The sequence below is a fragment of the Candidatus Krumholzibacteriia bacterium genome (assembly GCA_035268685.1).
Classification (GTDB): Bacteria; Krumholzibacteriota; Krumholzibacteriia; order JAJRXK01; family JAJRXK01; genus JAJRXK01.
This window is the reverse complement of record DATFKK010000180.1, coordinates 1-57,671: the sequence shown is the minus strand read 5'-3', so window position 1 is coordinate 57,671 and position 57,671 is coordinate 1. Positions and strand designations below refer to the sequence as shown.

The window sequence follows — 57,671 nt, the reverse complement described above, 5'->3', positions numbered from 1 at the left end:
GGTCCGCCAGGTCCTCCATGGTGTCCTCGTGCAGCGACGCCAGTCGACGGCCGCGCGGGTCGATCAGCTCGACCTGCGGCCGCTGGTCCGCGGTCGACCAGGTGTGGACCACTGCTTCGGCGTCGGGTGCGACCTTCGCGGAACTCCAACCGCGCTCACCGCTCAGACGCGTCAGCCGTGCGTCGTCGAGGTCGAGACGTTCGAGGTTGCGGTCGACGGGCCGTGTCCGCTGGGTCAGCAGGATCGCGTGGTCGGTGTTCGCCCCGGCGATGGAGTGGACATCGAAGTCGCCCTGCGTCAGCGGCTCCAACGCACCCCCATCGAGACGGCCGCGCCAAACGTGCCGGAACCCGCTACGGCGGCTGGTCCACAGGAAGCTTCCGTCGTCGAGCAGGTGCAGGTCGCGGTCGACCTCGACCCACGCCTCGGCCGTCTCCTCGAGCACGAGACGCGGCATCGCATCCGTGTCGGTGAGGTCCAGGGCGAAGAGGCGCAGCCCGCGTTGGTCGCGATCGAGGATCTGGTAGGTCAGCGTGCGACCGTCGGGTGTGAAGTCGGCACGCACGAGGTAGCCCTGGTCGGTGTCGACGGTGGCGATCACGCGCTGCGCGTCGGTGTCGGCCCAGGGATGCAGCAGCAGCGAGACCCGGCTGTTGCGCGAGCCGGCCTTCGGGTAGTCGAAGGGCTCGTGGCGGGGCATGGGTCCGTCCCCGGTCACGACCATGGGGAACCGGGACACACCGGCGCGGTCGAAACGCAGGAGCGCGACGTGCTCGGAGTCGGGCGACCACCACCATGCCTCGGAGAAGTCGAACTCCTCCTCGTAGACCCAGTCGGGATCCCCGTGTGTGACCTGAGCGTCGTGCACCGGACCGATGGTCGCGACCTCGCGCGAGCCGAGGTCGAGCAGGCGCAACTGTGAGCCCACCACGAAACCGACGCGTGCGCCGTCGGGCGAGAAGGCCGCGTGGAGTTCCTGGCCTTCGGAACTCAACCGGAACCGCTCGCCCGTCTCGCGGTCCAGCACCCAGTGGTCGGCGAAGGTCGAGCGCCGCCAGCGTGCTTCGGTCCGGGTTCGCAGGAGCACGTGGCGTTCGCCGGGTGCCACTTCCGCGCTCGCGGCCTCGACCTCACCGTGGACCGGATCGACCCAGGGATCGACGCGCAGCCACGCGCGCTCCTCACCGTTGCTCGCCTCGATGCGCGTCGACACGAGACTGCCGTCCTCGGAATCGCTCCGGACCAGAGCCCGTCCGTCGTCGATCCACTGGACGGACGGGCGGTCGGGACCGTCGTGAGCCCCCTCGAGGAAGATCGACTCCAGCGTGAGGCGATCGGCCGCGGTCGACGTGGTCGTCGACACGGCGAGCAGGAAGAGGAAGAGACGCAGGATCACGGAAGACCTCCGGGGCGAGGGAAGAAAAGCACGACGCGGGCGTATCGAAGCCGTGTGGGGCGCCTTGCGGGCCCCGAGGCCATGCCGTAGGCTACGGCCGCTCTGCGCGCCCCGCCCGCCGAATCGTCCCCCGAGGAGGGTATCCGTGCCCCGTCTTCCGATTCGCAGCGCGCTGCTGCTCGGCCTGGCCGTGGTCGTCGCCGCGCCCGCGGCGGCCCAGGAAAGGACCAGCGCCGCCTACACGTCGACGAGTGATCTCGGCGACGTCCGCCCCTTCCAGGCGTGGGTCACCGACGCCACCTTCACCCGCGGCATCGACGTCGAGCCCGAACTGCGGTTCCAGGACTTCGACTCGGGCAACGTGTTGATCGCCGGCGCTCGCGCCGCGGTCTGGGCGAACGACGATCTCGAGGCCGGCGGTCGCTGGGGCTTCGCCTCGATCGACCCCGACTTCGGTGACGGCGAGACCGGACTGCGCGACCTCGGAGCCTACGCCCGCTACCGCCTGCCGCTGCAGGCGGAGTTCGATGCTGCCGTGGGAGCCGAGTTCACGCTGCCCGTCGGCAGCGAGGACGTCGGCGGCGGGAACTTCGACTTCCGCGGCTTCGGTGCCCTGCGCACCGACGTCGACGGCAATCTCACGTTGATCGGCAACGCCGGCCTCGAGAGCGTCGAGGTCGGCGACGATCGCGAACTCGGCCTGTTCCTCGGAGGCGGCACCATCGTGCCGCTGACCGAGGAGCTGGCAGTGATCGCCGAACTCGACCTGTCCACCGCCACCGACCTGGCCCGTCTGACCGGCGGACTGGACTACGAACTCCCGCCCGGCGGGCACCTCCGAGGCGCCATCGCACTGGGCCTCGACGACGACGCGCCGAACTTCGAGCTGATTCTCGGGTTCGCCATCCCCGTCTACTGATCCCGGAGGATCGTGATCATGCCGAACGGAATTGTCCACCCCCCGCTGCCCGAGAACGAACCGGTCCGGTTCTATGCCCCCGGAACGTCCGAGCGTGAGTCGCTGAAGGCCACGCTGGACGAGATGATGGGGCAGCAGATCGAGATCCCGCTGCGCATCGGTGGCGAGGAGGTCAAGACCGGCAACACCGCCACCTGCGTCTGCCCGCACGACCACGGTCACGTGCTCGCCACCTACCACAAGGCGGGCCCGAAGGAAGTCCAGATGGCGATCGAGGCCTCGCAGGAGGCCTACAGGACCTGGAGCGAGATCCCGTGGGAGCAGCGGGCGTCGGTGTTCCTGAAGGCCGCCGACCTGCTCGCCGGCCCCTACCGCGACGTCGTCAACGGCGCCACGATGCTGAACCAGGGCAAGACCATTCAGCAGGCCGAGATCGACGCCGCGTGCGAGCTGATCGACTTCCTGCGCTTCAACGTCGGCGGCATGGAGCAGATCTACAGCGAGCAGCCCGAGAGCTCGCCCGGCATGTGGAACTACCTCGAGCACCGTCCGCTCGAAGGCTTCGTGTTCGCGGTCACGCCCTTCAACTTCACGGCGATCGCCGGCAACCTGCCGACCTCGCCGGCGATGATGGGCAACGTGGTGCTGTGGAAGCCGGCGTCGACGGCCGTTCTCTCGGCCCACTACGTCATGGAGATCCTCGAGGAAGCCGGTCTGCCGCCCGGAGTGATCAACTTCGTGCCCGGCAGCGGTGGCGACGTCGGCCGCCCGGCCATGGACAGCGAGTTGCTCGCCGGCGTGCACTTCACCGGCTCGACCGAGGTCTTCAAGGGCATGTGGCAGACCATCGGCAACAACATCAAGAAGTACAAGTACTACCCGCGCATCGTCGGCGAGACGGGTGGCAAGGACTTCATCTTCGCGCACAACACGGCCAACGTCGACGAGCTCGCCACGGCCATGGTCCGCGGCGCCTTCGAGTACCAGGGCCAGAAGTGCTCCGCCGCCAGCCGCGTGTTCATCCCCGCGTCGCTCTACGACGACGTCATGGAGAAGGTCGTGGCGACGGTCAAGGACATCGACATGGGCAGCCCGCTCGACTTCCGCAACTTCATGGGCGCGGTGATCGACAAGAACGCCTTCGCCGATCACGTCGAGTACATCGAGTTCGCGAAGAAGGACAGCGAGCACCGCATCGTCGCCGGCGGCGAGTACGACGACAGCAAGGGCTACTTCGTCGAGCCGACCGTGGTCGAGGCCGACCGTCCCGACACCAAGCTGATGGTCGAGGAGATCTTCGGCCCCGTGCTGACGGTGTACAAGTACGACGACGCCGATCTCGACAAGACGGTCGAGGCCTGCGACAAGGCCAGCGACTACGGGCTGACCGGCGCGATCTTCGCGCGCGATCGCGAGGTCATCACCGACCTCACGAACCGGCTGCGCCACACGGCGGGCAACTTCTACATCAACGACAAGCCGACCGGCTCGGTCGTGGGTCAGCAGCCCTTCGGCGGCGGCCGCGCGAGCGGGACCAACGACAAGGCCGGCAGCCCGCTCAACCTCATGCGCTGGGTGTCGCCGCGCGCGATCAAGGAGACCTTCGTCCCGCCCACGGACTATCGGTACCCGCACATGGGCGCCGAGTAGGTTCCGAGAGCATCACACCGACGGTGTGTCGACGGCCGGACCCGGTGGGTCCGGCCGTTCGTCGTTGCGCGTCAGCGGCGCGCGATCCGCAGCAGGAACACGAGACCGGCGGCGAGCAGCAGGACACCGAGCAGCGTCCGGGTCGGCACCGGCGTTGCCAGCGACACCGGGGGGCGGACCGAGGCGTCCCCGTACACCGTCCACGGCGCCCAGTGGCGCGGATGCGACGTCGCCGGATGTTCGCGCAGTCGCGCGACCGCATCCTCGACGGCGGCGCCGACCGAGAGCCCTTGGTCGAGCCCCGCGTAGAAGGCACGGGTGAAGGCGGCCGACACGCCGTCGTCGACGGGCCACGCGGTGGCGACCACCGCCCGTGCCCCCGCCACGAGGAAAGCCTGGGTCAATCCGACCATGCCCTCGCCGTCGATCACACGACCATCGGCACCGCGACAGGCGGAGAGCACCACGAGATCGACGGGCGCCGCGGTGGTGGCGATCGACTCGGCCCGCCACCAGTGCTCGGTGCGTCCCTCGCGAAGGAGCACACCCGAGCGCCACGGAGCCTGGTCGTCGATCGCGGCATGGGCAGCCACGTGCAGGACACCGACCTCGTCGAGCGCTTCGAGTTCGGTGCGTCCGCCCCTGCGTGCGCCGGCGCGTGTCGTGAGGAATGCGATCTCGTCACCGACTGCTTCCAGGAGCGTGCCGTCGCCGTCGCGCTCACCGGCCAGGGCCAACAGCGATGCGCCGACACCCGACGGCCCGGCCTCCGCGCGCCCCACGAGGACCGCCGCCGACGGAACCAGTCCCGTGCGACCGGCGCGCAGCAGCGACGGCGGCAGGCGGAGGAGCGGACCGTCGGCCACCATCCACGCGGGGCCGTCCACGTCCGCGCCGAACAATTCCCGCCCGAGCGTACGTCCGACGTCGAGGACGAGGGCCGGGTCGACGGCGTGGCCGGTCCCCTGCGCCAGCCGTCCCAGGCGCTCGACGCGCGCACGCAGTCCTTCGGGATCGTCCAGACGCCGCACGCGAACCGACGTCGCATCGAGCGTCCACACCCAGACCGCGCGCTCGCCCCAGAAGACCTCGATCCAGACCCGGTCGCCGAGGTGCGCCCGCAGATCGTCGAGCGCTGGAATCCGCTCGATGCCGTGACCGGCGAGCATCGAGTCGTCGGCCCGCGGTCCTGCCATGCGCTCGAGGAGCGTTCGCGTGCGCAGCCGCTGGAGCACCGTCCAGCTCTCCTCCGCCTCCCCCGCGACACCGATCCGACTCCGCAGAGCGGCCTCGGCCAGGCGTGGACTCCACCGCCCGATCACCTCCCGCCACTGCGGATCGGTGGTCACGAGCCTTCGTTGCTCCCAGAGTCCGATCGCCTCCCGCACCACGGTCGCCGCCTCGTCGCGGCGACCGAGCGTGAGCAGGGCCTCGACCTCCAGGACGGCCAACGGAACCCGTTCGCTCTGCAGGCCGAGGGAGTCCACCGCCGCCCGGCTGGACCGGATGTCGCCGAGTACATTCTCGCTCGCCCCGACCCGGAGCTGCAGCTCGCAGCGGAGCCTACGCACACCGAGGGCCTGGATCGCCCCGATGCTGCCCCCGTCGGGCGATGGTGCGCCATCGAGGATCGTCAGAGCGGCGCGGATACTGTCGCGTGCGGCGAGATGGCGTGCGAGCGTGGCGGCGGACCGGAGCCGATCCTCGTCGCTGTCGTGCTCCTCGGCCGCGCGCAGACCCGCCCTCGCCTCGACGACCGCGGCCCCGCGGGCTCCGCGCTCGGCGTGCACGTCGGCGAGCGTTCGCCGGACCGAGGCCTCCAGATCGACGAGCCCTGCTTCGCGCGCGTCGTGCAGCGCCGTGTCCAGGCGTGCGACGGCGCGGTCGTACCGGCCCAGGGACGACAGAGCGCGTGCCGACGTGATCGCCGGCGTCACGGCCGCGCGCAGACGACCGCCCTCGCGCAGCGCTTCGTGTGCGCGCTCGAGCACCCGTGCCGCCGCGGCGGGGTCGCCCACCATCCCTTCGAGGATCCCCAGGTTGGTGAGTGCGTTCGCCTCCATGAACCACAGGTCGAGTGCTCGGCTCGAATCGGCGCAAGCCCGCCAGGAACGACGCGCGGCGTCCAGATCTCCGCCGTTCGCGTGGGCCAGACCCTGGAGCAACAGCACGCTGGGCAGATCGGCCGCGAGCTCCCGGTCGGCGGAGAAGATCTCCGCGGCCCGTGCCAGGTGCGCCTGGGCCTCGTCCGTCCGACCCTCCCGCATGGCACGACGCGCGAGGAGCGTCCGGACCCGGGCCTCGTACGGTGCGTCGCCCAGTCCGGTCGCGCGGTCCAGCAGGCGTTGCATCCAGGGCACCACCCGCGATGGCCGCCCCTGGGCGTCGATGGCGAGGATGATCCGGTACAGGGGCTCCAGGAGCCGGGTCGAGTCGCCGTGGGCCTCGGCCGTGGCCAGGGCCTCGCGGAGGGCCGCCTCGGCCCGGGCGAAGCGACTCGTCCGCGCCAGTGTCCGGCCCCGGTGCGTCTGCAGTGCGATCAGAGCCACCGGATCACGTGCCGCCGTGGCCTCGGACACGAGCCCGTCGACCTCGGCCAGCACCGAGTCGGCGCGTCCGTCCTGCAGCAGGTCTGCCGTGGCGTCGAACAGCGCCCCGATGCGCTCGTCGAGCGGCGCCCGGGCGCTCGCCGCCGGAGCAGCCACGGCGGTCCACAACAAGGTCGCGAGCAGGATCCACATGGTCGAAGAGTTTACGATACGATGGTGACGTTGCACTCTCTCGATCCCACGCGACCGTCTGTGTTCGATCGCGTGACCCGACGGGTTCGCCCTCGTGATCCGCCCCTTTCTCCTGTGACGACCCTTCGCTGCCCGCGTCCCATCCCATGAACGACGACCGACCGCGCTCGCCGAGCGAACTCCAGGACGAGGACCTGGTGGCCCTGGCCGTCGCCGAGCGGGGAACGCCCCGCGGCGAGGCCGCGGCCGCCGAGCTCTTCGGCCGTCACGCAGACCGCATCCACGCGTGGTGTCGTCGCATGCTGCGCGATCCCGAACGCGCGCTCGACGTGGCCCAGGAGGCGCAGATCCAGGCCTGGCGCCACCTCGAGCGCTTCGAGCGGCGATCGAAGTTCACGTCGTGGCTGTTCGTGATCGTGCGCAATCGATGCCTGAGCGCGCTGCGACCGGTGAGCCTGGTACGCGACCCGGAGGCCGATCTCGACGAGGTGGTCGATCCGCAGCGGGGCATCGACGAGGAACTGGTCGAGCGCCAGGACGAAGCCGCCCTGCGACGGCTGATCGCCGAGGTGCTCGAGCCCGACGAGCAGCAGGCCCTGGCCCTGCGTTGCTTCGAGCGCGTCCCGGTCGAGGAGATCACCGTGATCCTCGGCCTGGACAACCGCAGCGGGGCCCGCGCGCTGCTGCAGAAGGCCCGGCGGAAGCTGCGCGCGGCACTGGAACGGCGGGACGGGATCTCGTGAACGGAGAGCGGACATGAGCGACGACCGACGCGACGAGGAACTCGCGGCCATGCTGGCCCGCGATCCCGAGGATCCCGTCCGCGTGGAGTGGGAGCGGGATCCGGCGAACCGGGCGCTCGCCCGGCTGGCCGAGGAATTCGAGCGCACCGGTGCCGTCGAGGGTCCCGAGGCCGCCACGGCCCGCGCCCGGCTGGCGGCCGGGCTGCAGCAGGAGATGGCGGCGGCGCGGCGCACCCCCCGGTCCACTCCCCGCCCGCGAGCGCGGCCGATTCCACGCATCCCGGCACTGGCCGCCGCCCTGGCCCTGGTGGTCGGCGGCGCCTGGCTGATGGCCGACGGCCTCCGCCAACCCGAACCGGAGGTGAGCGGGGTCCTGCGGGGCGCGGAGACCGAGGCGACGACCGGCCGGCTCGAGACCCTGCCCGACGACCGCGTGCGTGCCGGCTGGGAGGCGGTCGCCGACGCCGAGCGCTACGTCGTCGTGCTGCTCGACGCACGGCTCGAGGAACTCGACCGCCTGACGACCCCCGACGACTCCGTGGTCGTGGACGCGAGCGCCCACCCCGACCTGCGCTGGTGGTCGATCGAGGTGCTGCGCAACGGCGACGTCGTCGAGACACGTGGCCCCTGGCCGTGGGCGCCCTCGACGGGCGAACGCTGATCCCCGCGATCTCGATTCCACACCTGCGGATCCGCTCGGGAGTTCGCATCCTGGCCGGGTGGATCGCCCGCCGTGGACGGTGATCCCGGTCCGGGAGGCCTGCCCTGACGTCCCCTCGTCCGAAGCCCCAGCACATGGCCCCGCGTGCGGTCCGCGCCGCGTGCCGGACGCTGAGCACCGTGGCCCCGCCGGTGGCGGCACGCCTGGCGGCCGATCTCTTCTGCCGCACGCGTCCGCGGCGCCTGCGGCCCGCCGAGCGCGAGATCCTGGGCCGCGCCCGTCGACTGGAACTGCCGTCGGCGCAGCGCCGTCTGGTCGCCCACGCCTGGGGGCGTGGCCCGGTCGTGCTCCTCCACCACGGCTGGAGCGGCAACGCGGCGCAGATGACCGCCCTCGTCGATCCGCTCGTCGGTGCCGGCTTCACCGCGGTGGCGCTGGACGCGCGCGGCCACGGGTCCAGCGGCGGTCGCAAGTCGTCCTTCGTGGACATGGTCGCCGACGCGACCGACTGGGTGGATCACCTCGGCGACGTCCACGCCATGATCGGACACAGCATGGGCGCCATGGTGACCGCCCGCGCGCTGGCTCGGCGCGAGGTCGAGCAGGCCGTCCTGCTGTGCCCTCCCGCTGAACTCGCGGTCTATTCCGAGCTGTTCGCCCGTGCCATGGGCTTCGGCATGCGCGCGCACACCGGCATGATCCGCCACTTCGAGCGGATGCACGACGTGCGCTGGCCCGAGATCAGTGCGGAGCACCTACCACCGGATCGGCCGGTGCCGGCCCTGATCGTCTACGACCGCGACGACCACGACACGCCCCCCGAGCACGCCGAACGGTGGATCCGGGCCTGGAACGGCACGGTCGACACGCTACGAACCGAGGGCCTGGGACACCGTCAGATCCTGCGCGATCCCGACGTGCTGCAGACCTGCGCGGACTGGCTGGTCGAACGATCCTCGACCGCCGACCGCACGGATCGCGCCGGAGGCGCCGCCTCGGGCGCGTAGGACGGCCTCCGATTGCCGCCCCCGGGGCTTGTCCCTACACTGCTGCCTCGCCTTCCCGAACACGACAGGAGTCGAGTCTTGGCGCAACAGTACGTCTACACGCTGCACGATCTGCGGAAGATCGCCCCGCCCGACAAGGTGATCCTCGACGGCATCAGCCTGAGTTTCCTGCCCGGTGCCAAGATCGGGATCATCGGCCACAACGGCGCGGGCAAGTCGACACTCCTGAGGATCATGGCCGGCATCGACACCGAGTACCAGGGCGAGATGATCCGCGACGAGAGCCAGAGCGTGGGCTTCCTCGCACAGGAGCCCGAACTGGACGAGTCGAAGGACGTGCTCGGCAACGTGATGGACGGCGTGGCGCCGATCAAGGCCCTGCTCGAGCGCTTCGAAGAGATCAGTGCGAAGTTCGCCGAGCCCATGGCCGACGACGAGATGAACGAGCTGCTCGCCGAACAGGGCGAGCTGCAGGACAGGATCGACGCCGTCGACGCCTGGAACATCGACCGTACGGTCGAGGTCGCCATGGACTCGCTCCGCCTGCCGCCGGCCGACGCCGAAGTGGGCAAGCTGTCCGGTGGTGAGCGCCGTCGCGTGGCCCTGTGCCGGCTGCTGCTCGAGAAGCCCGACATCCTGCTGCTCGACGAGCCCACCAACCACCTCGACGCCGAGTCCGTGGCGTGGCTGGAGGGCTACCTGCGGGACTACGCGGGCATGGTCCTGGTGGTCACGCACGACCGCTACTTCCTCGACAACGTCACCGGCTGGATCCTCGAGCTCGACCGCGGCAAGTACTACCCGTGGCAGGGCAACTACTCGAGCTGGCTCGACCAGAAACTCGCCCGCCTCGACGCAGAAGAGAAGGAACAGTCGGCCCGCCAGCGGACGCTCGCGCAGGAGCTCGAGTGGATCCGCATGACGCCGAAAGCGCGGCAGACCAAGAGCAAGGCGCGCATCCGCCGCTACCAGGAGATGCTCGACGAACAGCGAGGCGGCGGGCCGCGGCAGAAGATCGAGATCCACATCCCCACCGGGCCGCGCCTGGGCGACGTCGTGATCGACGCCGAGAACCTGGCCAAGGGCTACGACGACCGCCTGCTGATCGACGGCCTCGACATGAAGATCCCGCCCAACGCGATCATCGGCGTGATCGGCGCCAACGGCGTGGGCAAGACCACCCTGTTCCGTATGATCGTGGGCCAGGAGCAGCCCGACGACGGCCGCCTGCAGCTGGGCGACACCGTGGAATTGGCCTACGTCGACCAGAGCCGCGAGAGTCTCGACCCCGAGAAGACGGTGTGGGAGGAGATCAGCGGTGGGCAGGACGAGATCCAGCTCGGCGATCGCAAGCTGAAGAGTCGGGCCTACGTGGCCAGCTTCGGCTTCAAGGGCAACGACCAGCAGAAGAAGGTCGGCAAGCTGTCGGGCGGGGAGCGCAACCGGCTGCAGCTCGCCAAGATGCTGCAGACCGGCGGCAACGTCCTGCTGCTCGACGAGCCCACCAACGACCTGGACGTCGACACCCTGCGCGCTCTCGAGAACGCGCTCGAGAACTTCGCGGGCTGCGTCGTGTGCATCAGCCATGATCGCTGGTTCCTCGACCGCATCGCCACGCACATTCTGGCCTTCGAGGGCGACAGCCGGGTCCGGCTGTTCGAGGGCAACTTCCAGGACTACGAGAAGGTGCGGAAGGAAGAACTCGGCGACGAGGCCGACCGCCCGCACCGCGTGAAGTTCAAGAAGTTCCACGCCTAGTCGGCACCGACTGGGTCCCTCTGCGACTTCCGGGCTTTACGAGTCCGCCGATCCTCGCCAAGATGCCGCATCATTCCACGAGGAGGCCTCCGTGCTCGATTCCATCCGCGGCCTGATCGACGATCACGTGCCCGCCGACGACCTCGAGGCCCGTCACCTCGACACCATGCGACGGGCCCTCGGACGGGGCGACGCCGTCTGCACGCGCTCCTGGTTCGATCCCGGACACTTCACGGCCAGCGCCTTCGTCCTGTCGCCGGCCCAGGACTCGCTGCTCCTCGTCCACCACTCGAAGCTTCGGCGCTGGCTGCAACCGGGTGGACACGTCGAGGCCGGCGACACCGATCCTCTCGCCGCCGCGCGGCGAGAGGTGCTCGAGGAGACCGGCCTCGACCGGCTCGCCCCCATCCGACACGGCCTGCTCGACGTCGACGTGCACGAGATCCCCCCTCGTGCCGACGAGCCCGCCCACCTGCACCTCGACCTCCGCTTCGCCTTCGTCGCGGGACACTGCGGCGTCGCGGCCGGCGACGGCGTCGATGCCGTGCGCTTCGTCCCACTCGATCACGTCGAGCGCCTGGGGGCCGACGCCTCGGTGCTGCGCGCCGTCGACAAGCTCTCGAGCACGGTCGCCGGGCGCGCCCGCGCCTGACCTTCGGCGGGGGGCGGCGATGCGTATCGGTCGACGTGCAGTTCCGGCCGCCGTGGTGGCCGGGTTGCTGCTCCTGATCGTGGGGGCCGCTGGACCCGCGGCCGGGGCCGAGGACTACAAGCAGGCGCCCCCGCCCGAGGAACTCGACCGGCGGGCGTCGGAATACGTCACCGGGCGGCGGATCGTCGCGGTCCTGCTGATCGGAGGGACGCTCGCCGGCGGCCTGATCGCCTCCTTCTCTCGTCGGCGTGCAAGGCGAAGAGCCCGCGAGGACGACGACCGCGACGACACCTGAACCGCTGGCCGCGCTCCGTGGCTGCCGCTATGCTCCGCCGGACCCCTGATCTCGGTGCCCCCCAGCCCCAGGAGACTCCGTGCAGGCCAATGGCTCCGCACCGCGTCCGACACCGCTGCGTCCGGCCGACGTCCGGAACCTCCCCGGACCGCGGCGCGTCGACGCCGTACGCAAGGCCCTGCGGGCCGGAGAGATCGATCCCACGGCGGTCGCCAGGGATCTCGACGACTGGATCGCACTCTACCGCCGAGACGTGCAGGGCCCGCTGCGCGTGCTGCTGATCGAGGCACTCGAACCGATCGACGACCCGCGCGTGACCGATCTGCTCGAGGACGCACTCGACGACCGCGCCGACGGCGTGCGCCTCGAGGCTCTGCGGCTCCTGCTGGACCGTGACCCCGAACGCACCCGGGAGCTGACCACCGCCCACGTCGAGGACGAGGGCCTCGAGGTCCGGTTGCTGGCGGCCGAACGACTGCACGCGATCGACCCCGAACGGGCCGTGCAGGCCATGCTGGACACCGTGCGACGTGAGGCCCACGGTTTCCGCGAGGCCCACGCCCTCGACCGCGTGGTGGAATTCCTCGTCGACGACGTGGGCGATCCGGCGGTCGTTCCCGCCCTGCGGGAGCTGCACGGCGAGGTCGAGGACACCGAGGACATGATCGAGTGGGCGATCGAGACGCTGCAGGACACGTCGCGTTGAACGCGGCGGTCGAGCCCGGACTGTGCGCCACCTGTGTTCACCGTCGACGCATCGTGAGCGGCCGCGGCTCCGAGTTCGTGCTCTGCGAGCGGGCCCTGTCCGATCCGGCCTTCCCCCGCTATCCCCAGCTCCCGGTGCGGATCTGCCCGGGCCACGAACAACAGCGCCCCGGCGCTCCCGAAGAGGACCCTGAGCGATGATGGAACTGCTCGCCGACTGGCTCGGCGCCCGCGGGCTCGACCCGGCCTACGTGCCGATCGTCGCGACCTCGATCGCGGCCGCGGTCGTGATCCTGGTCGCGGTCTTCGTCGACCGCATCGCGCGGCGACTGATCCTGCGCGGAATCGAGCGCGTGGTGAAGAAGACGCGCGGGACCTGGGACGACTCCTTCTTCGATCGACGCGTGTTCCACTGGATCTCGCGACTCGTGCCCGCGCTCTTCGTCAACATCGTCGCTCCGGCCGCCTTCGGAGCCTACCCGGTCGTCGTCGACGTGGTCGAGACGGTGTCCCTGCTGTACATGGGGTTGGTCGCGGTCTTCGCCATCAGCGCAGCTCTCGACGCGATCCTGGACATCTACGGTCGGACCCAGCTCTCGCGCCGCGTGCCGATCAAACCCTTCGTCCAGGTGGTCAAGGGCCTGGTGGTGTTCGCGCTGATCATCAGCGCCGTCGCCATGCTGATCGGCAAGTCGCCCGCGGTCCTCCTGTCCGGACTCGGCGCCTTCACCGCCGTACTCCTGCTGATCTTCCGCGATCCCATCCTCGGGCTCGCTGCGGGTATCCAGCTCATCAGCAACAACATGGTGCGCAAGGGCGACTGGATCAGCGTGCCGAAGTACGGCGCCGACGGTGACGTGACCGACGTCTCACTGACCACCGTCAGCGTGCAGAACTGGGACAAGACGATCTCTTCGATCCCCACCTACTCGTTGCTCACCGACACCTTCAAGAACTGGCGGGGCATGCACGAGTCGGGGGGTCGGCGGATCAAGCGCGCGATCCACATCGACATGTCGAGCGTGCGTTTCGTCGACGAGGCCCTCATGGAGCAGATGCGGCGCGTCCAGTTCCTGCGTGAGTACCTCGATCAGAAGATGGAGGAGATCCGCACCTACAATCGCGAGCACGGGATCGACGAGAGCAGTCCGGCCAACGGTCGTCGCATGACCAACGTGGGAACCTTCCGTGCCTACCTGGAGCACTACCTGCGGGAGCACCCCATGGTGCATCCGCAACTCACCTTCCTCGTGCGGCAGCTCGCCCCCACTCCGCAAGGGTTGCCCATCGAGATCTACGTGTTCAGTCGCGATCAGGCGTGGGCGAACTACGAAGCGATCCAGGCCGACATCTTCGATCACGTGATCGCGGTGACTCCGCTCTTCGACCTGCGCGTCTTCCAGGAACCGAGCGGTTCGGACCTGCGCGCCCTGGCCGCGGGAAGCGGGAGCGGCCAGGACGCGTCCCCGAGCGCCTAGCTCGGGGCGTCCTCGGTCAGTTCTCCGAATCCGGGCTGGTCGGGACTCGGGATCTTGAACTGCTCGGGGTCGGGCCGTGGCTCGTCGAGCAACGAGTCCAGGTCGAGCCTCGTGTCGACCCGCGGCTCCTCTCCGGTGAGGATCATGAGGGTCACCTCGACCCCGCGCGCCGTACGACGACCGTAGACCGTCGCCGTCCGGTTGCGCAGACTCGAGGGCTCCAGGCTCCGGCTGCGATCGCTCACGCCCGGAAAGAAGCTGGTCCGGGAGGTGAAGACGAGTTCCTGGCCGTCCAGGGTGTAGCCCCCACGGGTGTGCTGCACCTCGCCCTGCAGGCGCACCGCGTCCACCCGGGGCGTCTTGCGTTCGCGCTGCAGCTTCTGCACCGACGACCGCTCGCCCTCCTCCGGCCGGCGGCCCTGGGCCGACGCGTCGAAGGGCAGGGCCAGAACGAGCGCCGCGAATCCGATCGCGGTGACGCGTAGCATGCGACTGTTCATCAGTCTTCCCCTCCGGCTTGTGGCTGGAGCGCGGCGTCGTAGCGCTCGCGCCAGGCTCGGACCATCACCTTCTGCGGCGCGGCCGAGAGTTCCTCGATGGTCAGGCGGGCGTCGCTGGTCTGGACGATCAGTTCCTCGCCGGCCAGATTGACGACCGGACGGGAGGCGACGCCGGTGCCCAGACTCTCGGACCGCGACTCGTCGTCGATGTCCCCGTCCTCGTCCTCGTCGATCGGCTCCCCACCGCGCATGTCGACGCGGTACAGCCAGCTGTTCCCGCCGGCGTCGCAGGGCTCGGTGCTCGGCGCGAAGCTGGTGAAGTAGACCACGCCCTCGAGCGCGACCGCGGGTTCGGTCACGCGCTCGCCGGTGCCGTTCTCCAGCCACAGGTACCAGCCGTCCGTGATCTCGGCATCGCCGACGTCGTTCGTGCGGTCCTCGAGCGAGGACGGGGTGAGCGTGGATCCGGAACCGTCGTCCTTCAGCGCCACGAAACGCTGCGAGCCCGTGGTCGCGAAGTCCGCGACCTCGACGAATCGCCCCGTCCCGAACATCACGTTCACGGTCTGTTCCTCGTCGATCACCACGATCGGCCGCGCCGAGATGGGCTCGTTACCGGCGTAGATCTTCGAACGACTCCACGATCCCGCCTGCGAGATGTCGAAGCGCCACAGATTGCCCGCCATGTCGCCCTGGTAGACGACGTCGGCGTAGCCGTCGAAGTCCGCGTCGAAGGCCGCCGGCGCCGTCGCCGCGTTCGTCGAACCGATCGAGCTGAGCTGCGCGTCCCAGAGCACGTCGCCGGTGGCGAGTTCGACCACCGAGAACCGGGCAGCGCCACCCGTGTCGGGGCCGCTGCCGGCCCACAGCACGGGCCCCTCGTTCGTGTGTACGAGCACCGGCTCGGTGAACGACGACCGCATACTCGGGATCCGGGTCTCCCACAGCACGTCGGGAGCCCACGGCTGCGTCACGTCGAGGGCGAAGTAGCTGTCGCCGCCCGTGCGCTGCCCGCCCAGGAGGACGGTCCGCCAGTGACCCCCGACGTAGACGTCGTAGGCGCGCGGACTGAGATCCACGTAGGACTGATGGCAGTAGGACGGATCCGCGAGCTGCTCCAGCTTGTGCAGGGTGGCCTGCGGGAGGAAGGCCCACATCTCCTCGCCGGTCTCGGCGTGGAAGGCGTGCAGCATTCCGTCGTTGGCCCCCACGTACACCACCGGGGTGCGGCCCTCGTTGTCCGACGCGAAGGAGTGGTAGTCGAGATCCGAGTCGAAGCCGACGGGAGGTCCCACGACGACCGGCGTCGAATAGACGAGGTCGCCGAGCTTCCAGTCGTTGCGGTCACGAAGACCCGAGACGTCCTCGCCGCGGACGTACTCGATCACCTCGTCCACGTATCCCTGATCGTAGTTCGGACCGTAGGTGCGATCGTCCGAGTCGAAGTCGGCGTCGGTGTCGACTCCGTAACCGTCCTCGCGATCCCATCCCGTCCCGGGTCCGTCGGGTGCGATGAAGTGGCCCAGGTCCCCGCCGATACCGGTGGAGAACTCCACGAGGGTGTCGTCGAACTGCGTGAACAGGATGCGCGAGTGCGACGGCCGGTCGCGCAGCAGGCGGCCGGCCTCCCATACGGGTTCGTCACCATCGTCGTAGGGAAGGTCGAAGGCCTCGAGATAGCCGTGCCACTGCCCGGGCAGGAACTTGCCCCGGTACAGACGATCGTCGGTTCCGGTCTCCGTCGACACCACGGCCACCGCCGCACCCGACGAGATCCGATTGACGATGTCGCCGACGACGGTCCCGAGCTCCTGGATCAAGGTGTCCAGGTTCCAGGCCAGGCGATACAGCCCGTCGCCGTTGTCGGCGGTGTCGGCGAGCAACGGAGCATCGACACCGAATCCAATCGTGTAGGTGTTGACGACCTGCTCGCCCTCGAGGTCGGAACGCATGTCGTTGTTGGCCATGTAGTACGCCACGTCGTCCAGGTAGTCCGTGCAGTCGGCGTTGCCCATGTGGGGCGCCCCGACCGAGGCACAGGTGCCGGGCTCGTTGCCGTCGCCGTCCTGGTCGCCGATGAAGGCAGGAATGTCCGTGTCCTTGGTCGGAATTCCGTCGGTCACGAAGATCACGAAGTTCTTCTGGCACTCGAAGCGGATCGGCCCGGACGAATCCTGGAAGTACTCCATGACCGAGAGGAGCGCCTCGGCCGACGGCGTCCACGAGTCGGCCGCCATGGTGTCGACCTCGTGCTCGAGGGTCGCAAGGTCAGCACCGCACTCGGCCTCGATCCGGCCCCCGTCGGTGTAGTTGAACCGGGCGATCCCGTACCGCAGTCCGCTCGCCGCATTGATCACCTGTTTGACCGCGGTGTTCGCGACCATCTGACGGGTCACGCGTGGAGCCTCGTCCCTCTGGTCGTCGGTCGCGTGGTAGAACAGCCAGTTCAGGTAGTTGCCCATGTACCGCCCGTCGTGACCATGGAGGCCGTCGACGAGATAGACCGAATTCCCGTTGAAGTTGTACCAACCATCGCTGCTGACGTAGTACATCGTGGTCGGGTTGAAGTTGTCGGCGTACACGACACTCGCGTCGTAGTCCTCGTGCCACATGACCTCGTTCATCGAACCCGAATTGTCGACGAGGATCATGACGTTCGGGGCCACGGCGATCTGCTGGGCGATCATCGGAATGTCGCAACCAACTGCGCGGGCACGGTCGACCTCCACCGCCGAAGCAGCGACGAGGACCAGGAGGACGACCAGGGTGTGACGGGTTCTCATGGGCACCTCCTAGTAACTGGACCGGAACAGACGATGGGCGATGACGCTCACCGAACCACGACCCTCGACCCCGGCTTCGCCGTCGGCGTCCACCTGGTAGATGTGATCCTGGTAACCGCCGACACTGTATCCGGGACGGGGCCGGACCCACCGTCGACCGGGATTCACCGGATCCTCCATGTGCTGCACGGTGAATCCGAAGGACTGGCCCGAGTGGTTCACGAAGCCGCCGGCGTTCTCCGCCCTGACCACGTAGTCTCCCGCGCCGAGATCCTTCGGCGAGCGGTCGAGGGTCAGGAGCCAGGCCGAGGCCGCCTCCGTCCCCGAGTCCGCGGCCATGAGAGAGTTGTTGTGGACGAGGTCGTTGAAGGTCGTCCGTCGCTCGTTCACGGCGATGCTCGCTGCGATCATGCCGAACAGGGCCAGCAGGCTCAGCGCGAGCATCGTGGCGACGAGGCTGAACCCTCGGTCCTCGCGGTGCATTCGCGTGGTCATCGGGCGCTCTCCTCCACGGGGGTCAGACTCCGGGATCGTCGTTGCGGAGTAGGATGGTCACGAAGCGATCGCGCTCGACGCCGTCGTCGATGCGCACGTTCACGAACAGCTGCACGGCACGAACCGCCGATCGATCATCACGATCGAGGGGAAAGGTGTCGAGTTCGTCGCCGTTGGCGTCGAGATAGTTCATCCCGAAGAAGGTGATGTCGCGTGCAATGGGGAACTCGCCGGTCGCGGTCCGACGCACGAGCTCCTCGTCGTCGCGGTTCCAGTACCAGGTGACGTCCTCCGGCGGCTCCGCCCCGACGTCGATCATCCCGTTGCCGTCCAGATCGGAGAGCACACGGATCGTGTCCGACTCGGCCACCGCGATGCGCTCGAACGGCAGCTCCGCCGGGCTGGCTCCGGCTCCCCGGATGTCCTGGGTCATCAGGCCGAGAGCCACCCGGGCCTCGGCCTGGCTGTCGACCGCCTGGCGCGTGTCGTAGAAGCTGTTCTGGGTGGAGAAGAACACGTTGAAGACGATCGCGGCGGCGACCGAGGACAGCGTCAAACCGACCAGGAGCTCGGTCAGGGTGAACCCGGCATCGGCACGTGGGCGCTCGGCCTTCATCCTCGACTCCTCTCAACGCATGGCCGACTGCATGGCGGCCATGGTCACGTCGCGTGTCCCGCCGGGAGCCGGCCACTCCACCCGCACGGCGACTTCGCGCAGGAAGGGGTTGGTACTGTCCGGAACGGCGGTCGTGACCACCGTGTAGTCGTCGACCACCAGTGTCTCCGGCACGGCGGCGGCGAAGCCATCGAGCTTGATCAACTCGAGCTGCGAAACCGCGAGTTCGGTCGCCCGCGACATCCGGTCGGCCTGCGCCACTTCGCGACGCGACGAGAACTGGATCGCTGCCATCGGGATCATCGCGATCCCCACGATCGTGAAGACGATCAGCATTTCCACGACGCTGAAGCCGGTCCGGTCGTCGATCACCAGACTGCGCAGGCGGCGGAACATGGCTTCCATGGGTCGGGTCCTCCCGGGGCGAGACTCACCCCGGAACAGCAGAGGCCGTGCCCATCGGCTTCGACGCCGCCCTCGGGAAGCACGGGGAACGGTCGGACACCGCAGACGTCCGATCGGTCCCGGGTCCGGTCTCGCGAAGCGCGAATCGGGCCTCGGGGACGCAGCGTCTCGCGAGTCAGCGCCGCAGAACGCGTCGGCCGCCGACGAACCGGTCGGCGAACCAGCGCGTGGCCAGCTGTTCGACGACGACGCCGCGGCTCGAACTGGCGTGGATGAATCGGCCGCCGCCGATCCAGATCCCGACGTGCCCGACGCTCCCTCCGGATCCGGCGAAGAGCACGAGGTCGCCGGCTCGCAGGTCGGGGCGACCGACGTGGTAGCCGGCCGCGGCCTGCGCGGCGGCGGTGCGGGGCATGGAGACCCCGGCGGCTCCGAAGGAGCGGACGACCAGGCCCGAGCAGTCGATCCCGCCCGTGTCGTCGCCGCCGTAACGGTAGGGTGCGCCCAGGAATGTCCGGGCACTCTCGACCACCACCCGGCCGAACTCTGGAACGTCGCGGGGCGCGCTCCCCGTGGCGGACACGGGATCGGGCTGCGGAGCCGGCGCGACGGTCCCGCGCGGCGGTGACGCGCAGGCCGCGAGGACGGCGAGGGCCAGCAGGAACGCGGGACGGATCCGAGTCATGGGACGGAGATCCCGGCTGGAGTGGTGCGGACGGGTCGACCGTTCGTCGTGGCGAGCAAACCACGCGCCGACGGCTCTGTCACGCCCCGGCCCCCTCGGCGTACCGGCGGCAGGTGACGACACAAGTTGTTGACATCATGGAAGTTCGGTGGAACGCTGCGCGGTCGGCCGCTCCCGGAGAGGGCAAGTCCGTGCAACTTCATTAGATAGTTGGACGGCTCGGTGCGCGGACGGACCCGTCCGGCCCCCTCCGTCCCCCGGGCAGCCCCCCGGAGCAGCCCCCGGAGCATCGAACGGACCCCTACGTCTCGAGCGGGAGTGAACATGCGCCGCGTTCTGACGCTCTACAGCACCACCATTGGCAAGAAGATCGTGATGGCCGTCACGGGAATCCTGCTGGTCGGCTTCGTGCTGGGACACATGATCGGCAACCTCAAGCTCTACATGGAGCCCCACCACGGAGACTACGCGCTGGACCACTACGGCCACGCGCTCCGCTCCTTCGGCGAGCCGTTCTTCGGCGAGTACCAGTTCCTGTGGCTGGTCCGGGGGATCCTCCTGCTGGCGGTGATCCTCCACATCTGGTCGGCCATCAGCCTCAAGTCGCTGAGCAATCGCGCCCGGCCCCAGGGCTACGCGAAGTCGGCCTACCAGGAGTCGACCATCGCCTCGCGCACGATGATCTGGGGCGGGATCCTCCTCGCCGTGTTCATCGTCTTCCACATCCTGCACTTCACCACCGGGACCATCTCGCCCGGGATGGACTTCCAGTACGGCGAGGTGCACATGAACGTCACCCAGGGCTTCGGGGTCTGGTGGGTGGCCGCCTTCTACGCGATCGCCATGGTCGCCCTGGGCATGCACCTCTACCACGGCGTGTGGAGCATGCTGCAGACCCTCGGCGCCAACCACCCGCGCTACAACCACTGGCGCAAGCGCCTGGCCGTGGGCCTGGCCGTGGTGATCGCCGTCGCGAACATCTCGTTCCCGGTGGCCGTGCTGACCGGAGCCGTCGAGCGCACCGAGACCGGTGATCCGCAGACCGTCGAGGCGCCTGCGTCCGAGTCCGCCGAGCTCGCGAACAAGTCCCAGGAGGTCGAGGCATGGAACTGAACGCACGCACCCCCGAAGGCCCCCTCGCCGACAAGTGGGACAAGCATCGCTTCGACGTGAAGCTGGTGAACCCCGCGAACAAGCGGAAGTACGAGGTGATCGTGGTCGGCACTGGCCTGGCCGGTGCCAGCGCCGCGGCCACGCTCAGCGAGCTGGGCTACGACGTGAAGGCCTTCTGTTACCAGGACTCCGCCCGGCGGGCGCACTCGATCGCGGCCCAGGGCGGAATCAACGCTGCGAAGAACTACCAGAACGACGGCGACAGCATCTGGCGCCTGTTCTACGACACCATCAAGGGCGGGGACTTCCGTTCGCGCGAGGCGAACGTCTACCGTCTCGCCCAGGTCAGCGTGAACATCATCGACCAATGCGTGGCCCAGGGCGTGCCCTTCGCCCGGGAGTACGGCGGCTTGCTGGCCAATCGCTCGTTCGGCGGGGCGCAGGTCTCTCGCACCTTCTACGCTCGCGGCCAGACGGGTCAGCAGCTGCTGCTGGGTGCCTACCAGGCCCTGCAGAAGCAGGTGTCGGCGGGCAAGGTGAAGATGTATCCGCGCCACGAGATGCTGGATCTCGTGATGGTCGACGGACAGGCCCGCGGCATCGTCACCCGCGACCTGATCAGCGGGAAGATCGAATCGCACGCCGCGCACGCGGTGATCCTGGCCACCGGCGGCTACGGCAACGTCTACTTCCTGTCGACGAACGCCATGAACTGCAACGTCACGGCGGCCTATCGCGCCTACAAGAAGGGGGCGGCCTTCGCGAACCCCTGTTTCACGCAGATCCATCCGACCTGCATCCCGGTCAGTGGCGAGTACCAGAGCAAGCTCACCCTCATGAGCGAGTCCCTGCGCAACGACGGCCGTGTCTGGGTGCCGAAGAAGGTCGGCGACACACGCCACCCGAACGAGATCCCCGAGGACGAGCGCGACTACTACCTCGAGCGCAAGTATCCCAGCTTCGGAAACCTCAGTCCGCGTGACATCGCCTCGCGCAGCGCCAAGGAGGTCTGCGACGAGGGCCGGGGGGTCGGGGCGACGGGCTACGGCGTCTACCTCGATTTCCGCGACTCCATCGATCGCCTGGGCCGCAAGGCGATCGAAGAGCGCTACGGAAACCTCTTCGACATGTACCAGCGCATCACCGACGAGAACCCCTACGAGGTCCCGATGCGCATCTACCCGGCCGTGCACTACACCATGGGCGGCCTGTGGGTGGACTACAACCTCATGACCACGATCCCCGGCCTGTACGCCCTGGGTGAAGCGAACTTCAGCGACCACGGCGCCAACCGTCTCGGCGCGAGTGCTCTCATGCAGGGCCTGGCCGACGGTTACTTCGTGATCCCCTACACGATCGGCGACTACCTGGCCGGGGTACCGCGCGAGCCCGTCGACACCGACGCGCCGGAATTCGCAGAGACCGAGCGTCAGGTCGCCGAACGGAACCAGCAGCTGCTCGACGTGAACGGTTCGCGGACGGTCGACAGCTTCCACAAGGAGCTGGGCCAGATCATGTGGGACAAGTGCGGCATGGCCCGCAACAAGGAGGGCCTGGAGTGGGCCCTGCAACGCATCCCCGAGCTCCGCGAGGAGTTCTGGCGCGACGTCAAGGTCCTGGGCAAGGGCGAGACGGTGAACCAGTCGCTGGAGAAAGCCGGCCGCGTGGCCGACTTCATGGAGTTCGGCGAGCTCATGTGCCTGGACGCCCTGGACCGCGAGGAGAGCTGCGGCGGTCACTTCCGCGAGGAGCACCAGACCGACGACGGCGAGGCCAAGCGCAACGACGACGACTACGCCTACGTCTCCGCCTGGGAGTTCCAGGGCGTGAGCGAGACGCCAACGCTGCACAAGGAATGGCTGGAATTCGAGAACGTCGAACTCGCAACCCGGAGCTACAAGTGATGAAGCTGAAGTTGCACATCTGGCGTCAGGACGGCCCCGGAGCACCCGGGAAGTTCCACGACTACCAGCTCGACGACGTCTCGCCCGACATGTCCTTCCTCGAGATGCTCGACGTCCTCAACGAGGACCTGCAGGAGCGGGGCGAGGAACCGGTCACCTTCGACCACGACTGCCGCGAGGGAATCTGCGGAACCTGTGGCATGGTGATCAACGGATCGCCGCACGGGCCGAAGAAGATGACGACCACGTGCCAACTCCACATGCGCTCGTTCTCCGACGGCGACGAACTCTGGATCGAGCCGTGGCGGGCATCGGCGTTCCCCGTGGTCCGGGACCTCATGGTCGACCGCTCGTCCTTCGATCGCATCATCGAGGCCGGGGGCTACGTGTCGGTGAACACCGGTGGCGTCGTCGACGCCAACGCGATCCCGATCCAGAAGCCGGTGGCCGACCGCGCCTTCGACGCCGCCACCTGCATCGGCTGTGGAGCCTGCGTGGCGGCCTGCCCCAACGCGTCGGCCAGCCTGTTCACCGCGGCCAAGGTCGCACACCTGGGGATGCTGCCCCAGGGCCAACCCGAACGTCTTCAGCGCGGCCAGGAAATGGTCACGCAGATGGACGACGAAGGTTTCGGCCACTGCACGAACCACGGCGAGTGCGAAGCCGCCTGCCCGAAGGGCATCAGCGTGGACTTCATCGCCCTGATGAACCGAGACCTCGCCCGGGGCGTCACCAGGCAGCCGATCGAACACTGATCGACCCCCCGGTTCCGAGCGAGATCGGGGCCCGGTGCGTCCGCACCGGGCCCTTCGTTCATCCGGTGGAGGGATCCCTCGCGTCGTGGGCCTTGCGCAGCAGGTCACCGCACTCGTGGAAGAGGCGCTCGGCCCGCTCCCCGAAATGACGCTGCACCCCCTCGAAGCGTTCGATCACCCTCTCCCGACGCTCGTCCTCGAGATCGGCGCTCACCTCGTCGAAGACCTGCCGGTAGGTCGCGGCCAGCTCGGGGAGCTCGGCCGACGAGAGCATGATGTCGGTGTACAACTCGGGGTTCTGGGCGAAGAGTCGCCCGACCATTCCGAGTTCCAGGCGGTAGATGGGTGAGCTCAGCCGCAGGAGTTCGTCGAGGTCGGCGTCGATCTCCTCGAGGAAGGCCCCGTAGACGAGCGTCGTGAAGTGCCGCATGGCCTGCACCGTGGCCATCGCCCGGTCGTGACCCGCCGGCGTCTCCTCGCGCAGGGCCGCCCCCCAGAGCACGAACTGGTCGAGCAACCAGCGGCACCGATCGGAAGACCGGCCCTCGCAGACCACCACCACCTGCTTCGCGAGACTCCGCACGTCGGGACCGAACATGGGGTGGAGGCCGACCACCGGTCCGGCATGCGCGTCCAGCATCGCGCGCAGGGGCTCGCTCTTGACGCTCGTCACGTCGGCCAGCACGCAGTCGCCCGGCAGCGGCGGGAGATCGCCGACGACTCCGACCGTCCGATCGATGGGGACACTCACCAGGACGAGCTGCGCACCGTCACAGACTTCCGACGCCCGGGACCAGTCTCCCTTCTCGAGGTCACGGACGGTGTAGCCGGAACGGCGGAAGAGACCCCCGAGGCAGCGGCCCAGGGCACCGGCACCCCCCACCACCACCACCGGCCGCTCCGGGTCACCGGTGGCCGGGAATCGGTTCTCCTGCGCGGAGTACGAATCCCGGATCATGCGCCGGAGGAGGTCCTCCACCAGATCGGGATCCAACCCCCGTTCACGGGCACGTCGGCGACGCTCGCCGAAGAGAGCGGCCTCGCGCTCGGGGACATAGAGGGGCAGGCCGAGTTCTCGCTTGGTCTCGCCGACCCGTTCGGTCAGCCTGGCCCTGTCGGCCAGGATCTCGATCAGGCCACCGTCGACACGATCGATCTCCGCCCGCAGGCGATCGAGTTCGTCGCTCACGACTCCGAGGTCTCCTCCGGGGGGTGGGGCCAAGCTGCACCGGAAGGCGGACGGCGGCAAGGGCAACGGCAGCCCCGCCGTACTTGCACTATCTTCGGATCTCTTCCCCCGAATCGAGTCCAGGAGGTCCCGACCGTGGCCAGCACCGCTCTCCGTTCCGGCAATCCCGTCCTCGGCGATCGCACCTTCGACGTGCCCGCGTCCGCGGCCGACGAACGGATGACGATCTCCGGAACGGTCAACAAGTCCTTCCTCCTGCTGGCACTGGTGCTGCTCACGGCGAACTTCACGTGGTCGAAGTTCGACGCCTCCTCCCAGGAATCGATCGCGCGCACCCTGCCGCAGGTGCAGCCCTGGATGATCGGCGGGATCATCGGCGGACTGGTGACCGCACTGGCCACGGTGTTCAAGAAGCACTGGGCCATGTACACCGCGCCGGCCTACGCTCTCTTCCAGGGGCTGGCACTGGGTGGGATCTCGGCGATCTTCGAAGCACAGTTCCCCGGCATCGTGATCCAGGCCGTCGGGCTCACGTTCGGAACCGCACTCTGCCTGCTGCTCGCCTACCGTTCGGGCTTGATCCGGGCCACCGAGAACTTCAAGCTCGGCGTCGCCGCCGCCACGGGCGGCATCTTCGTGATCTACATGGTGTCCTTCGTGCTCGGCTTCTTCGGCACCTCGATCCCCTTCATCCACGAGAGCGGGATCATCGGGATCGGCTTCAGCCTGTTCGTCGTGGTGATCGCCGCGCTGAATCTCGTGCTCGACTTCGACTTCATCGAGACCGGGGCCGAGCGCGGTGCCCCGAAGTTCCTGGAGTGGTACGGCGCCTTCGGGCTCATGGTCACGTTGATCTGGTTGTACCTCGAGATGCTCCGGCTGTTGGCGAAGCTCCGTGGCCGCGAGTGAGTTCACGATCTGGGCCGACGCCGACGCCCTGCCCGGAGCGATCCGCGACATCCTGTTCCGGGCCGCCGAGCGGACGCACCACCCGTTGGTGCTGGTGGCCAACAAGCGCCTGCGGGTGCCGTCGTCGCGCTACGTGCGCCTGCAACAGGTGAACCCGGGGGCCGACGTCGCCGACGGGCACATCGTCCGGTCCATGCGCTCCGGGGATCTCGTGGTGACCGCCGACATCCCGCTGGCCGACGCGGTCGTGAAGAGGGGCGGGATCGCGCTCGACCCCCGCGGCGAGATCTACGACGAAGCGAGCATCGGCGAGCGTCTGGCCGTCCGGAACCTGATGAAGGAACTGCGCGAGGACGGCCTCGCCACGGGAGGACCGCCGCCGTTGGACGCCCGGGCGAAACAGGACTTCGCCAACGCCCTCGACCGGCTGCTGCGCTCGCTCGATCGCGACTGAAGGTCGAACCACGGCGGGCGGATCCCGGGGACGGCCCACCACGCCGGGGAGCCGAGACTCAGTCCTGCTGGTACAACGTGAGGACCGCCCCGACCGGGTCGGCGACGACGGCGTAGCGATCCCTGCCATGCGTCCGCGTGGTGACGACCACGCGCCCCCCGAGTTCGGCGGCTCGCCGCAGGCTGGCTTCGAGGTCGGCCACCCGCACGTAGGACATCCACACGGGCGGCACCTCCGCGTTCTCGCCACGCGCGTGGCACACGCCGGCCACCTGCTCACCGCTCGCCGCGACGAGGCCGAAGTCGTCGTAGTCGCCCATGCTCACGGGCTCGGACTTCCACCCCACCACCGCGGCGTAGAAGTCGCGCAGGGCCGGTGCGTCGTCCACGGTGAGGTCGTGCCAGACGAAGGCGCCGATCCGCGGGTCCGGCTGGCGACGATAGGTGGCCTCGAAGGCGAGGGGAAGGTCCTTGGGGTCGGTCCCGACGAAGGTCCGGGTCTTCATCACGTCCGGCTCGGAATAGTCCTGCTCGATCCGCTGGAAGCGGCCGTCGACGTCGGCGCGGACGTCGAGCACGCCGTCGCGGAACCGTCCCCGGAACACCACGGTCTTCGACACGGCCGACATCCAGTGCATGGACACGTCCTCCTCGTCGCGGGACGAGGGGATGACCACGATGTGGCCCTCGAGCGCGATCTCTCCCGCGCGTCGGTGCACGTACTCCGAGGCCGTTCCGTTCCCGCCGAGAACCGGTGTACACACCGAGCGCCCTTCGGCCTCGATACGCTCGGGCACGCCCGGGCCGGGGTGGAGGATCTCGGAGCCCTCCCAGGTTCCGTGGGTGACGGTCAGATCGATGGGTTCACGCATGGGAGGCCTTTCCGGGATCGAAGGGCGATTCCTTGGAGTGCACCGGCTATCCTACACCCACCCACCGGTTCGTGACACGGACGTCCCGTGGGATCTCCGGAGCGATTGCGATATACTCGACCCATGAGCGAACCCTCGATGCCGAACGACTGGGCACGGGTCGAAGCGATCTTCGACGAGGCCCACGAACTGCCCCCCGACGCGCGCGCGCCCTTCCTCGACCGCGCCTGCGCGGGCGACGCCGGGCTCCGCGCCGAGGTCGAGGCGCTGCTCGAGGCGGCCGACCGCCCGGGTGTGCTGGATCGCCCGCTCGAGGAGGTCGCGGGCGCGATCGCCGTCGAGGCCACAGGACCTCCCGACACCGGCGCCGCCCTCGGCCGGCGCGTCGGTCCGTGGCGTCTGGTCGACGACGTCGGGGCCGGCGGTATGGGCCGCGTCTTCCTGGCCGAGCGGGTCGAGGGTGGGTTCGAACAGCGCGCGGCGCTCAAGGTCCTGCGCTGGGAACTGGCCACGCCCCAGCTCGTCGATCGCTTCGGACGCGAACGCCAGATCCTCGCCCGCCTCGAGTCTCCCGCCATCGCGCGACTGATCGACGGCGGTCTGACCGAGGACGGCCTGCCCTACCTCGCGATGGAGTACGTCGAGGGCGAGCCCATCGACGACCACTGCCGGACCAGCGGCGCCGGTCTCGACCGGCGCCTCGATCTGTTCGTGGACGTGGCCGAGGCGGTCGACACCGCCCACCGCAATCTGGTCGTCCACCGCGACCTCAAGCCCTCGAACATCCTCGTCGACCACGACGGTCGGGTACGGCTGCTGGACTTCGGCGTGGCGAGCCTCGTCGACGAGACCTCGCCCGACGGCCGCCTCACCCACACCCGCCTGGGTCCGGCGACGCCGTCGTGTGCAGCTCCCGAGCAGCTGACCGGCGGTGCGATCACCACCGCCACCGACGTGTGGGCCCTGGGGGTCCTCCTCTACGAGCTGCTCACCGACGAGCACCCCTTCGACCTGGACGGTCCGACGCACGAGATCACCGCCCGTGTCCTCGGCGCCGAGATCGTCGCGCCCAGCCGGCGCGTCGGCGGGGACACACGGCGCCGCCTGCGCGGAGACCTGGACAACATCGTCGGCCGGGCCCTGGCCCGGGAACCGTCGGAGCGCTACGGGTCGGTCTCGCGACTCGTCGACGACGTGCAGCGCCACCGCGCCGGGCTTCCCGTGTCGGCCCGCGCGGCCACGTGGCGCTACCGGACCGCGAAGGCCATCGGCCGTCACCGTCGCGCCGTGACCGCGGCCGCCCTCCTGATCGTGATGATCGCTTCCCTGAACGGATTCCACACCTGGCGTCTGGCGCAGGAACGTGACCGCGCCCGCGCCGAACAGCGCAAGGCCGAAGAGGTGACCGCCTTCGTCCAGTCCATGTTCGAGAGCAACGATCCGGTGCAATCGCAGGGCGAAGAGATCAGCGCGCGGGAACTCCTCGATCGCGGTGCCGAACGGATCGAGACCGAGCTCATCGACCAGCCTGCCGTCGCGGGCGAGATGCACCACGTGGTCGGGCAACTGTACACGAAGCTCGGGGCCTATCCCTCGGCCCGGGACCACCTGGAGCAGGCAGCGGAACTCCGCCGCCAGGCGCTGGGTCGGCACTCGATTCCCCTGGCCGAGAGCCTCGATCAGCTCGGGACGGTGCGTCAGACCCTCGACGACCTCGACGGCGCGATCGAGGCGCAGACCGAAGCCATGGCGATCCGGCGACGCCATCCCGACGATGCCGTGGGGCTGGCCCGCTCGCTCAACGAGCTGGGCCTCACGCTGGCGTACCGTGGCGACTACGACGAGGCCGAGCGTCACCTGCGCGAGGCCTACGAACTGCACACCGTGGCTTCGGGACCCACCGCCGCCGCGACCGCGACCGCACTCGGGAACCTGGGCCTGGCCATCAAGTGGAACGGCGACTTCGACCGGGCCGAACCGATCTACCGGCAGGTGTTGGCGATCCGTGAGACGGACCCCGGACGGATGAGTCCGGAATACGCGGTCTCGCTCGACAACCTGGGCGTGCTCCTGGGCCAACGGGGAGACTACGAGGAGTCGGAGGAATGCTTCCGCGAAGCCCTGCGGATCCGCCGCCGGATCCTGGGCGAGGAACACCCCGACGTGGCCATGAACCTGAACAACCTGGCCACACTGTTCCGGGTCCAGGGTCGTCTCGACGTGGCGGAACCGATCTACCGCGAGGTCCTCGCGTTGAACCGGCGGATCCACGGGGACGGCCACCGAACCGTCGCCACGAATCTGCACAATCTGGCATCGGTGCTCACGGCTCGCGGTGACCACGCCGGGGCCGATTCGTGCCTGACCGCGGTCCTGGACATCCGGCGCCGCGTCTTCGGCGACGACCACATCGAGGTCGCCATGGCCCGGAACGAACTGGTGAACGTGCTGCTCCCGCTCGGAGACCTCGAACGCGCCGACGACGAATCGGCCGCGGCCGTTCGCACCGCCGGCGCGACCGTCGGGGAGAACAGCGCCGAGCTGGCGAGCGCCCTGGCGAACCGCGGGCGCGTGCTCCTGGAACTCGACCGACCACGGGAGGCCCGCCCCCTCCTCGAACGCTCGCTGGTCGCTCGCCGCGCGACCCTCGCCGCCGACCACTGGGAGACCGGAGCCTCGGCCGCACTGCTGGGCGAGTGCCTGTTGCGTCTGGGTGAAGCCACGGCCGAGTCCCTGTTGACCGAGGGCTACGACATTCTGCGTGCCGCGCGCGGCGAGGACTTCGCGTTCACCGGCCGGGTCCGCACCGTGCTCCGTGATCACTACCGCGCGACCGGGAGAGTCGAGGCAGCCCGCTCCCTCGACCCGACACACGGCGAACGATGACCGGCCGAACCCCGCCCCCCGACGTCACGTCCCTCCTGCACCGCCTGCAGGGCGGAGATCCCGACGCCCTCGACGCCCTGATGCCGGTCGTCTACGACGAACTCCGCCACATCGCCCGGCGGCACCTGCGCGGACAGGCGACCGGCCACACCCTGCAGACGACGGCGCTGGTCCACGAGGCCTTCCTCCGCCTGGCCCGCGGCCGGGAATCGGGATGGAACGACCGCGTGCACTTCTACGCCGTCGCCGCCACGGCCATGCGTCAGGTTCTCGTCGATCACGCCCGACGCCGTGGATCGGGCAAGCGCGGGGGCGATCGGGAACGCGTGGTGCTCGCCACCGGGGATCTGGGCGTCGATTCGCAGGCGGACCTCGTGGTCGAGATCGACGACGCCCTGCAGAAGCTGTCGGACCTCGACCCCCGTCTGACCCGCGTGGTCGAGTGCCGGTTCTTCGCCGGCATGAACGAGTCGGAGACCGCCGCCGCGCTCGGCGTGACCGACCGCACGGTTCGCCGCGACTGGGTCAAGGCCCGCGCCTGGCTCCATCGCGAACTGGATGCCGGATCCGACTGATCGCCCGTCGCAGCGACCGGAGTTCACCGGGGTCGATCTGGGGGTCTTCCCCCCGTGGTTCCACGTCGTCCGGGCCCTAGCATCGGTCGATGCACACGAACCCCGGAGGCGCGACATGCCGACTCCCGACACTCGCCGAGATCTCATCCGTGCACTGCGCGACGCGCCCCCCCGTCGCTGGCGCGTCTCGCTGTTCATGCCGACGCACCGTACGGGCAATCAGGTCCGACAGGACCCGATCCGTTTCGGCAACCTGGTCGACGAAGCCGAGCGGCAGATCCGTGCCTGCGAGGACGACGGTCTGCCCCGTGCGTTCGAAGCCATGCTCCGGCCGGCCCGCGATCTCGTGGGCGACCAGGACTTCTGGAACCGTCAGAACGGTGGCCTGGCGGTCTTCCTCGACCCCGACGGCATGGAGATGATCCAGGTCCCCGACGAACTCACCGAACGCTGTGTGGTGAACGAGCGCTACCACGTGAAACCCTTGCTGCCCCGTCTGACGGGGAACGCCGAGTACTTCGTCCTCACCCTGAGTCGCAACGACGTCCGTCTCCTCGGCTGCACCCGGGACACCGTCGAGGTCCTTCCACAGGGCGAGATCCCGTCGAGTCTCGAGGAAGCCCTGGGTCGCGAGGTCGAACACGAGTCCCTGCAGGGACACATCGTCCACCGGCAGGGAGGACCCGGGCAACTCACCTTCCACGGACACGGCAAGGGCGACGACGACCGTGCCGAGGAATTGCTGTCGTTCCTCCAGAAGGTCGATGCCGCGGTCTCGGACAGGATCGCCTCGCAGTCGGGTCCCGTCGTGCTGGCGGGGACCGATGCGGTGACCTCGGTCTATCGGAGGAACAGTCGTCTCGCCGAACGTATCGTCGAGCGAACGGTCACGGGCAGCCCCGACGACCACAACCCCGTCGAGCTGCACGACCGCTCGTGGCCGATCGTCGAAGCCACGCTCGACGGACCCTTCGAGCGCGCACGCTCCGAGCATGCACGCCTGGCGGGTACGGGCCTGACCGCCGACCAGCTGGAGGAAGTCCTCGCCGCCGTGTCGGAGGGAAGGGTGCGGACGCTCATGGTCGCGATCGACGACGAGCGCTGGGGACGGATGGATCCCGAGACGCAGGTCGTCGAGGTGCACGAGCGCCAGTACCCCGGCGACGAGGACCTCGTCGACCGGGCCGCGGTGCTGGGCCGGGCCCGCGGCGCCGACGTGGTCTACACGGTGACCGCGGACATGCCGGGCCGTCGTCCGCTGGCCGCCGTCCTCCACGGCTGAACGAGACGATCGACACGCAGCCCGGCGGCGATCCCCGAGGCGCGCCGCCGGGCTCCTCCCCATGCGGGGTGGGGGTCGCCTACGGCACCTTGGCTCCGAACCCCAGACGGGCGAGGAGGCCGTCGTCATGTTCCGTCATCGCATCATCACGCTGACTTCGTTCGGGATCGCGCTCGCGGCCCTGCTCGCTCCCGCGGCTGCACCTTCGGCGACGCCGGGGTCGACCCGTGACGACGGCGCCATCCGACAGGCTCTGTACACCGAGTTCATCGTGAACGACCAGATCCCGGCGGGCGAGATCGACGTCGACGTCCGTGACGGCATCGCCGAGCTCAGGGGCACCGTGTCGAGCGCGGACGCCCATCACGCGGCCCTGCGGCTCGCCGAGAGCGTCCGCGGCGTGCGCGGCCTGGTCGACCGTATCGAGGTCCGCCCTCCCGACGTCGACGACACCGTGATCGCCCAGCACGTGGCCGGGCTGCTGCTCGACGACCCGGTCGCCGACTTCGGCACGATCGTGGTCGAGGCCGACGAAGGAGTCGTGACGCTCCGTGGGACGGTCGATTCGAACGCCGAACGGGTCCACGCCGTGGACCTGGCCCGTACCGTGAACGGTGTGCGGACCGTCGTGAACGCGATCGCGGTCGAGACCGACGCGGAGCGCAGCGACGCCGACATCGCCGCGGACGTCCGGACCCGTCTGGACGACGATGCTGCACTGAGTCGGCGGTTCGTCGAGGTCGAGGTCGAGGCCGCGGTGGTCCGTCTCGAGGGTGTCGTCGGCAGTCTCGAGGAGGTCCGCCGGGCCAAGGCCCTCGCCTGGGTCCTCGGAGTCGACGACGTGGTGACCGATGACCTCGAGGTCGACGTCGATCGGGACCTCGAACTGCGAACGCCCCCGATCGAACGCAGCGACCAGGCGATCCGCAGTGCGATCGTGGACGCCTACGAGCTCGACCCGCGCCTGCAACCGCCCTTCCCCGAGATCCGGGTCGACAACGGCGCCGTGACCCTCCGCGGCGAGGTCGACACGATCGCGCAGGAAGAAGCGGCGGTGGAGGACGCCGGCCTCGTCGCGGGAGCGGGACCGATCCACGATCTCCTCGAGGTGACCCCGCCCGAGGTCCCCGACGACGATGCGCTGCGGCAGGCCGCGCAGACCGCGGTGGAACACGACGCCTGGTTGCACGACGACGACGTCGGCGTGCGTGTCCTCGACGGGCGAGCCGATCTCATGGGACGGGTGACCACGATGCGGGAACGCGCGCGCGCCGAGCGAGTGGTCGGCCGCATCCCGGGAATCGCCCACGTCGACAACCTCCTGCAGGTGAGGAACGCGCCCGAGGAGCCCTTCGACGACGAGAAGCTGCATGAGGCCGTCGAGGATCAACTGTGGTGGAGCACCCGTGTCGACGCTCGGCAGATCGACGTCGAGGTCGACGGCGGCGTGGTCCATCTCCACGGTACCGTCGATTCGTGGCACGAGCGGCGCGCCGCCGAGGACGAGGCACGTCAGACCGAAGCAGCCGCGGTCATCGTCCACCTCCATGTCGACGGCGACGGCGACGGCGAGCGCCCGGCCCTCGAGATGCAGTAGAACGGCGTCCGCCGGGCGTTGCGCGTCCGGCCGGAACACCTAGACTCCTCGGGTCTTCCAGTACCCGAGGAGCTCCGTGCCCGAGTCCGCCGCCAACCCCCTCATGGGCCAGCTCTTCGCGTTGGCCGCGCCGATCTGCTGGTCGATCGCGATCATCCTCTTCCGTGTCTCCGGCCAATCGGTCCCGCCGGTCGCGCTCAACCTGTTCAAGAACTCACTGGCGCTGGTCCTGTTCACGATCACGCTCTTCGTACTGGGGAGCACGCCCGCGATCGGTGCGAGTTCCGGTGACGTGTGGTTGCTCGTGGCCAGTGGCGCGATCGGGATCGGGCTGTCCGACACCTTCTTCTTCATGTGTCTGAACCGGGTCGGCGCCGGCCTGCAGGCGATCGTGAACACGAGCTACAGCCCCGTGATCATCGTGCTCAGCGTGATCTTCCTCGACGAACGCCTCACGCTCCTGCAGTCGCTCGGAGCTCTCCTGATCGTCACCGCGGTCCTGGCCGTGGGCTGGGTGCGCGATCGTGGCGCCAGGGCCCGCGTGCCCCACCGGGCCAGCGGGATCCTCTTCGGCCTCGCCGGGACCACCACGCAGGGGGTTTCGATCGTCATGGTCAAGCCCCTGCTCGAGGAGAGCCCGGTGGTGTGGGCGACCTGGTGGCGTTTGCTCGGTGGACTGGCCGTGGGCGCGCTGATCATGCTCGCCTCGAAGGACCAGCGCGCCACCCTGCCCGCGCTGCGCAACCGCGCGGTGTGGCCCGTGATGATCGCCGGCGCGATCATGGGCACCTACGTCTCACTGCTCTTCTGGATCGGTGGGATGAAGTACGCGCCCGCCTCGATCGCGGCCGCCTTGAACCAGACGGCCACGCTGTGGACCTTCCTGTTGGCCGTTCTCGTCCTGCACGAACCCACCACGCGCCGACGACTCGCCGGACTGCTCCTGGGCGTGGCCGGCGTCTTCCTCGTCACGATCCAGACCCTGCACGCGAACTGAGACCTCCGCGCCGTCCTTGCCGGACCCGCACGTCGGCTGGTACTGTCGCAGAACTCGTGTCCGCTCGTGGGTCGATCGTCCGTGCCTTCGTCCGGCTTTTCGCCCGCACTGCACCGGCGTCTTCGCCACCCTCTCGCCACATCACCCCCGAGGAGCTGTCCCCATGCGGCGCATCGTGCCCGTTCTCGCCCTGTTCCTGGTCTTCGCCGCGCCCGCGAGGGCCGACGTCGACCATCACGTCACCTATCGCACGCCCGGGGGCGGCTACACGCAGGGTCCGCGCTGCGCCACGGCCGACGTCGACTTCGTCCAGCAGCGACAGGTGAGCGAAGAAGTCCGTCGTTGGATGGAGGTCAACGGCGACCCTTCTCCGGCCAAGTCGATCGTGACCATTCCCGTGGCCTTCCACGTGGTGCGAGGCGACAACGGGGAGTGGGACGTCACCGACCAGCAGATCCAGGACCAGCTCGCGGTGCTCAACGGTGGGTTCTCGACCACGAACTTCCAGTTCGAACTCGACAGCATCAATCGCGTGAACAACACGGCGTGGTCCACGCACCAGCCCGGGTCCTCGACCGAGGTCCAGATGAAGAACGCGCTGGCCGTCGATCCCTTGACCACGCTGAACTTCTACGTGTGCAACATCGGAGGCGGAATCCTGGGGTACGCCACCCTTCCGTTCTCCTATCCGGAGGACAGTCCGCTGCACGGTGTGGTCTGCCTGTACTCGTCGCTCCCCGGCGGTAGCGCGGCGCCCTACGATCTCGGGGACACCGGAACGCACGAGGTCGGTCACTTCGTGGGTCTGTACCACACCTTCCAGGGTGGCTGCGGGGACGGCGACGAGGTCGCCGACACACCCGCCGAGGCCAGCCCCGCCTTCGGTTGCCCCACCGGACGCGACACCTGTGCGAGTCCCGGCCTGGATCCGATCGACAACTTCATGGACTACAGCGACGACGCGTGCATGGTGCGCTTCACCCCCGGTCAGTCCGACCGCGCCGATCAGCTCATGGCGACCTACCGGCCGGAGATGGTGGCCGCGGGTTCGATCGTGCCGGCGCAGATCGAGGTCACGGCTCCCGACCCGACCTACTACCTGGCCGAGAACGAAAGTGCCTCGGCCGAGATCGGGATCGCGAACCTCGCCGGTGTGGACGCGGCCGATCTCGAGTGGGAAATCGTCGATCGCGATCCCTCGCGCGCTCCCTGCGGCTGGCTGGCCGCCGACCCGACGACGGGCGTGACGGCGGCCGGAACGACTTCCACGGTCACGGTCACCCTGGACGCCGCCGGGCTCGCCAGCGGAACCTACGACTGCGAGCTGATCGTCTCGAGCAACGATCCCGCCACACCGAGCGTGGTGGTTCCCGTGGAGATGAACGTCGGCATCGAGCGTCGGGTGAACGCCGTGGTCCGCTGGTCGGCCCCGTCGACCGTGGCTCTGTTCTCGGTCCCCGACGGATCCGGACGCCCACTGAGCGAAGCCGAAGTCTGGAGTGGGGTGCCCGGGGAAGCCGCGACGACGATCGACGCGACCATCGAGGTCCGGTTGACGAACGAGCGCGGTGAGCCCCTGGTCGGCTACCCGGCCGAGAAGATCGGCGTGCGCTCGACCCAGGGCGGATGGTCGCAGTGTGACGGCAACCGTCTGATCGCCGACGCCGACACCGACGCCGACGGGAACACCACCATCTCCGGAGCACTCTTCGGCCGGGGCTCCAGCCTGCCCGGAGAGCTCCTGCGACTCGACCTCGACGACCCCGACCTGTCGACCGTCGCCTACATCGCCGCCGGCTCCGGCCTGGAGGTCCGCGTGAACAGCGCCGACATCAACGGCGACGGTACCGTCGACCTCGTCGACCTGGGCGAGTTCGCCGCGGACTTCGACGGCGACTACGACTTCCGTAGCGACTTCGTCTGGGACGGTGTCGTCAACCTGTCCGACGTGGGGCGCCTGGCCGAGGGTTATGCCACCAGTTGCCCGGCTCCGGCCGTCGCGCGCAACGCTCCGATGGCCGGCGAACTGGCCGTCGTCGTCCCCTCCCGGAGCGGCGAGGTCGTCGCGGACGCGAACGGCGAGATCACCGCGTACCTCGAACTCCGTGGACCGGTGGCCCGGAGGGGGGTCCGTGGCTTCGACGCCCGGCTCTTGACCTCGGACAACCTCGACCTCGTCGAGGTCCGGCTCCCCGACGGCGCGATCGACATCGGGCGCGACGGGAACCTGACCGTCGGTCTGCCTCGTCTGCTGCGGGCCCCGAAGGGTGCCGACGCCCTGCGCCTGGCAACGATCCGAGTGCGTCCGCTCGACACCTTCCCCGCGCAGCTCCGCCTGCAGGCCGGCTCCGCCGGAGGCCGCCTACCGGAAGTGGCCACCGACGGCATCGCACAGGTCGTGGGCGTGGCCTCGGAAACCGTGGATCTCCCGGCGGGCCGTCTCTCCGGCGACGCGAACCCCGGCGACGTGGCCGCCACGACCCGTCGCCCGCTGAGCGCGGCCCCGAACCCCTTCAATCCGCAGACGACCTTCCGCTTCTCCCTCGACCGTGCATCGGCCGTCGAGCTGCGGGTGTACGACGTGTCCGGACGCCTCGTGCGTGACTTCGGTCTCGGGACCCGCCCCGCCGGACCGGTGGAAGTGCGGTGGAACGGGACCGACGACGCCGGTCGGACCGTCGCCAGTGGCGTCTACCTCGTGCGTATGGTCACCCCGGATCGGAACGAGACCCTCCGCACCGTCCTCCTGAAGTAGTCAGGAGCGCCCCTCGCCCGCCTCCCGACGGAAGACTTCGTCCGGAGGCGGGCCGGGCGCGTGCCCCGGTGTCTCCGAGCCGGCCGGCCTCACACGAGGTCCCGCGGAATCCGGCGGGTCCAGTTCCGGGAGTAGACCCGACGTTCGCCCTCCCAGGCATCGAGCTGGGCGTGCAGATGGAAGAACTCGGCGTCGGAGGTGAGCACCGTCCGGGTGCGGGCCCTGACCTCCCAGCCGTCGCGCCGCAAACGGTACCGCCAATCGGCCTCCCCCCGCGCCGTGTCGGCCCGGTCGTCCTCGACCGTGTACCACTCGCGCGAGCTCTCCTCGAAATCCAGCTCGATGTCCTCGAGGCGTACCAGGCCCTCGTCCTTGAGCACTTCGAGCGTCGCGCGATCGGTCGCCAGGTCACGGTGCACCGTCCAGCCGTGCTGCCGGGGATGGATGCGCCGTGTCGGTGTGCCCGGCGCCGTCGCCGGTGGCTCGAAGGCACGGAGCTCGGCGTCCTCGGTGCGAGGGGGGCGGACCGGAAGTGTCATGGTGCTCCGGCCACCCGTCACGGTGAGTTCGGCGACGGCCGGAGGTGTCCACGCGAGCGGCCAGTACGAGGTCGACACCGCAAGGCGCAGCCGGTGTCCGACGGGAAACGTGTGGGCGACGTGGTTCATGTCGACCCGGACGCGGTAGCGCCGCCCCGGCTCCAGCGGCTCGGGGTGCTCGTGACCATCGCGATGGGTCAGATTGAGCAGGCCATAGGTGACACGATTGGCGCGGTGGTCGGACCGTACGTCCGACAGACGTACGGCCACCATGGCCACCGGGCGATCGGCACTCAGCTCGAGTTCGACCGTGGGCGCACCCAGGATCTCGACGGCCTCGTCGAGCGGTTCGCTGTCGAAGACCAGGGCGCCGCCGTCCTCCTCCCGCTGGTCGCCGGGAAGGTCCGGGGGGCCGGCATAACTGCACCACTTGCCCGCGTACAGACCGAGACGGAGCGGCGAACAGACGTAGAACTGCGTCTCGGGGACGTCTGCGTCGGCCGATTCGAGGCGGAGTGGAGAGAGCTTCCAGGTCCGCTCTTCGATGCGCGGTGAAGGCCATCCCGGCTCGGCCACCCAACGCCCCGGGCGCTCCTCGTAGTGCGCACTCGGCGAGACGCTGTCCTGCATCCAGGCTCGGAGACGTGGTTCGTCGTCGAGACCTCGATCCTCGCCCTTGAGCCAGTGGTCCCACCACCGCAGGGATTCCTGCAGGAATCCGATCGCCGGACCGGGCACGCCGTCGTGAGGATATCGATGACTCCACGGGCCGATCAGGCCGTGGGCCGGGGCATCGAGGCTCTCCACCAGACGGAACACCGCATTCGAGTAGCCGTCGGCCCACCCACTCACGGCGAGCACCGGACATCGGATCCGCGCCGGGTCCTCGCACACGGAGCCGTGCTTCCAGTAGTGATCACGTCTCTGGTGCCGCAACCAGGTCTCGAGCCAGAGTCCCGAGCCGTCGAGGCGCCGGTACCACAGGTCGCGCCAGTCTTCCCCCACGACCGCCGGATCGGGCGGCATGGAGTTGCGATGGAACATGATCGACGCCCACGAGAGGTTGTCGCCGAGGAGGCATCCCCCCATGTAGTGGACATCGTCCGCGTAACGGTCGTCGGTCGAACACACGCTGATCACGGCCTTCAACTCGGGGGGCTGCAGGGCCGCGATCTGCAGACCGTTGAATCCTCCCCAGGAGATCCCGACCATGCCGACCGTGCCGTCGCACCAGGGTTGATCGGCGATCCATCGGATCACCTCGACGCCGTCGTCGAGCTCCTGCTGCAGGTATTCGTCGGTGAGCAAGCCTTCCGAGTCACCGCTCCCCCGCATGTCGACCCGCAGGCACGCGTAGCCGTGCCCCGCCGTCCAGGCGTGGTTCATGCTGTCGCGTACACGGGTGCGGTCGCGTCTTCGGTACGGAATGTACTCGAGGATCGCAGGAACCGGATCCTCCTCCGCACCCACCGGAATCCACAGGCGGGCCGCCAACCGGATGCCGTCGGACATCGTGATCCAGACGGTCTCCTCACACCGCACCGCGTGCGGCAGTTCGGTATCGATCCTCCGTCTCGCAGACACGTCCATCACACCCGTTGGTCGTCGACCTCGAAGTCGAGCAGTTCGCGACATCGGTCCCAGCGACGGAGCAGCTCGTCCTCGCTGTCGGCACCGAGGTACACGACCGCCAGTCGGTAGCTGTAGGAGTCCTGATCCCGAAGGTCCTCCAGCCGCTGGCCTTCATGACACTGAACGACGACGATCGTGCCCGGCAGCTCTTCCCGGACACGCGCAATGTCGTCTTCGTCGGGAACCCGTGTGATCGTGTCGCCCGCGAAGGCGCGCAACTGGCACTTGGATGCACAGGCGAACTCACCCTCACGGGCCATCGGTTCCGGGGCCTCGCCCGTGGCCAGATGGACCAGGACGTCGTGGTTCGAGAATCCGTCGACCTTCTCGAAGAGGTCACTGTGCGACTGGGAGATCCTGGTGTTCATCTCGAGCAACGACATTCGGTCGCTGTCCTCGTCGTGGAAGATCTCGATGTTGAACGGCGACTCCTCGAAGCCGACACGGTGGAGAACGGTGCGGACGAGCTTTCCGGCCCGCTCCTGCACACTGCGTGGAAGCCGCGAGGGATACTGGTACCGGAAGAACGAATGCGAGTCCGGATAGTTCAAGGAGTCGATCACACCGTGGACATGGACCTCTCCGTCGTGGACATAGCCCTCGATGGTGTGTTGGGTCCCGGTCAGGATCTCCTCGGCGACGCACCAGGACGCGGTGACGTGGGCGACCTCGTCGGGAAGGTCTACGTGACCCAGGATCTCGTCGAAGGGTTCGGCGAATCGCCCGATGCCGCGGCGGATCTTCTCGATGGCTCGTCTCAGGTCTTCCTGGTCGTCCACACGGAAGCCGAGCTGCGAAGCGAAGGCCTTGACCGGCTTGATCCAGAACGGGTACGCGAGCTCCACGCGGTCGACGACGTCGTCGTCGAAGGGATCGAGAGCCTGGAAGCTCGGGACCGCGTCGGGCGCGACCTCTTGCTGGTTCAGGCGGCTCCAGTACTTGTGCTCGCAGCGGACCACGGCCTCCAGGGGGCATCCGGGCGTGTCGTACTCGGTTTCCAGAATCGGCACCATGAGACTCACCGGGAAGTCCCAGAAGCCGATGATCGCGTCGATGCTACGCGGGAAGCCGTCCAGTCTGGCCCTGGCGTCGGCCAACCAGTCGCCGACCGGAAACCGGTCCACGCCCTGTACGGCGTTCAGCGGCAGCAGCTCGTGGTACTCGAAGGACTCACGGTCGCGGACCGCCTCGAGCTTACTGCGATTGAAATCGTCGAGCCCGACGACGAATACGTTCTTGCTCATGACACGGGCCTCACCGTGATCGATCGGAACGAATCCTGTTCGTCGATCACGGTAGACCCGTACACCGGAGGCCGACGATGGGGCCGTCCATGAGAGCTCGGGGGGAAAACCCGGATGTCGCTCGACCGCGCTCGTGCGACGGGGGTCGCTCCCTCAACCCTCGTCCGGCTCGCACGAGCTCTCGCCCACCTCGCGGTCGAAGTCCAGGAGGTCGAGTCCGTCGGGGGCGTCGAGCAACTGACGAGCGACCAGGTACCCCCCCGCCGACCACGTCTGGAGGTGGCGGGCACGGCGCCCCACGAAACGGCCGCGGCGGCCGTCGTAGTACTCGGGCCAACGGTCGGACGCCAGCCGCTGCTCGGCGAGCTCGACGGCCCGCTCGGCCAGGGCCCGGCGTCCACCGCGCAGGGCTGCGGCGGCCAGCAGCCAGATGAGCACCGGCCAGCTCCCGGCGTTGTGGTACGACCACGGGGTGTTCTTCGGATCGGAGCCGGTGAGGATCCGCCAGTCGCGACCTTCCACCGCCGGGAAGCAGATCTTCAGCGGCATCTCGCCCACCAGGTCGTCCCAGCGGGCCTCCCAGAGGTCGAGAATGGCCTGACCCTGCTCTTCGGTGGCCAGCCCGGTGACCACCGCCAACAGGTTGCCCTGACCGAAGACCCGGAAGTCGATCCGGCCCGGTCCGAGGTTGCCGGCGAAATATCCGCCCTCGCGGGGAATCCAGTCGAACAGCCAGTCGGGAATGGTATCGGGGTGGATGTTGAACTTGTTCACCGCGGTCGCCCCGAATTCGTCGAGGCCGTAGCGGTGGATCTCGTTGATCCGGCGCAGGTCCAGCCAGTAGTAGGTCCGCAGGTGGTAGGCCAGGTGGCGGGCCCGGGCGTCGGCGGCGTCACGGTAGGTCGAGCCCTGCTGATCGGGAACGAGGAGTTCACCGGCGGCGCGTACGGCGGCGTGGAAGAGGCTCTGCACGTCGACGGGGTGACCGTACACACCCATGCGGCGGTCGATCATGAACGAGCCGTCGGGCACGAGAAGGGTGGGCGACATCTCGTAGCGCTGCGTCAGGGCCAGATCGAGGACGTAGCGGATCGCCCGTTGGAATCCGTCGGTCTCGATCAACGAGCGGTCACCCGTCGACCGCACGTAGGCGTTGGCCACCAGCAGCCACCAGAAACCCGAGTCGACCGGCGCGACCCGCCCGATCGCGCTCTGCCCGAAGTCGGGCCGGATCACCTCGAGCCCGTCCTCGGTCGTGACGTCGAAGCTCGCCGGCATGAGGCCCTCGCCGGGCTCGAAGCAGTCCATCTGCTTCTCGGTGTTCTGGAGATCGACGAGCAGGTCGAGGAAGTTGCGTACGATGTCCGACTCGCCGCGGAGCAGATGTGCAAGCGCACAGACGGCGAAATCCCTGGTGAACACATGGTGATAATTGATCGTTTCCGGCTGGTCGTCCCGGGCGGCGACCGAACCCACCGGCTCGCTCCGATGTGCCACGACGGCGCTCTCGAGCAGTTCCCAGGCCTCGGTGCGGATCTGCGAGCTCAAAACGGCCTCCTGGTCCGGGGAATCACCGCCCGTCCGGACGGCATCCCCATCGTAGGGCTGCGCACCCGGCGTCGGCCAGGCCTGCCTCCGCCCCGTCGACAGCGTGATCCGCTGCTTTACAACCGGCGCCACCCTTCGCATAATGCCGCCGGGCGTCCCCGCGCCCACCCCTGGAAGCCGACCCGCACCCCGCCGCCCTCGAGCCCGTGAGGACTCGAATGCCCGCGCGTGCCGTCGTGTCGCCAGGTCCCAACGTCCACGGACACCTCGTCCGTGCCCTCCTCGGCATCGCCATGCTCTGTCTGACGGCGCCGGAACTCCTGGCGCAGGAAGACCCCGATGTCGTCGTCCACCGGGTGAGGTCGGGCGAGAACCTGAGCTGGATCGCGCAGCGTCACAGGGTGTCGGTGTCCGACCTCCGCCATTGGAACGACCTGCGTGGCAGTCGGATCCTCCCCGGACAGGAACTCCGGATTCCGCGACGGGGTGGTGAGATCCACGTCGTGCGCCGCGGCGACACACTGAGCGGGATCGCCGAGCGTCACGGCGTGTCGGTGTCCTTCCTGCGCCGGATCAACGCTCTGCCGGGAAGCCGGATCCACCCCGGTCAGCGACTGAACCTCCAGCCCTCGCGAGCGGACGAAGCCGTGCACGTGGTCCGTCGTGGCGACACCCTGATCGGTATCGCGCGCCGCTACGGTGTGTCCGTCTCGATACTCCGCGACCTCAACGGGGTCGTAGGCGAACGGATCCATCCCGGCCAGAAGCTGCGTCTGCGTTCGGTGGCGACGAGCGTGCACGTGGTCGAGCGCGGTGATGCCCTCTGGGAGATCGCGCGCGCCTACGGCATGAGCCTGGCCGAGCTCAGGACACTGAACGGTCTCCGTGGCGACCGCATCCACCCGGGTCAGGAGCTGAAGATCCGAGAGTCCGGCTCGCAGGCGCCGCGCTGGGCCACCCATGTCGTGCGGCGTGGCGACACGCTGGGCGAGATCGCCCAGCTCCACCAGATGAGTCTGCGCGAACTGCGCTCCGCCAACACCCTGCGCAGCTCGGTCATCCATCCGGGCCAGCGTCTGCGCGTGCGCCCTCTGCTCGGCGACGACGACACGGGGCTGGGTCTGCTGTCCCCGGCCGAGATCCCCTGGAACGATCTCGTGCCCCGGAGTCGCGCCGTGCCGGTGATCGCGGCGGACAACGGACCGTACCTGTACTCCGAGCCGCGGGCCGGCGCGCAGCGCAGCCGTCACCACCGCGAGGGCTCGGCGCACGGTCCGCGCGCCACCTACCAGCAGGCGCGCCGACTGTGGGATTCCTTCGACGCGCGGATCGAGACGCTCGGCCGGTCGAGTCGTTCGCTCGAGGGCCTGACCGTGATCCTCGATCCGGGTCACGGGGGACGGGACCCCGGCACGATCGTTCCCACGCGGATCGACGACAGCCGCACGGTGCACGTCGTGGAGGACGAGTACGTCTACGACATCTCGTTGCGGGTGGCCGTGCTGCTCCGCCTGCACGGCGCCGACGTCCACCTCTCGTTGTTGAGCCCGAACCACCTCCTGCGCTCGAACGACCCCGCCACGGCCACCTTCGTGAACGAACAGAACGAGGTGTACAACAGCGCACGGATCAACCGGCGCAACTCCGCGTCGTCGTGGCCACGCGGGGGAAACCACGGCCTCCGCAACCGTGTCCGCACGATCCGCGAGCTGGCCGCGACGGCCGGCTCGAACCGTACGCTGCTGATCAGCCTGCACGCCGACAACAGCCCCCGATCGCCCGAAGCGGTCACCGTGTTCCACGCTCGGCGCGACCGGGTCTCGCGCGACTTCGCGCGTGACGTGCTGCCCGCCTTCGGAGCCGGTGCGCGCGCTCGTGGCTACGACTACTACGTCCTCCGCCACGCTCCGACGGACCTCGCGGTGCTCGTCGAGATCCGCAACCTGGCGCACGCCGCCCACGCCTGGGCGCTGCGCGACGTGAAGCTCCGTCAGCGCGACGCCGAGAAGGTCGTCAAGGGCGTTCTCGACTGGGCGGCGAGCGGGGCACTCGAGCGTCGGGTGGCCACCACCGGTCGCTGACGGTCTCCACGGCGAGCAGGGTACCGCCGCGGCATGGGGCGGAGCCGGAACGCCCGCGGCGGGTCGATCCCGAAGGGCGCGACCGGACCGAGGGCGCATCCTGGGACGCGTCGAACGCTCGTTCCATCCTTCCCGCCGGTGCCCCGTGGACTTCGAGGTCACTCTGACGACGATCTTCGTGGCAGCGCTGATCACCGCGCTCGCCACGGGGCTGGGTGCGGTGCCCTTCGCCTTCACACAGGACTTCTCGCGACGCTGGCTCGGGTTGTTCAGCGCCGTGGCCGGCGGACTGATGATGTCGGCGAGTCACGGTCTGGTCTCCGAGGGCGAGCAGCGGAACGCGTGGCTGGTCCTGGCGGGCATGGCGCTCGGACTGATCCTGGTCGTCCTCGCCGATCGCTGGATCGAACGCCGCGACTCCCCCGACGTGGCCGACCTCAGCGGAGCCGATGCACGCAAGGCGCTGTTGATCCTGGGCGTGATGACGGCCCATTCCTTCGCCGAGGGCATCGGCGTTGGCGTCTCGTTCGGGGGGAGCTCGGAACTCGGACTGTTGATCACGGTGGCGATCGCCGTGCACAACATCCCCGAGGGTCTGGCCATCAGCCTGGTGCTGATCCCGCGTGGGACCTCGGTGTGGAAGGCCGCGGGCTGGAGCATCGTGTCGAGTCTGCCCCAGCCGCTCATGGCGATCCCGGCCTTCCTCTTCGTGACGGCCTTCCAGCCCTTCCTGCCGGTCGGCATGGGCATCGCGGCCGGCGCCATGATCTGGATGGTGTTCTCGGAGCTCGTCCCCGATTCCTTCGAGCACCTGTCGACGAGTGCGGCCGCGACCACCCTCACCCTGGCCTTCATGACCATGATGATGGTGCAGCTCCTGCTGCAGCACTGAGCGACCGGGAGCTCCGATGCAGCCGAACGCGGGGACTGGCACTTTCGGCCGGTTCCCCCACATTTCTCCGGAGGGGAGCGGACGTCCCGACGGCGTCTGCCGAACCCCCGCCCCCCGAGGTCCGCGATCGTGCTCGACCGTCTCGAGATCCTTGCCAGCCGTATCCGACGACTCCTGAGTCGGAACCGGTGGAGTGCTTTCCTGCTCGGCCTGCCGCCCTCGGTCGGCGGTGACGGTGAGCCGGGGCTGGTCCTGATCCAGGTCGACGGTCTGGACGACGCGATCCTGCGCGAGGCGATCGAGGACGGGCGCATGCCCTTCCTCGCGCGCCTCGAGCGCGACGAACACTATTCCGTGCATCCCCTGTACTCGGGGCTTCCCAGCAGCACCCCCGGCTTCCAGGCGGAACTGTTCTACGGAGTTCGCACGTCCGTCCCGACCTTCGCCTACTACGACCGCCGCTTCCGGCGGGTCATGTCGATGAACGACCCCTACGCCGCGTCGATCGTCGAGACCCGTCTGCTGCGCGAGCACCGTGGCCTGCTGCGTCACGGATCGGCATGGTCGAACGTCTTCGCCGGCGACGCCGAAGAAGCTCATTTCTGTGCATCGACCGCCGGCCTCGACATGCTGTTCCGCGCCCTGAATCCGCTGCGGTGGCTGGGACTCGTGTTGTGGAACCTGTGGAGCGTCGTGCGCGTGCTGTCCACCGTGGTCGTCGAAGCGCTCTTCGCGATCTGGGACTTCCTCGGACGCACGATCCGTGGCCGGGACTTCATGGCCGAACTCCGGTTCATCCCCGAGCGGGTCGCCGTGACCGCGGTGATGCGCGAGATCGTCACCGCTGGCGCCTGCGTCGACACCGAACGGGGTGTTCCGATCATCCACCTGAACCTGCTGGGGTACGACGAGCACGCCCATCGCCGAGGCCCGCGGTCTCGCTTCGCCACCTGGACACTGGGGGGCATCGACAAGTCGATCCGGCGGGTATTCCATGCAGCGCACCGCTCGCCGCTGCGCGACTACCAGGTATGGATCTACTCCGACCACGGTCAGGAGGAGACGACACCGTGGGTCGAGGCCTTCGGGGAACCAATGCCGGCCATGGTCCGCCGTGCCGTCGAAGCCGTGCTGACACCACGTATGGAGACGGCCAGCGGCCCCGGTCCGGATTCACCCCGCAGCGAGTCCGGCCGATCGCGTTGGTTGAGTCTGGAGCTGCCGTCGTGGTTGCGTTGGGGTGGGCGTCTCTCGGCCGAGGACGTGCTTCCGGAACCGACCGGAGGCTCGACCGACGGACGCCCCGACGAACTCGTGATCGTCGACCAGGGTCCGGTCGGGTCGGTCACGCTCCCCCACGCCGTGTCGTTCGAGATCCATCAGGACCTCGCACGAGCGGTGGCCGAGGACGCCCGCGTTCCGCTGGTGCTCTACGACGGTCCCGACGGCAGCGTGCACGTCCACCGCAACGACGGGCGTCGCTTCCGGCTGCCGGAACACGCGTCGGAGGTGTTCGGGCCGGATCATCCCTACTTGCACCAGGTGACCGAGGACGCGCTGGCGGTGACCCGCCACGAGAACTCGGGAGACCTCGTGCTGATGGGGTTCGACCGCGAGCGACCGGTCTCGCTTCAGTTCGAGCGCGGCGCCCACGGCGGGCCGGGCCCGGGAGAGACCTCTGCCTTCGCGATGCTCCCGCGCGAGGCACCGCGCGTTCCCGCCGTGCTGCGCGCCGAGACCCTGCGCGCACTGGCCATGCGGGTGCTCGAGGGCACGGTGGCCCACCGCGACGACGTGCGCGTGGCCGACAGCGTTCCGCCGGCCGAGACGGGCCACTCGGTGCGCATCATGACCTACAACGTGCACGGATGCCGGGGGATGGACGGGAAGTACTCACCGCAGCGCATCGCGCGGGTGATCGCGCGCCAGCAACCCGACATCGTCTGCCTGCAGGAACTCGACCATCGCCGCCGCCGCTCGGGGCACATCGAACAGGCGCGAACGATCGCCGACGCGCTCCAGATCGACTACCACTTCCACGCCGTGACGGAGGTCGACGACGGGCACTTCGGCAATGCCGTGTTGTCGCGCTATCCCGTTCGCGTCGTGTCGTCGGGCGAACTGCCGCGCTGGCGCTCCGGCATGCGCCTAGAGGACCGGGGTGTGCTGTGGGTCGAGGTCAGCGTCGACGGCGCGCCGCTGCAGGTGTTGAACACCCACCTCAGCATCCTCGACCGCGAACGCCGCCTGCAGATGGACGCCCTGCTCGGAACCGAATGGCTCCGCCACCCCGATCTCGACGGCGCCGTGATCCTGTGCGGAGACTTCAACGCACCCGGGCGATCGGCGAACCTGCGCCGGCTCGATCCGCTCCTGCGCAACGCGGGCACGCCGGTGGGTGGAGGAGTCCCGGTCCCCGAGCTCAACACGTGGAGCAGCCGCCTGCCCATGCGGAGGATCGACCACGTCTTCACGAGCGACGACTTGAGGATCGAGAGCGTGCACGTCCCCCGCAGCCGCCTGACCCGGGTGGCATCGGACCATCTGCCCGTCGTGGTGGACGTGTGGGTACCCGTCGGAAGCAGCTGAGGGCGCGAGGACCCATTCCCGATCGGTGACTGCACGAAGTCGGCAGAACCTGTAGTCTGGGCCGCGTGAGGAGTCCGACCACCCCCGACCGCCGAAGGAGTGGGTCCACGTGTCCGACCACGCTCGACTTTCGATCGCCCACTGGGTGACCCGCGTCATCGCCGCTGGCATTCTCGTCATGGGCGCCCTGCCCAAGCTCACGGGAGGAGCCGCCGAACTCGCCGATCGTCTGCCCGGCGGCGGATCGGTCGTCACGGCGATCGCAATCGTGGAGATCCTGGCCATCGTCCTCATGTTCGTCCCGCGGACGACCCGCGTCGGCTCGGGGATCGCCACCGTGGTCATGATCGGCGCCGTGGCCAGCCACGTCGCGGGGCCGGTCGGAATGGAAGGAGACTTCGCCACGATGTTCGTCCTGGCGCTGGTGGCTGCGCTCTCGGCAGGTGCCGCCACCGTGATCGCCGGGCGGCGACAGACCGCCTCCTGAACCGTATCGGGATCCATGACCTCCATCGGCTGTGAAACCGGGCGCGCGACGGCGGTGTACGACGTCCTGCGTCGCCGTGTGCGCGAGGCGAGTTCGGCCGAGAAGGCGCAGCGCGCCGTTCTCGACGTGCTCCCCCCCGAGAACCGCATCATCGCCCGAAACCGGGCGATCTCCTCGATGTACGCTGCTGCCTACCTGCGCCATCCCGAGCTGCTGAAGTGGGCCGGCATGGCTGCCTTCGCGTCGAACCACGCGCGTCTGCTCATGCGCCCCCTCCAGCTCCTGGCCGATCGTTCCGGCCGCCTGGACTTCGAGGCTCGGGGCCGTCTGCTGCGCGGACCGCTGCGCGACTTCGACACGGTCCGCCGGATCAACAACGGAATCTTCGAAGACATCTTCTGGGCCCATCTGGTCTACGACGCCCAGCCCGACGGCCTGGAGCGGCTCCGGTCCTCGGCGACGGACACCACCGGGGGTGAGACGATCATCGAGGGATTCGAAGCCATCGAAGGAGGACGACGCGCGACGGCCGACGGAAACCCGGACGAGGGCCGACGGCTCGTCTGGGCCGGCAATTGCGCCCTGCTCCGCCATGAGCAGGAGAAGGTCGTCCAACCGATGTTCGAGGGTTTCAGTTGCGGATTCGCCCGCGCCTTCTCGGTGGGTTCGTCGCTCGACTTCGAGGCCCGGACCGCACAAGAACGCCTGACCTTCTTCACCAGCTTCTACTGGCACATCCTCGTGCGGCGGAGGCCGGAACTCGCCGATCACGGCCGATGGCCGCGGATCGACAAGCTGCCGTTGCGCTGGTCCTGGATCGTGGATCGGATCGTGCCGGGCTTCCGCCGTTTCGAGGACGACTCCGACCGCGTGTGCCGCAAGCTGACCCACCTGATGCAGGGTTCGGAGTCCCACTGGTCCACGGTACACTGAGCCACGGTGTCACGAGCGTGTGCGATCGGCGTACGTCTTCGGTGACCCCTGAACACTCCGAGCGAGGAACGAAACGGCGATGTGTGCATGTATGTACCTGGTCCCGTTGACGATCGTGGTGGGTCTGCTGTACGGATCGGGTTCGTTCGTGTGGAATCGTTGGAAGTCGCGTCGTGCAACGTCCCCGGCCTCGGCCGGGGACTGATCGGGTCCGCCATCGCGGGTCCGGCCCGGCCACCGATTCGACGTCGGACCCGTCCCGAGGTGTCTCCGTGGATCCGGATGCCAGCGCTCGTACCCGGAGGGTGTCTCTCACCCTGGCGTTGATGACTGCGGCCTTCATCGTGGTCAAGACGGGACGCGACGCACTCTACGTCCGCGACGACGGCCTGGTACAGATGCCGTGGGCGTACGTCGGGATCGCACTGCTCTCGGGTCCGGTCGCGATGACGGTGCTGGCTCTCATGCGGCGCTTGGGGCCGCGCGTGGTGCGCATCTGTCTCCCGCTGGGGACCGCGGCCGTCCTCCTCGCCTACGCGCCCTTCGCCACGCCGGGTGGTGGCCTCCTGCCCTCACTGTTCTTCGCCTTCGTGCCCCTGGTGTGGGGCGTGATGTTCTCCGCATCGTGGTTGCTCGGAGCCGATCTGCTCGACACCTGCCCGCGCAGGGTCCTCGCCCACAGCTATGCCCGGATCGGCGCATCGTCGATCGCCGGAGGGGTCCTGGGCGGCCTCTACGCTCGGCTCGTCTCGAACGTGTGCCAGCCCGCGGACCTGGTGGCCCACGGGGCCGTCCTCCTGCTCGTGTCGGTGGCGGTGACCGTCCACACGCAGTCTCGCTTCCCGTCCGTCCTGTCCGAGGTCTCGCGCGAGGCCGACACCGGCGGCAAGACCCCTTCGACCTCACCGTCACTGTTCCGGCACCGCTACGCCCGGCTCCTGCTTGTCCTCGCGATGCTCGGCGGACTGGTCGGCGTGCTGGTCGAGTACCAGTTCTACCTGGCGGCCGGCTCCTCCGGATCGGTGGACAGTGCCCGAATCGAGTTCTTCTCGACGTTCTACACCGCTGTCGGCGTGATCGGGCTGCTGCTGCAGTTGTGGGTCACGCCGAGGCTCCAGTCCGGAGTGGGGATCGAAGGGAGTCTCCTGGTGCTCCCGTCGGGACTCCTGCTGGGCGCTTCGGCGGTGGTCTTCGGCGGGGGAACACTGCTCGCGCGAACGGGACTGCGGCTCACCGAGGGTGGGCTGAAGTCGTCGATCCACCGCAGCAACTGGGAGCAAGCCTACCTGGCGCTCCCACGCAAACTGCGATCGCACACGAAGGTCGTGGTCGACGGGATGGGTGCCCGGTTCGGCGAGGCTCTCGCCGCGTCGGCACTGCTGGTCGGGATCCACCTCTCCGGCGACGGTGCCACGTCGCTGCGCGAAGCGGCGGACTGGGTGACGTGGTCGCTGTTGGCCAGCGCCACGGCCTGGGTCGTGATGACCGTCTGGCTGCGGAGAGTGCGGGGGGCGGCCCCGGCGCCGGCGGCGCGGGACGGGTCGGCCGTGCCCGTTCCCGACTCGTGACCGGTGACCGCCGTCCTCGGGGAGGACGTCCAGCGAGAGGGTGCAGCGCCGGATCGAAGTGCTTCGGGATCCGACCCATGATCGGACCCAGGGCCCGCACCTTGACCGATCTCCGCGTCGTGGCCTAGGTTGACCGGTTGGACATCCCGGCTTCCGTACGTCGCCGCCGGCGACGTCGATCGACGAGGACCGACACCATGAACGCCGATTCCCTCCGCGAGATCCGCGACTACGCCGGAGCGCGCACGACGCGCGGCATCTCCGACCGAGCGATCGCCGACTTCGCCGAACGCGATCCCGACCTGCGCCGCGCGATCGCGGCCGCGGTGGAGATCCACCGCTCGCTGCGCGAGGAGTGGGGCGAAGACCTCGCCCTCGACGAGACAGCGCTCACCGAGCGTCTGCAGGACGACTTCGTGAACTTCTACACGCCGAAGGCGATCAACCCCTACGTGCCCCTGGCCGCGGCCGGCCCGTGGATCGTGACGACCCACGGCGCGGTGCTGCACGACTCCGGCGGCTACGGAATGCTCGGACTGGGCCATGCTCCGCCGGAGATCGACGAAGCCCTCGCGCATCCCTGGGTCATGGCCAACGTCATGACGCCGCAGTTCAGCCAGAAGCGTCTGGCCGACCGCTTGAAGGCCGAGATCGGCCACCAGCGTGGGCACTGCCCCTTCTCCCACTTCATCTGCATGAACAGCGGTTCCGAGTCGGTGAGCGTGGCCTCGCGGATCTGTGACATCCATGCACTGAAGATGACCGGCGCGGGTGGACGCCACGAGGGCAAGGTCCTGTGGCAGGTCTCGCTGGCCGAGGGATTCCACGGGCGGACCTACCGCGCGGCGCGGGTCTCGGACGCGACGCGCGCCGTGTACGAGAAGCACCTCGCCTCGTTCCAGGAGCCCGGCGACCTGCACGTGGTCGAACCGAACGACGTCGAGGGGCTCCGTGGGCTGTTCCGCCAGGCGGACGAGTCGAACGCCTTCATCGAGGCCGTGTACCTCGAACCGGTCATGGGCGAGGGTGAGCCCGGTCTTCCGCTCGAACGCGCGTTCTACGACGTCGCGCGTGAACTCACACGCGAGCACGGGTCGTTGTTGATCGTCGACTCGATCCAGGCCGCCCTGCGCGCCGCCGGCTGCCTGAGCCTGGTCGACTATCCGGGTTTCGAGGACTGCGACGCACCCGACGCCGAGACCTACTCCAAGGCCCTGAACGCGGGACAGTACCCGCTGTCGGTCCTCGCCCTGCGCGAGGAGACCGCAGCGCTCTACGAGCCGGGCGTGTACGGCAACACGATGACCACCAACCCACGGGCGCTCGAGGTGGGCTGCGCCGTCCTCGACGCAGTGGACGCGGACATGCGCCGCAACATCCAGGAGCGCGGAGCAGAGCTGCGCGCCGGTCTCGAGGCCCTGGCCGACGAGTTCCCCGGCGGGATCCTCAAGGTTTCCGGCACCGGCCTCATGGTGAACGCCGAACTCGACCCCGACCGCTACACCGTCGTCGGCGATCGTGGCTTCGAGCACTTTCTCCGCACCCACGGCGTGGCGATGATCCACGGTGGCCACAACGGGCTGCGCTTCACGCCGCACTTCCGCATCACGCGCGAGGAGATCCGCCTGATCCTCGACACCGTGCGTGAAGGGATGCGGGTGATGGACATGAAGCAGAAGACGAAGGAAGCGGCGGCGGGGAGCTAGCGCTCGGCCGGCATCTGGATCGTCAGGTAGCCTCGCTCTGCCTCGACGATCCGATCGATCGCGGCCTCGAGGTCTTCGAGTTGGCCGGTCGCGAGTTCGCGCCGGTCCCACCGGTATTCCCGCTCGACGAGCATCATCGCCCGACGGAGCCGCACCCGGTACGTCCAGGTGAGTCCCGGGGCCTCGACCCGGCTGCTGTCGGGCTCGACCGAGGCGCCGAGCGGCAGCGCCACGGCCCACCGCTCCGAACGGTCGGCCAGGAAGCGCAGGTCACCGGGCGCGCTTCGGTCGGAGAAGCCCGTGACCTCGCGGGGAACACGGACGAGGGCACGTGGCAGGTAGAGGATGTCACCGGCTTTCGTGCCCGCACGATCGGCCGCGAAGTGGAGTTCCGTCACCGTCGGTTGCCCCCAGCCCGCCTCCGTCGGCCGCATCGCAACCACCGACCGCGCCAGCGAACGATTCATCACGGCCCGGGCGAGGACCCTGGCATCGACCTCGGTGTCCGCGAGGTTGATGCGCCGGTACAGTCCGGCCGTGTCCGTCGCCGTCTCCGTGACCACGGCGTCCATGGACCCGTGTGCGTCGATTTCGGCTTCGATCACGTAGTCCAGGCTGCCGGCCCGCGCGCGGTCCGTTCCGATCTCGACCAGGCCCGGTCGATCCGGGTGCAACAGCAGGACCGGCGACGCGGCGTTGGCAGTGGGCACGAGCCCGGCCGGACAGAAGTCGTAGGTGGGATCGAGCCAGAGACCGCCCGCGACATCGGCCCAGGCGATGAAGTGATCGAACTGCACGAGATTGGGAACACTGGGGTCGAGCGGACCCGATCGCCGTGTTCGCACCAGGACGGGATGCGCGTCGATCCCCACGGCCCGGCACATGGCGATCAGGAGTGCACTCAGTCCCTTGCAGTCGCCGAAGCCCTTTCGCGCCGTCTCGCTCGCGGGACGGGGCAGGATTCCGCCCAGGCCGTCGAACAGTCCCAGGTAGCGGCACGTCTCCTGGACATGACGGTAGAGCAGTTCCACGCGGGTTCGCTCGTCGTCGACACCGTCGACGATCGCGCGGGCGGTCCGGGCGAGCGCCTCGTCCGCCGCCAGATGGCTGTCCACGCGCCGCGCGTAGCCGCGCGCGACCGCCTCCCAGTCCGGCCCCGCGGCGAACACGGTCTTCGGCAGGTCGTCACCCACCGCCACGAAGTGCGGCGTGATGACGAGTTCGCCACCGTGCGCCGCCAACGGATCGCCGTCCGGTCCCGATGCGTCGACGACGATGGTGCGCGACTGCGTGCCGTCGTCCCCGGAGTCGGTCGTGCTCAGATGTCCGGCGACCACCTCCGGGGCACGAATGCCGACCGTGAGCGTGTGATCATCGGGATACGCGAGGTCCAGACGGCGTCGCGCCACGGGGAGACTCGCGGCACCATCCCACTCGACTTGATGCAGACCGTGCAGGCCACGGATCCGATGTCGGGAGCGGACGCGCAGGAGATCCCCCGTCCGCAAACCCTGCACCACCGTGTAGGCCGCCTCGCTGTCGAGCCTGTACACGCTTCCGTCAGCGTCGGACACGGGGATCCAGTCGAGGTCGTCGTCGTCGGTGCGACTTGTCGATCCGTCCGTCGACTCGATCTCGATCTCGAACTTCTCGGCCGTCCAGCGGGGCGAGGTCCATCGGAACTGCCGGTTGACCTGGTCTCGACCGCGCCGATCGCGAATCCAGTAGACGATCTCGCGGGTGTGCGTTCCCGAGATTCCCGCCCGGTCGGAGTCGTAGTGGGCGAACACGCGGACGTGATCGCTCAGGACGAGGACCGGCGCCTGCGGATGCGCGGCGGCGAACAGCGGGTCACGTGCCGCCGCGGGCGCGTCGACGGGCCCGGAACAGAGGAGGCCGAGCACTCCGACCACGCGCAACAGCCGAAGGATTCTGGAACGATCGGTCAGGAGCTGGTACCCTCTCGAGTCGGGCTCCCCACCCAATGGTTTCGCTGCGAAGTCGACTGCCGTCGTCGGCCGGGACTTCCAGCCCGACCCGATGGAGCCCAGTATGCGCCGTGTACGTCCTGCGATCGGTCCCCGCGCCGCACTGACCGTTCTCTTCCTACTGACCATCTCTGTCTCCTCCACGGCCTCCGGCGAGGTCCTCCACGCGGAAGGGTTCGAGCCCGCCTTCACCGGCGAGGACTGGGCCTTCCCCGGGAGCGAGACCTCCCCCCGCCGACTGATCGTTATGAGCGAGAAACGCGAGGGCTTCGGGGCCCTGGAGCTCTCCGAGGAGAGTGCTCCCGTCGCGCGCTACGACCTCCCGACCCCTCTGTCGGAGGGATGGATCGAGGTCTGGATTGCGACCGGTCCGTCCCTGGCCAGTCAGGTCGTCGTGGGCGCGGCCGGTGCCGAGGTTCTTCGCTTCGGTCGTGTCTGTCCGGACACGACCTCGAACCTCGGCCTCGAACTCGACGGCGAGTCCGTCGCCGCCGAACCGGGCCGTGCGCCCGTCGCCGGCGAAGGATGGCACCGCGTAGTGATCGAGCGCGGCGAGGCCGAGGTCGTGCTGCACTACGACGGACGCGCGGTCGCTCGCGCCGACCACTCCGGGCCGGCCTGGGACGCCCTCACACTGCGCGTCGACCCCGGTTGCGAAGAGCGCAGCGCCCGGTACGACGCCCTGCGGATCGGAACCGGCGACGTTCCGCGCGACGTCGCCGCGATCGATCCGGACTTCGACGGACCGACCGACTACGGGCCCGCCTACACGACCCTCGAAGTCGCCGTCCTCGCCGGGCGCCTCGACGCCAACGAGAGCTTCGAGTACCCGGGCGCGGGTGAAGGCTTCCCCACGAATCCCGTCGGGATCTCGCTCCGCGTGTCCCGCCGGTCGTTGCGCGCCTTCGCCGTCGGTGCATCGGCCACGGTCTCGCGCACGGATCTCCTCGATCGCGTGTTCACCGTGTCGGTCGAGGGCCTCGCCTTCCATCCGTCGCGCCGAGCCTTCGCCGGATTCGGCGTCGGGTTCACGAGGCTCGGCGACATCGCCGACGTCTCGGCACAGAACCGGCGGAACGACGGTCTGGCCTTCACCGGAATCCTCGGTGTGGAACGTCCCTATGCCGGGGTCAACGTCGGTCTGAGACTCGAGGCCCAGTACCTCGACGCCGGTCCCTTCGAGAACCTGATCGGTCTCTCGGCATCGGTTCACGTCGGATACGCGTTGCATCCCTGACCGTCATCGGTCACCGGAGGCCGTGGCGGTGTCGTCCGCGGCCTCCGGCACCAGCACCAGGTCGCGGGTCTCGTGATCCAGGACCTGCTCCGCATCGCGATCGAGGACCGGCAGGGATCGCTCGCCCCGCTCGCCCGCCCGGAAACGGAAGCTCCGCTCCACGACCAGTCGTCCGTCCTCGACGCTGGTCTCCGCACGGTAGTGGAACAGCGGATTGATGATGTCGGCAGATGGAGGCTCTTCGGCCAGACGCCACCCGGGAGGCAGCGGAACGACCGTGCGCCGGACCCGCTCCCAGGACATCGGGATGTAGACGGCGCCCCGATCACCGCCCTTCCAGAAATCGAGGAAGGGCGTACCGAAGACCACGTCCGCGTTTAGGATCCACGCGTTTCCGGTCCGCGGTGGCAACGCCGTATCCTCGATCCAGCGGCAGGTCACCACCGCGTCGTCCGCCGAGATCTCCACCGAAGCCTCGCGCACGGTCTCCGGGTCCCGACCCCTCTGTTCGCTGTACCGCCGCGCGAGTTCCTCGGGCGGCGTCCCCCGTCGCGCCCACGCCCCCGGGGTCGTGATCCCCTCGGCCGTGATCGACACGGTCGCGGCCGCGGTTTCGGCGTCGACCACCCTGGTCTCCCGCAGCACCCCGACGACCGCACGGGGATCTCCTCCGATCGCGACGATCTGCGTCCAATCCGCGGCGCGGACCCTCCGCAGCCAGTTCTGCACCAGCCGCCGCTCCACGCCACCATCCTCGGCGTAGGCCCTCCGGAAGAGCTCGTCGCTGCGCTTCTCGAGGTTCTCGCCGAACAGCACCACGTCCACCCCGCGAAGGTGTGGGGGGACCATCCGCGCCGGGCAACCTTCCACACCCGGGACGTAGAACGTCGCCGACACCCGCGGATCGCCCACGACCACCACCCCGTCGGTGAACTGCCAGAACCCCGGATCCTCGTGGAAGAGGCCACTCGCGTAGCGATTGCGCGCGAAGCCGAGCCGGGCGTCGACGCCGACGCTCCGCATGAGTGCGACGAGGAGCGCGGCCTTGTCGATCCCGTCTCCGGTCCTCGCCTCCAGGATCTCCTCGGAACTCCGGAAGTCGAGACTCTCGTCGAGATCCAGCGTCGCGATCTCGTCCCGGACGAAGCGGTACAGCGCATCGCAGCGTGCGCGCTCCGATTGCAACCCCTCGACCAGTTGCGCGGCCTGATCTTCGACCGCGTCCGAGGTCTCGACCGCTTCCGCGAGCGCTTCCTCGAACAGGAGCGCGATCCGGTTCCAGCTCCTGATCGTGATCCACATGCCGAGGTCGTCGTCGAAATGGCCCTTGAAGTTCAGGAGCAGATGAGCTCGCCGTTGACGCCAGGGGAGTCCGAGGAGATCGACACGATCGGCCCGCAGATCGCGATACACGCACTGGATCCAGGAGTCGTTGCCATTGCGCGGCTCACCCGTCTGGATCGCGAAATCGTCGCGTCTGACGTTGAAGGCCTGGACCGTGTAGCCGATCCTGCCGTTGGTCTGCAGCGTGAACGTCCCGTGGGCGACGGGAACGTCCGCATCGATCGGGAACAAGCGCGCGCCCATGGGCTCCTCGGCCCGGACGACGACGGACCAACCGAAGGTCTGCCCCTCGTGGAGGCCGGGAAAGGCCAGGACGACCTCGCCCCGTCCGTCCTCACTGCTGATGTCGATGCGCACGTTCCTCGACGGCAACCAGCGGACCGCGTCATCGCCCTCGACGATCCACCCACGGGCGTGGACGACCTCCTCTCCCGGCTGCACCGCGACCGTCCGTGTCGCTTCGTCCTCGTCGAACTCGCGGAGGGCGTGGAGGACGCCGCTCTTCGAGATCCCGTACTCGCTGCCGGTCACTTCGACGCGCGCGCTGTGATCGAGATAGACGACTCCGGTCTGGTCGTCGGCCTCGTAGTCCAGGGCGAACCCACGCAGGCGCTCCACCACTTCGAGGATCTCCTCCTCGTCGAGTCCGATGTAGGGGCCCTGCGAATCCGCCGCGACCGCTGCCGTCGGGACACCGAGGATCACGGCGATCAGGATCGCGAGACAGGATCGAGGAACTTGCTTCGTGCTCTCGGACATGCACCGACCTTCCTTCCGTGCCGGTCGGCGCGTCGAGACCCGCGGCCACACCGACACCGTCACGACGACGCAATCGTCGCCGAGACATCTGGGAGCGGGCCGCCGATGGAGATCGGGAGAGCAAGACGGACCGCGTCGTTCTCGGTCGGGAGCCTTGCTGTGGGGTGATGCTGCCTGAGAGTCGTGACTCCGAGCAACTAGGTTCTTGTGATCCTCTGTGCCTCCGAGATTGTGCATTCCCCAGCGGGGCGGGCCCATCGGCTCGCCCCGCTCGTTTCGGCCCTCAGAACGCGTACTTCAGCTCGTGTCGGCGGTTCACCGGCAGTTCCCGTGTCTCGATCCTCCGCT

Annotated in this window: 45 protein-coding genes (1 of these 45 running past the window's edge); 30 read left to right on the top strand and 15 right to left on the bottom strand. The window is 68.9% G+C overall.

What is annotated here, in order from left to right:
- Positions 1-1,396: the 5' portion of a DPP IV N-terminal domain-containing protein gene (locus tag VKA86_17520; protein HKK73004.1), read on the bottom strand. Its footprint begins 806 nt before the window's first position; only the first 1,396 of its 2,202 coding nucleotides appear in the window; its start codon is at positions 1,394-1,396; its stop codon lies beyond the left edge, outside the window.
- A gap of 145 nt (positions 1,397-1,541) precedes the next feature.
- On the opposite strand from VKA86_17520, the gene VKA86_17515 reads away from it, so the two are divergent.
- Both VKA86_17515 and pruA read left to right on the top strand, forming a co-directional pair.
- Positions 1,542-2,315 carry a hypothetical protein gene (locus tag VKA86_17515; protein ID HKK73003.1) on the top strand — a complete coding sequence of 258 codons (774 nt, stop codon included), beginning with the start codon at positions 1,542-1,544 and terminating at the stop codon, positions 2,313-2,315.
- A gap of 18 nt (positions 2,316-2,333) precedes the next feature.
- Entirely contained in the window at positions 2,334-3,965 is a 1,632-nt protein-coding gene (pruA, locus tag VKA86_17510; protein HKK73002.1) for an L-glutamate gamma-semialdehyde dehydrogenase, read from the top strand.
- A 71-nt stretch (positions 3,966-4,036) separates the two neighbouring features.
- On the opposite strand, the gene VKA86_17505 is transcribed toward pruA, so the two are convergent.
- Positions 4,037-6,706 (bottom strand): CHAT domain-containing protein, encoded by a 2,670-nt coding sequence (locus VKA86_17505; protein HKK73001.1) that lies wholly within the window; start codon positions 6,704-6,706, stop codon positions 4,037-4,039.
- Between the two features lie 146 nt (positions 6,707-6,852).
- Here VKA86_17505 and VKA86_17500 point away from each other — a divergent pair, with 146 nt between their 5' ends.
- From VKA86_17500 to VKA86_17460, 9 genes are all read left to right on the top strand, one after another.
- A complete protein-coding gene (locus VKA86_17500; protein HKK73000.1) occupies positions 6,853-7,449 on the top strand; it encodes a sigma-70 family RNA polymerase sigma factor in 597 nt (198 codons plus the stop codon).
- Between the two features lie 13 nt (positions 7,450-7,462).
- Positions 7,463-8,110 (top strand): hypothetical protein, encoded by a 648-nt coding sequence (locus VKA86_17495; protein ID HKK72999.1) that lies wholly within the window; start codon positions 7,463-7,465, stop codon positions 8,108-8,110.
- A gap of 134 nt (positions 8,111-8,244) precedes the next feature.
- Positions 8,245-9,117, top strand: coding sequence for an alpha/beta fold hydrolase (locus VKA86_17490; protein ID HKK72998.1), 873 nt, complete (start codon positions 8,245-8,247; stop codon positions 9,115-9,117).
- 78 nt (positions 9,118-9,195) lie between these two features.
- Entirely contained in the window at positions 9,196-10,875 is a 1,680-nt protein-coding gene (gene ettA / locus VKA86_17485; protein HKK72997.1) for an energy-dependent translational throttle protein EttA, read from the top strand.
- Between the two features lie 91 nt (positions 10,876-10,966).
- Positions 10,967-11,527: an NUDIX hydrolase gene (locus VKA86_17480; GenBank protein HKK72996.1), complete on the top strand. Its 561-nt coding sequence runs from the start codon at positions 10,967-10,969 to the stop codon at positions 11,525-11,527.
- Positions 11,528-11,546: 19 nt separating this feature from the next.
- Positions 11,547-11,822 carry a hypothetical protein gene (locus tag VKA86_17475; protein ID HKK72995.1) on the top strand — a complete coding sequence of 92 codons (276 nt, stop codon included), beginning with the start codon at positions 11,547-11,549 and terminating at the stop codon, positions 11,820-11,822.
- Positions 11,823-11,901: 79 nt separating this feature from the next.
- The gene (locus tag VKA86_17470; GenBank protein HKK72994.1) at positions 11,902-12,528 is read left to right on the top strand and encodes a hypothetical protein; all 627 of its coding nucleotides are present in this window, start codon (positions 11,902-11,904) and stop codon (positions 12,526-12,528) included.
- Positions 12,525-12,728, top strand: coding sequence for a hypothetical protein (locus VKA86_17465; protein ID HKK72993.1), 204 nt, complete (start codon positions 12,525-12,527; stop codon positions 12,726-12,728). Before VKA86_17470 ends, VKA86_17465 begins: the two co-directional genes overlap by 4 nt.
- A complete protein-coding gene (locus tag VKA86_17460; GenBank protein ID HKK72992.1) occupies positions 12,725-14,005 on the top strand; it encodes a mechanosensitive ion channel domain-containing protein in 1,281 nt (426 codons plus the stop codon). Before VKA86_17465 ends, VKA86_17460 begins: the two co-directional genes overlap by 4 nt.
- On the opposite strand, the gene VKA86_17455 is transcribed toward VKA86_17460, so the two are convergent.
- The 6 genes from VKA86_17455 to VKA86_17430 all read right to left on the bottom strand — a co-directional run bounded on the left by VKA86_17455 (position 14,002) and on the right by VKA86_17430 (position 19,489).
- Positions 14,002-14,505, bottom strand: a complete 504-nt coding sequence (locus VKA86_17455) for a hypothetical protein (protein HKK72991.1) — start codon at positions 14,503-14,505, stop codon at positions 14,002-14,004. The genes VKA86_17460 and VKA86_17455 overlap by 4 nt on opposite strands.
- Positions 14,505-17,288 carry a PilC/PilY family type IV pilus protein gene (locus VKA86_17450; GenBank protein ID HKK72990.1) on the bottom strand — a complete coding sequence of 928 codons (2,784 nt, stop codon included), beginning with the start codon at positions 17,286-17,288 and terminating at the stop codon, positions 14,505-14,507. The genes VKA86_17455 and VKA86_17450 overlap by 1 nt, the downstream gene beginning before the upstream one ends.
- A gap of 9 nt (positions 17,289-17,297) precedes the next feature.
- The gene (locus tag VKA86_17445) at positions 17,298-17,783 is read right to left on the bottom strand and encodes a hypothetical protein (GenBank protein ID HKK72989.1); all 486 of its coding nucleotides are present in this window, start codon (positions 17,781-17,783) and stop codon (positions 17,298-17,300) included.
- A 22-nt stretch (positions 17,784-17,805) separates the two neighbouring features.
- Positions 17,806-18,399 carry a prepilin-type N-terminal cleavage/methylation domain-containing protein gene (locus VKA86_17440; protein ID HKK72988.1) on the bottom strand — a complete coding sequence of 198 codons (594 nt, stop codon included), beginning with the start codon at positions 18,397-18,399 and terminating at the stop codon, positions 17,806-17,808.
- A 12-nt stretch (positions 18,400-18,411) separates the two neighbouring features.
- Positions 18,412-18,804: a type II secretion system protein gene (locus tag VKA86_17435; GenBank protein HKK72987.1), complete on the bottom strand. Its 393-nt coding sequence runs from the start codon at positions 18,802-18,804 to the stop codon at positions 18,412-18,414.
- Positions 18,805-18,979: 175 nt separating this feature from the next.
- Positions 18,980-19,489 (bottom strand): C40 family peptidase, encoded by a 510-nt coding sequence (locus tag VKA86_17430; GenBank protein HKK72986.1) that lies wholly within the window; start codon positions 19,487-19,489, stop codon positions 18,980-18,982.
- Positions 19,490-19,813: 324 nt separating this feature from the next.
- Here VKA86_17430 and VKA86_17425 point away from each other — a divergent pair, with 324 nt between their 5' ends.
- Genes VKA86_17425 through VKA86_17415 form a run of 3 tightly spaced genes read left to right on the top strand, consistent with a single transcriptional unit; the run spans position 19,814 to position 23,261 of the window.
- The gene (locus VKA86_17425; protein ID HKK72985.1) at positions 19,814-20,602 is read left to right on the top strand and encodes a succinate dehydrogenase cytochrome b subunit; all 789 of its coding nucleotides are present in this window, start codon (positions 19,814-19,816) and stop codon (positions 20,600-20,602) included.
- Positions 20,593-22,506, top strand: a complete 1,914-nt coding sequence (locus tag VKA86_17420; protein HKK72984.1) for a fumarate reductase/succinate dehydrogenase flavoprotein subunit — start codon at positions 20,593-20,595, stop codon at positions 22,504-22,506. Before VKA86_17425 ends, VKA86_17420 begins: the two co-directional genes overlap by 10 nt.
- Positions 22,506-23,261, top strand: a complete 756-nt coding sequence (locus tag VKA86_17415) for a succinate dehydrogenase/fumarate reductase iron-sulfur subunit (protein ID HKK72983.1) — start codon at positions 22,506-22,508, stop codon at positions 23,259-23,261. The genes VKA86_17420 and VKA86_17415 overlap by 1 nt, the downstream gene beginning before the upstream one ends.
- Positions 23,262-23,319: 58 nt before the next feature.
- On the opposite strand, the gene tyrA is transcribed toward VKA86_17415, so the two are convergent.
- On the bottom strand, positions 23,320-24,450 hold the full coding sequence (gene tyrA, locus VKA86_17410) for a bifunctional chorismate mutase/prephenate dehydrogenase (GenBank protein HKK72982.1): 1,131 nt from the start codon (positions 24,448-24,450) through the stop codon (positions 23,320-23,322).
- 192 nt (positions 24,451-24,642) lie between these two features.
- Between tyrA and VKA86_17405 the strand changes: the two genes are divergently transcribed.
- The gene (locus VKA86_17405; protein HKK72981.1) at positions 24,643-25,359 is read left to right on the top strand and encodes a Bax inhibitor-1/YccA family protein; all 717 of its coding nucleotides are present in this window, start codon (positions 24,643-24,645) and stop codon (positions 25,357-25,359) included.
- Positions 25,346-25,813 (top strand): YaiI/YqxD family protein, encoded by a 468-nt coding sequence (locus tag VKA86_17400; protein ID HKK72980.1) that lies wholly within the window; start codon positions 25,346-25,348, stop codon positions 25,811-25,813. Before VKA86_17405 ends, VKA86_17400 begins: the two co-directional genes overlap by 14 nt.
- 58 nt (positions 25,814-25,871) lie before the next feature.
- Here VKA86_17400 and VKA86_17395 read toward each other — a convergent pair whose 3' ends face one another.
- The gene (locus VKA86_17395; GenBank protein HKK72979.1) at positions 25,872-26,684 is read right to left on the bottom strand and encodes a VOC family protein; all 813 of its coding nucleotides are present in this window, start codon (positions 26,682-26,684) and stop codon (positions 25,872-25,874) included.
- Positions 26,685-26,807: 123 nt separating this feature from the next.
- Between VKA86_17395 and VKA86_17390 the strand changes: the two genes are divergently transcribed.
- The 6 genes from VKA86_17390 to VKA86_17365 all read left to right on the top strand — a co-directional run bounded on the left by VKA86_17390 (position 26,808) and on the right by VKA86_17365 (position 36,776).
- Complete coding sequence (locus VKA86_17390; GenBank protein HKK72978.1) at positions 26,808-29,570, top strand: serine/threonine-protein kinase; 2,763 nt, start codon at positions 26,808-26,810, stop codon at positions 29,568-29,570.
- The gene (locus VKA86_17385) at positions 29,567-30,145 is read left to right on the top strand and encodes a sigma-70 family RNA polymerase sigma factor (GenBank protein ID HKK72977.1); all 579 of its coding nucleotides are present in this window, start codon (positions 29,567-29,569) and stop codon (positions 30,143-30,145) included. Before VKA86_17390 ends, VKA86_17385 begins: the two co-directional genes overlap by 4 nt.
- 115 nt (positions 30,146-30,260) lie before the next feature.
- The gene (locus VKA86_17380) at positions 30,261-31,427 is read left to right on the top strand and encodes a hypothetical protein (protein HKK72976.1); all 1,167 of its coding nucleotides are present in this window, start codon (positions 30,261-30,263) and stop codon (positions 31,425-31,427) included.
- Positions 31,428-31,554: 127 nt separating this feature from the next.
- Positions 31,555-33,024, top strand: coding sequence for a BON domain-containing protein (locus tag VKA86_17375; protein HKK72975.1), 1,470 nt, complete (start codon positions 31,555-31,557; stop codon positions 33,022-33,024).
- 76 nt (positions 33,025-33,100) lie between these two features.
- Positions 33,101-34,021: a DMT family transporter gene (locus tag VKA86_17370; protein ID HKK72974.1), complete on the top strand. Its 921-nt coding sequence runs from the start codon at positions 33,101-33,103 to the stop codon at positions 34,019-34,021.
- A gap of 163 nt (positions 34,022-34,184) precedes the next feature.
- On the top strand, positions 34,185-36,776 hold the full coding sequence (locus tag VKA86_17365) for a M43 family zinc metalloprotease (GenBank protein HKK72973.1): 2,592 nt from the start codon (positions 34,185-34,187) through the stop codon (positions 36,774-36,776).
- Between the two features lie 89 nt (positions 36,777-36,865).
- Here VKA86_17365 and VKA86_17360 read toward each other — a convergent pair whose 3' ends face one another.
- The 3 genes from VKA86_17360 to VKA86_17350 all read right to left on the bottom strand — a co-directional run bounded on the left by VKA86_17360 (position 36,866) and on the right by VKA86_17350 (position 41,739).
- A complete protein-coding gene (locus VKA86_17360) occupies positions 36,866-38,905 on the bottom strand; it encodes a CocE/NonD family hydrolase (protein ID HKK72972.1) in 2,040 nt (679 codons plus the stop codon).
- Positions 38,905-40,191: an ATP-grasp domain-containing protein gene (locus VKA86_17355; protein ID HKK72971.1), complete on the bottom strand. Its 1,287-nt coding sequence runs from the start codon at positions 40,189-40,191 to the stop codon at positions 38,905-38,907. The genes VKA86_17360 and VKA86_17355 overlap by 1 nt, the downstream gene beginning before the upstream one ends.
- A 153-nt stretch (positions 40,192-40,344) precedes the next feature.
- Positions 40,345-41,739 (bottom strand): glycoside hydrolase 100 family protein, encoded by a 1,395-nt coding sequence (locus tag VKA86_17350; GenBank protein ID HKK72970.1) that lies wholly within the window; start codon positions 41,737-41,739, stop codon positions 40,345-40,347.
- 218 nt (positions 41,740-41,957) lie between these two features.
- Here VKA86_17350 and VKA86_17345 point away from each other — a divergent pair, with 218 nt between their 5' ends.
- From VKA86_17345 to VKA86_17315, 7 genes are all read left to right on the top strand, one after another.
- Positions 41,958-43,820, top strand: a complete 1,863-nt coding sequence (locus VKA86_17345) for a LysM peptidoglycan-binding domain-containing protein (protein ID HKK72969.1) — start codon at positions 41,958-41,960, stop codon at positions 43,818-43,820.
- A gap of 145 nt (positions 43,821-43,965) precedes the next feature.
- Positions 43,966-44,712 carry a ZIP family metal transporter gene (locus VKA86_17340; protein HKK72968.1) on the top strand — a complete coding sequence of 249 codons (747 nt, stop codon included), beginning with the start codon at positions 43,966-43,968 and terminating at the stop codon, positions 44,710-44,712.
- Between the two features lie 129 nt (positions 44,713-44,841).
- Positions 44,842-47,301: an endonuclease/exonuclease/phosphatase family protein gene (locus VKA86_17335; GenBank protein HKK72967.1), complete on the top strand. Its 2,460-nt coding sequence runs from the start codon at positions 44,842-44,844 to the stop codon at positions 47,299-47,301.
- A gap of 109 nt (positions 47,302-47,410) precedes the next feature.
- A complete protein-coding gene (locus VKA86_17330; protein HKK72966.1) occupies positions 47,411-47,788 on the top strand; it encodes a hypothetical protein in 378 nt (125 codons plus the stop codon).
- A gap of 15 nt (positions 47,789-47,803) precedes the next feature.
- Entirely contained in the window at positions 47,804-48,721 is a 918-nt protein-coding gene (locus tag VKA86_17325; protein HKK72965.1) for a hypothetical protein, read from the top strand.
- A gap of 272 nt (positions 48,722-48,993) precedes the next feature.
- Positions 48,994-50,289 (top strand): hypothetical protein, encoded by a 1,296-nt coding sequence (locus VKA86_17320; protein HKK72964.1) that lies wholly within the window; start codon positions 48,994-48,996, stop codon positions 50,287-50,289.
- Between the two features lie 197 nt (positions 50,290-50,486).
- The gene (locus VKA86_17315) at positions 50,487-51,995 is read left to right on the top strand and encodes an aminotransferase class III-fold pyridoxal phosphate-dependent enzyme (protein ID HKK72963.1); all 1,509 of its coding nucleotides are present in this window, start codon (positions 50,487-50,489) and stop codon (positions 51,993-51,995) included.
- On the opposite strand, the gene VKA86_17310 is transcribed toward VKA86_17315, so the two are convergent.
- A complete protein-coding gene (locus tag VKA86_17310) occupies positions 51,992-53,899 on the bottom strand; it encodes a transglutaminase domain-containing protein (GenBank protein ID HKK72962.1) in 1,908 nt (635 codons plus the stop codon). The genes VKA86_17315 and VKA86_17310 overlap by 4 nt on opposite strands.
- Positions 53,900-54,047: 148 nt before the next feature.
- On the opposite strand from VKA86_17310, the gene VKA86_17305 reads away from it, so the two are divergent.
- Positions 54,048-55,220: a hypothetical protein gene (locus tag VKA86_17305; GenBank protein ID HKK72961.1), complete on the top strand. Its 1,173-nt coding sequence runs from the start codon at positions 54,048-54,050 to the stop codon at positions 55,218-55,220.
- Between the two features lie 3 nt (positions 55,221-55,223).
- Here the strand turns inward: VKA86_17305 and VKA86_17300 are convergent, their stop codons facing one another.
- Positions 55,224-57,323: a transglutaminase-like domain-containing protein gene (locus VKA86_17300; protein HKK72960.1), complete on the bottom strand. Its 2,100-nt coding sequence runs from the start codon at positions 57,321-57,323 to the stop codon at positions 55,224-55,226.
- Between the last annotated feature and the right edge of the window lie 348 nt (positions 57,324-57,671).

Coding starts and splice junctions, on each gene's coding strand:
- pruA (HKK73002.1), top strand. CDS start 2,334: ATGCCGAACGGAATTGTCCACCCCCCGCTGCCCGAGAACGAACCGGTC.
- VKA86_17505 (HKK73001.1), bottom strand. CDS start 6,706: ATGTGGATCCTGCTCGCGACCTTGTTGTGGACCGCCGTGGCTGCTCCG.
- VKA86_17500 (HKK73000.1), top strand. CDS start 6,853: ATGAACGACGACCGACCGCGCTCGCCGAGCGAACTCCAGGACGAGGAC.
- VKA86_17495 (HKK72999.1), top strand. CDS start 7,463: ATGAGCGACGACCGACGCGACGAGGAACTCGCGGCCATGCTGGCCCGC.
- VKA86_17490 (HKK72998.1), top strand. CDS start 8,245: ATGGCCCCGCGTGCGGTCCGCGCCGCGTGCCGGACGCTGAGCACCGTG.
- VKA86_17475 (HKK72995.1), top strand. CDS start 11,547: ATGCGTATCGGTCGACGTGCAGTTCCGGCCGCCGTGGTGGCCGGGTTG.
- VKA86_17460 (HKK72992.1), top strand. CDS start 12,725: ATGATGGAACTGCTCGCCGACTGGCTCGGCGCCCGCGGGCTCGACCCG.
- VKA86_17455 (HKK72991.1), bottom strand. CDS start 14,505: ATGAACAGTCGCATGCTACGCGTCACCGCGATCGGATTCGCGGCGCTC.
- VKA86_17450 (HKK72990.1), bottom strand. CDS start 17,288: ATGAGAACCCGTCACACCCTGGTCGTCCTCCTGGTCCTCGTCGCTGCT.
- VKA86_17445 (HKK72989.1), bottom strand. CDS start 17,783: ATGACCACGCGAATGCACCGCGAGGACCGAGGGTTCAGCCTCGTCGCC.
- VKA86_17440 (HKK72988.1), bottom strand. CDS start 18,399: ATGAAGGCCGAGCGCCCACGTGCCGATGCCGGGTTCACCCTGACCGAG.
- VKA86_17435 (HKK72987.1), bottom strand. CDS start 18,804: ATGGAAGCCATGTTCCGCCGCCTGCGCAGTCTGGTGATCGACGACCGG.
- VKA86_17430 (HKK72986.1), bottom strand. CDS start 19,489: ATGACTCGGATCCGTCCCGCGTTCCTGCTGGCCCTCGCCGTCCTCGCG.
- VKA86_17425 (HKK72985.1), top strand. CDS start 19,814: ATGCGCCGCGTTCTGACGCTCTACAGCACCACCATTGGCAAGAAGATC.
- VKA86_17420 (HKK72984.1), top strand. CDS start 20,593: ATGGAACTGAACGCACGCACCCCCGAAGGCCCCCTCGCCGACAAGTGG.
- VKA86_17415 (HKK72983.1), top strand. CDS start 22,506: ATGAAGCTGAAGTTGCACATCTGGCGTCAGGACGGCCCCGGAGCACCC.
- VKA86_17395 (HKK72979.1), bottom strand. CDS start 26,684: ATGCGTGAACCCATCGATCTGACCGTCACCCACGGAACCTGGGAGGGC.
- VKA86_17390 (HKK72978.1), top strand. CDS start 26,808: ATGAGCGAACCCTCGATGCCGAACGACTGGGCACGGGTCGAAGCGATC.
- VKA86_17385 (HKK72977.1), top strand. CDS start 29,567: ATGACCGGCCGAACCCCGCCCCCCGACGTCACGTCCCTCCTGCACCGC.
- VKA86_17380 (HKK72976.1), top strand. CDS start 30,261: ATGCCGACTCCCGACACTCGCCGAGATCTCATCCGTGCACTGCGCGAC.
- VKA86_17375 (HKK72975.1), top strand. CDS start 31,555: ATGTTCCGTCATCGCATCATCACGCTGACTTCGTTCGGGATCGCGCTC.
- VKA86_17365 (HKK72973.1), top strand. CDS start 34,185: ATGCGGCGCATCGTGCCCGTTCTCGCCCTGTTCCTGGTCTTCGCCGCG.
- VKA86_17360 (HKK72972.1), bottom strand. CDS start 38,905: ATGGACGTGTCTGCGAGACGGAGGATCGATACCGAACTGCCGCACGCG.
- VKA86_17355 (HKK72971.1), bottom strand. CDS start 40,191: ATGAGCAAGAACGTATTCGTCGTCGGGCTCGACGATTTCAATCGCAGT.
- VKA86_17345 (HKK72969.1), top strand. CDS start 41,958: ATGCCCGCGCGTGCCGTCGTGTCGCCAGGTCCCAACGTCCACGGACAC.
- VKA86_17325 (HKK72965.1), top strand. CDS start 47,804: ATGACCTCCATCGGCTGTGAAACCGGGCGCGCGACGGCGGTGTACGAC.
- VKA86_17315 (HKK72963.1), top strand. CDS start 50,487: ATGAACGCCGATTCCCTCCGCGAGATCCGCGACTACGCCGGAGCGCGC.
- VKA86_17305 (HKK72961.1), top strand. CDS start 54,048: ATGCGCCGTGTACGTCCTGCGATCGGTCCCCGCGCCGCACTGACCGTT.
- VKA86_17300 (HKK72960.1), bottom strand. CDS start 57,323: ATGTCCGAGAGCACGAAGCAAGTTCCTCGATCCTGTCTCGCGATCCTG.